Origin of the sequence: Lysobacter sp. K5869 (assembly GCF_018847975.1) — a bacterium.
Lineage (GTDB): Bacteria > Pseudomonadota > Gammaproteobacteria > Xanthomonadales > Xanthomonadaceae > Lysobacter.
Window position 1 is genome coordinate 171,912 of record NZ_CP072597.1, and the last position, 56,496, is coordinate 228,407.

Annotated in this window: 50 protein-coding genes and 1 pseudogene (1 of these 51 cut by a window edge); 18 read left to right on the forward strand and 33 right to left on the reverse strand. The window is 68.6% G+C overall.

What is annotated here, in order from left to right:
* From J5226_RS00695 to glmS, 11 genes are all read right to left on the reverse strand, one after another.
* Positions 1 to 625: the 5' portion of a sodium/sugar symporter gene (locus J5226_RS00695; RefSeq protein WP_215837943.1), read on the reverse strand. It extends 932 nt beyond the left edge of the window; only the first 625 of its 1,557 coding nucleotides appear in the window; its start codon is at positions 623 to 625; its stop codon lies beyond the left edge, outside the window.
* Between the two features lie 85 nt (positions 626 to 710).
* Positions 711 to 1,592, reverse strand: coding sequence for a 2-dehydro-3-deoxygalactonokinase (locus J5226_RS00700; RefSeq protein WP_215837944.1), 882 nt, complete (start codon positions 1,590 to 1,592; stop codon positions 711 to 713).
* Positions 1,589 to 2,521, reverse strand: a complete 933-nt coding sequence (locus J5226_RS00705) for an SMP-30/gluconolactonase/LRE family protein (RefSeq protein WP_215837945.1) — start codon at positions 2,519 to 2,521, stop codon at positions 1,589 to 1,591. The genes J5226_RS00700 and J5226_RS00705 overlap by 4 nt, the downstream gene beginning before the upstream one ends.
* A complete protein-coding gene (dgoD, locus tag J5226_RS00710) occupies positions 2,515 to 3,663 on the reverse strand; it encodes a galactonate dehydratase (RefSeq protein WP_215837946.1) in 1,149 nt (382 codons plus the stop codon). Before dgoD ends, J5226_RS00705 begins: the two co-directional genes overlap by 7 nt.
* Entirely contained in the window at positions 3,660 to 4,316 is a 657-nt protein-coding gene (locus tag J5226_RS00715; RefSeq protein ID WP_215837947.1) for a 2-dehydro-3-deoxy-6-phosphogalactonate aldolase, read from the reverse strand. The genes dgoD and J5226_RS00715 overlap by 4 nt, the downstream gene beginning before the upstream one ends.
* An 8-nt stretch (positions 4,317 to 4,324) precedes the next feature.
* The gene (locus tag J5226_RS00720; protein WP_215837948.1) at positions 4,325 to 5,101 is read right to left on the reverse strand and encodes an SDR family oxidoreductase; all 777 of its coding nucleotides are present in this window, start codon (positions 5,099 to 5,101) and stop codon (positions 4,325 to 4,327) included.
* Positions 5,098 to 8,307 (reverse strand): glycoside hydrolase family 2 TIM barrel-domain containing protein, encoded by a 3,210-nt coding sequence (locus J5226_RS00725; protein ID WP_255322948.1) that lies wholly within the window; start codon positions 8,305 to 8,307, stop codon positions 5,098 to 5,100. The genes J5226_RS00720 and J5226_RS00725 overlap by 4 nt, the downstream gene beginning before the upstream one ends.
* Positions 8,301 to 11,042: a TonB-dependent receptor gene (locus J5226_RS00730; protein WP_215837949.1), complete on the reverse strand. Its 2,742-nt coding sequence runs from the start codon at positions 11,040 to 11,042 to the stop codon at positions 8,301 to 8,303. Before J5226_RS00730 ends, J5226_RS00725 begins: the two co-directional genes overlap by 7 nt.
* A 676-nt stretch (positions 11,043 to 11,718) precedes the next feature.
* Complete coding sequence (locus J5226_RS00735; RefSeq protein WP_215837950.1) at positions 11,719 to 12,765, reverse strand: hypothetical protein; 1,047 nt, start codon at positions 12,763 to 12,765, stop codon at positions 11,719 to 11,721.
* Positions 12,762 to 13,700 carry a hypothetical protein gene (locus J5226_RS00740; protein ID WP_215837951.1) on the reverse strand — a complete coding sequence of 313 codons (939 nt, stop codon included), beginning with the start codon at positions 13,698 to 13,700 and terminating at the stop codon, positions 12,762 to 12,764. Before J5226_RS00740 ends, J5226_RS00735 begins: the two co-directional genes overlap by 4 nt.
* 87 nt (positions 13,701 to 13,787) lie before the next feature.
* Positions 13,788 to 15,620, reverse strand: a complete 1,833-nt coding sequence (glmS, locus tag J5226_RS00745) for a glutamine--fructose-6-phosphate transaminase (isomerizing) (RefSeq protein ID WP_215837952.1) — start codon at positions 15,618 to 15,620, stop codon at positions 13,788 to 13,790.
* Positions 15,621 to 15,806: 186 nt separating this feature from the next.
* Between glmS and J5226_RS00750 the strand changes: the two genes are divergently transcribed.
* The 9 genes from J5226_RS00750 (at position 15,807) to J5226_RS00790 (ending at position 27,104) form a co-directional block, all read left to right on the forward strand.
* Positions 15,807 to 17,090, forward strand: coding sequence for an efflux RND transporter periplasmic adaptor subunit (locus J5226_RS00750; protein WP_215837953.1), 1,284 nt, complete (start codon positions 15,807 to 15,809; stop codon positions 17,088 to 17,090).
* 5 nt (positions 17,091 to 17,095) lie between these two features.
* Positions 17,096 to 17,299 (forward strand): hypothetical protein, encoded by a 204-nt coding sequence (locus J5226_RS00755; protein WP_215837954.1) that lies wholly within the window; start codon positions 17,096 to 17,098, stop codon positions 17,297 to 17,299.
* Positions 17,300 to 17,497: 198 nt separating this feature from the next.
* Positions 17,498 to 18,226 (forward strand): ABC transporter ATP-binding protein, encoded by a 729-nt coding sequence (locus tag J5226_RS00760; protein ID WP_215837955.1) that lies wholly within the window; start codon positions 17,498 to 17,500, stop codon positions 18,224 to 18,226.
* 10 nt (positions 18,227 to 18,236) lie between these two features.
* A complete protein-coding gene (locus tag J5226_RS00765) occupies positions 18,237 to 19,565 on the forward strand; it encodes an ABC transporter permease (protein ID WP_215837956.1) in 1,329 nt (442 codons plus the stop codon).
* Positions 19,566 to 19,572: 7 nt separating this feature from the next.
* Positions 19,573 to 20,799, forward strand: coding sequence for an FtsX-like permease family protein (locus tag J5226_RS00770; protein ID WP_215837957.1), 1,227 nt, complete (start codon positions 19,573 to 19,575; stop codon positions 20,797 to 20,799).
* 281 nt (positions 20,800 to 21,080) lie between these two features.
* Positions 21,081 to 22,955: a DUF885 family protein gene (locus tag J5226_RS00775; RefSeq protein WP_215837958.1), complete on the forward strand. Its 1,875-nt coding sequence runs from the start codon at positions 21,081 to 21,083 to the stop codon at positions 22,953 to 22,955.
* A gap of 254 nt (positions 22,956 to 23,209) precedes the next feature.
* Positions 23,210 to 24,577, forward strand: coding sequence for a sigma-54 dependent transcriptional regulator (locus tag J5226_RS00780; protein WP_215837959.1), 1,368 nt, complete (start codon positions 23,210 to 23,212; stop codon positions 24,575 to 24,577).
* Between the two features lie 11 nt (positions 24,578 to 24,588).
* Positions 24,589 to 25,893: an ATP-binding protein gene (locus J5226_RS00785; RefSeq protein WP_215837960.1), complete on the forward strand. Its 1,305-nt coding sequence runs from the start codon at positions 24,589 to 24,591 to the stop codon at positions 25,891 to 25,893.
* 377 nt (positions 25,894 to 26,270) lie between these two features.
* A complete protein-coding gene (locus J5226_RS00790; RefSeq protein ID WP_215837961.1) occupies positions 26,271 to 27,104 on the forward strand; it encodes a glycosyl hydrolase family 18 protein in 834 nt (277 codons plus the stop codon).
* Between the two features lie 144 nt (positions 27,105 to 27,248).
* Here the strand turns inward: J5226_RS00790 and glmU are convergent, their stop codons facing one another.
* Positions 27,249 to 28,622 carry a bifunctional UDP-N-acetylglucosamine diphosphorylase/glucosamine-1-phosphate N-acetyltransferase GlmU gene (gene glmU, locus J5226_RS00795; protein ID WP_215840280.1) on the reverse strand — a complete coding sequence of 458 codons (1,374 nt, stop codon included), beginning with the start codon at positions 28,620 to 28,622 and terminating at the stop codon, positions 27,249 to 27,251.
* Between the two features lie 102 nt (positions 28,623 to 28,724).
* On the opposite strand from glmU, the gene J5226_RS00800 reads away from it, so the two are divergent.
* Positions 28,725 to 30,344, forward strand: a complete 1,620-nt coding sequence (locus J5226_RS00800) for a hypothetical protein (RefSeq protein WP_215837962.1) — start codon at positions 28,725 to 28,727, stop codon at positions 30,342 to 30,344.
* A 31-nt stretch (positions 30,345 to 30,375) separates the two neighbouring features.
* Here J5226_RS00800 and J5226_RS00805 read toward each other — a convergent pair whose 3' ends face one another.
* On the reverse strand, positions 30,376 to 31,302 hold the full coding sequence (locus J5226_RS00805; protein ID WP_255322949.1) for a glycosyltransferase: 927 nt from the start codon (positions 31,300 to 31,302) through the stop codon (positions 30,376 to 30,378).
* 135 nt (positions 31,303 to 31,437) lie between these two features.
* Here J5226_RS00805 and J5226_RS00810 point away from each other — a divergent pair, with 135 nt between their 5' ends.
* Positions 31,438 to 31,821, forward strand: coding sequence for a GtrA family protein (locus J5226_RS00810; RefSeq protein WP_215837964.1), 384 nt, complete (start codon positions 31,438 to 31,440; stop codon positions 31,819 to 31,821).
* A 237-nt stretch (positions 31,822 to 32,058) separates the two neighbouring features.
* Here the strand turns inward: J5226_RS00810 and J5226_RS00815 are convergent, their stop codons facing one another.
* The 9 genes from J5226_RS00815 to J5226_RS00855 all read right to left on the reverse strand — a co-directional run bounded on the left by J5226_RS00815 (position 32,059) and on the right by J5226_RS00855 (position 39,510).
* Positions 32,059 to 32,484, reverse strand: a complete 426-nt coding sequence (locus J5226_RS00815) for a F0F1 ATP synthase subunit epsilon (protein WP_215837965.1) — start codon at positions 32,482 to 32,484, stop codon at positions 32,059 to 32,061.
* 140 nt (positions 32,485 to 32,624) lie between these two features.
* Positions 32,625 to 34,061: a F0F1 ATP synthase subunit beta gene (gene atpD, locus J5226_RS00820; RefSeq protein WP_215837966.1), complete on the reverse strand. Its 1,437-nt coding sequence runs from the start codon at positions 34,059 to 34,061 to the stop codon at positions 32,625 to 32,627.
* Between the two features lie 69 nt (positions 34,062 to 34,130).
* Complete coding sequence (gene atpG, locus J5226_RS00825; protein ID WP_215837967.1) at positions 34,131 to 34,994, reverse strand: F0F1 ATP synthase subunit gamma; 864 nt, start codon at positions 34,992 to 34,994, stop codon at positions 34,131 to 34,133.
* 142 nt (positions 34,995 to 35,136) lie between these two features.
* On the reverse strand, positions 35,137 to 36,687 hold the full coding sequence (atpA, locus tag J5226_RS00830) for a F0F1 ATP synthase subunit alpha (protein WP_215837968.1): 1,551 nt from the start codon (positions 36,685 to 36,687) through the stop codon (positions 35,137 to 35,139).
* A 136-nt stretch (positions 36,688 to 36,823) separates the two neighbouring features.
* Complete coding sequence (locus J5226_RS00835; protein ID WP_215837969.1) at positions 36,824 to 37,351, reverse strand: F0F1 ATP synthase subunit delta; 528 nt, start codon at positions 37,349 to 37,351, stop codon at positions 36,824 to 36,826.
* Between the two features lie 17 nt (positions 37,352 to 37,368).
* Positions 37,369 to 37,839 (reverse strand): F0F1 ATP synthase subunit B, encoded by a 471-nt coding sequence (locus J5226_RS00840; RefSeq protein WP_215837970.1) that lies wholly within the window; start codon positions 37,837 to 37,839, stop codon positions 37,369 to 37,371.
* 78 nt (positions 37,840 to 37,917) lie between these two features.
* Positions 37,918 to 38,223, reverse strand: coding sequence for a F0F1 ATP synthase subunit C (gene atpE, locus J5226_RS00845; RefSeq protein WP_215837971.1), 306 nt, complete (start codon positions 38,221 to 38,223; stop codon positions 37,918 to 37,920).
* Positions 38,224 to 38,301: 78 nt separating this feature from the next.
* Entirely contained in the window at positions 38,302 to 39,132 is an 831-nt protein-coding gene (atpB, locus tag J5226_RS00850) for a F0F1 ATP synthase subunit A (protein WP_215837972.1), read from the reverse strand.
* 9 nt (positions 39,133 to 39,141) lie between these two features.
* A complete protein-coding gene (locus J5226_RS00855) occupies positions 39,142 to 39,510 on the reverse strand; it encodes a hypothetical protein (RefSeq protein ID WP_215837973.1) in 369 nt (122 codons plus the stop codon).
* 322 nt (positions 39,511 to 39,832) lie between these two features.
* On the opposite strand from J5226_RS00855, the gene J5226_RS00860 reads away from it, so the two are divergent.
* Positions 39,833 to 40,051, forward strand: coding sequence for a DUF2061 domain-containing protein (locus J5226_RS00860; RefSeq protein ID WP_215837974.1), 219 nt, complete (start codon positions 39,833 to 39,835; stop codon positions 40,049 to 40,051).
* A gap of 403 nt (positions 40,052 to 40,454) precedes the next feature.
* The gene (locus J5226_RS00865; protein WP_255323077.1) at positions 40,455 to 41,153 is read left to right on the forward strand and encodes a hypothetical protein; all 699 of its coding nucleotides are present in this window, start codon (positions 40,455 to 40,457) and stop codon (positions 41,151 to 41,153) included.
* Between the two features lie 95 nt (positions 41,154 to 41,248).
* Here J5226_RS00865 and lpdA read toward each other — a convergent pair whose 3' ends face one another.
* From lpdA to J5226_RS00885, 4 genes and pseudogenes are all read right to left on the reverse strand, one after another.
* Positions 41,249 to 43,078, reverse strand: a complete 1,830-nt coding sequence (gene lpdA / locus J5226_RS00870) for a dihydrolipoyl dehydrogenase (protein WP_215837975.1) — start codon at positions 43,076 to 43,078, stop codon at positions 41,249 to 41,251.
* Between the two features lie 151 nt (positions 43,079 to 43,229).
* Positions 43,230 to 43,913 (reverse strand): hypothetical protein, encoded by a 684-nt coding sequence (locus J5226_RS00875; protein WP_255322950.1) that lies wholly within the window; start codon positions 43,911 to 43,913, stop codon positions 43,230 to 43,232.
* A gap of 100 nt (positions 43,914 to 44,013) precedes the next feature.
* Positions 44,014 to 45,468: pseudogene (gene aceF, locus J5226_RS00880) on the reverse strand (dihydrolipoyllysine-residue acetyltransferase); the annotation flags it as partial.
* A gap of 119 nt (positions 45,469 to 45,587) precedes the next feature.
* Positions 45,588 to 46,367, reverse strand: coding sequence for a DUF2884 family protein (locus tag J5226_RS00885; RefSeq protein WP_215837977.1), 780 nt, complete (start codon positions 46,365 to 46,367; stop codon positions 45,588 to 45,590).
* Between the two features lie 4 nt (positions 46,368 to 46,371).
* On the opposite strand from J5226_RS00885, the gene J5226_RS00890 reads away from it, so the two are divergent.
* Together J5226_RS00890 and J5226_RS00895 are read left to right on the forward strand one after the other, a co-directional pair.
* Positions 46,372 to 46,881 carry a hypothetical protein gene (locus J5226_RS00890; RefSeq protein ID WP_215837978.1) on the forward strand — a complete coding sequence of 170 codons (510 nt, stop codon included), beginning with the start codon at positions 46,372 to 46,374 and terminating at the stop codon, positions 46,879 to 46,881.
* Positions 46,882 to 47,027: 146 nt separating this feature from the next.
* Positions 47,028 to 47,660 carry an OmpW family outer membrane protein gene (locus J5226_RS00895; protein ID WP_215837979.1) on the forward strand — a complete coding sequence of 211 codons (633 nt, stop codon included), beginning with the start codon at positions 47,028 to 47,030 and terminating at the stop codon, positions 47,658 to 47,660.
* 224 nt (positions 47,661 to 47,884) lie between these two features.
* On the opposite strand, the gene J5226_RS00900 is transcribed toward J5226_RS00895, so the two are convergent.
* From J5226_RS00900 to J5226_RS00915, 4 genes are all read right to left on the reverse strand, one after another.
* Positions 47,885 to 48,685: a VOC family protein gene (locus tag J5226_RS00900; protein WP_215837980.1), complete on the reverse strand. Its 801-nt coding sequence runs from the start codon at positions 48,683 to 48,685 to the stop codon at positions 47,885 to 47,887.
* A gap of 111 nt (positions 48,686 to 48,796) precedes the next feature.
* Positions 48,797 to 49,681: a DMT family transporter gene (locus J5226_RS00905; RefSeq protein WP_345778192.1), complete on the reverse strand. Its 885-nt coding sequence runs from the start codon at positions 49,679 to 49,681 to the stop codon at positions 48,797 to 48,799.
* 114 nt (positions 49,682 to 49,795) lie between these two features.
* Positions 49,796 to 50,359 carry a DUF1453 domain-containing protein gene (locus J5226_RS00910; protein ID WP_215837981.1) on the reverse strand — a complete coding sequence of 188 codons (564 nt, stop codon included), beginning with the start codon at positions 50,357 to 50,359 and terminating at the stop codon, positions 49,796 to 49,798.
* A gap of 349 nt (positions 50,360 to 50,708) precedes the next feature.
* Complete coding sequence (locus tag J5226_RS00915; protein WP_215837982.1) at positions 50,709 to 51,764, reverse strand: NAD(P)-dependent alcohol dehydrogenase; 1,056 nt, start codon at positions 51,762 to 51,764, stop codon at positions 50,709 to 50,711.
* A gap of 248 nt (positions 51,765 to 52,012) precedes the next feature.
* On the opposite strand from J5226_RS00915, the gene J5226_RS00920 reads away from it, so the two are divergent.
* On the forward strand, positions 52,013 to 52,495 hold the full coding sequence (locus tag J5226_RS00920) for a YajQ family cyclic di-GMP-binding protein (protein WP_215837983.1): 483 nt from the start codon (positions 52,013 to 52,015) through the stop codon (positions 52,493 to 52,495).
* A 10-nt stretch (positions 52,496 to 52,505) separates the two neighbouring features.
* A complete protein-coding gene (locus J5226_RS00925; RefSeq protein ID WP_215837984.1) occupies positions 52,506 to 53,063 on the forward strand; it encodes a DUF1415 domain-containing protein in 558 nt (185 codons plus the stop codon).
* A 63-nt stretch (positions 53,064 to 53,126) separates the two neighbouring features.
* On the opposite strand, the gene J5226_RS00930 is transcribed toward J5226_RS00925, so the two are convergent.
* Genes J5226_RS00930 through J5226_RS00940 form a run of 3 tightly spaced genes read right to left on the reverse strand, consistent with a single transcriptional unit; the run spans position 53,127 to position 55,568 of the window.
* Positions 53,127 to 53,810: an HAD family phosphatase gene (locus tag J5226_RS00930; RefSeq protein WP_255322951.1), complete on the reverse strand. Its 684-nt coding sequence runs from the start codon at positions 53,808 to 53,810 to the stop codon at positions 53,127 to 53,129.
* 7 nt (positions 53,811 to 53,817) lie between these two features.
* On the reverse strand, positions 53,818 to 54,519 hold the full coding sequence (locus J5226_RS00935; RefSeq protein ID WP_215837985.1) for a 16S rRNA pseudouridine(516) synthase: 702 nt from the start codon (positions 54,517 to 54,519) through the stop codon (positions 53,818 to 53,820).
* A complete protein-coding gene (locus J5226_RS00940) occupies positions 54,516 to 55,568 on the reverse strand; it encodes a class I SAM-dependent methyltransferase (protein WP_215837986.1) in 1,053 nt (350 codons plus the stop codon). Before J5226_RS00940 ends, J5226_RS00935 begins: the two co-directional genes overlap by 4 nt.
* Positions 55,569 to 55,673: 105 nt before the next feature.
* Here J5226_RS00940 and J5226_RS00945 point away from each other — a divergent pair, with 105 nt between their 5' ends.
* A complete protein-coding gene (locus tag J5226_RS00945) occupies positions 55,674 to 56,450 on the forward strand; it encodes a hypothetical protein (RefSeq protein ID WP_215837987.1) in 777 nt (258 codons plus the stop codon).
* The last annotated feature ends 46 nt before the right edge of the window (positions 56,451 to 56,496 follow it).

Below are 56,496 nucleotides of genomic sequence, written 5' to 3' on the forward strand. Positions count from 1 at the left end.
TGCCTTCGCCGATCCGGCTCAAGGTCAGCGCCGAGATCATCAAGCCGCCGATCACCAGCAGCGACACCTGCACGATGTCGGTCAGCGCCACCGCCTTGAGCCCGCCGTAAATCTGGTAGGCCAGCGCGAACGCACCGAGCAGCAGCAATGCGTAGGACTGATCCATGCCGGTCAGCTGGGAGACCGCGATCGAACCCAGCCACAGGATCGAGGTCAGGTTGACGAACACGTACAGGATCAGCCAGAACACCGCCATCACCAGACGGATGACCCGGCCGTACCGCTGCTCGAGAAACTGCGGCATGGTGTAGATGTCGTTGCGCAGGAACACCGGCAGGAAATACTTGCCGACGATCAACAGGGTCAGCGCCGCCATCCATTCGTAGGAGGCGATGGCGAGCCCCAGCGCGTAGCCCGAACCGGACATGCCGATGATCTGCTCGGCCGAGATGTTCGCCGCGATCAGCGAGGCGCCGATGGCCCACCACGGCAGCGCCTTGCCGGCCAGGAAGTAGTCCTGCGCGTTCTTGCTATGGCCCTTCTTCTCGCGCGACACCCATTGCGCCAGCAAGAAGATGCCGGCCAGATAGAACAGCACGATCGCGATATCCAGTGCAGACAGCATCTCTCGCCCTCTTCGATTCGGTTCCGGCGCCGCGAGCCGCCGGCGTTCGCTATCCGTCCGCGCGCGCCGCGAGCGCGGCGCGCGGTCAGTTCCGCAACAGGCCGCGGGCGCGCGCCAGGGCGTACAGCCCGCGCGCGCCGACGGTTTCGTCGTGTTCCCTCACCCGGCCGCCGCGCCGTTCCAGCGCGACCCGATAGGGCTGCATCAGCGCCGGCGCGGCGACCAGATGCACCAAGGCCCGTTCCGGCAACTGCCGCAGTTCGTGCCCGATCAGCAGGCCCGACAGGAACGAGCGCAGCGCCTGCGGCGCCAGCACCCCGAACAGACCGTGCGTGCGCACCGCGAACAGCTGCCGGGTCAGGTCGCCTTCGCCGACCGCGTAATCCAGTCCCTGCGCGAACGCATCGTCGTCGTGCGGGCCCGCTTCCATCAGCCGGCCGAGCAGGCTGTGTTCGCTGAGCACATGGAACAGTTCGCCGGTCATGCTGGTGGCGAAGCGCCGGATGCGGCCGTCTTCGATCCACACGTGCTTGCAATGGGTGCCGGCCAGACAGGCCAGATGCCGGCCCGGGCCGAGCCGGTCGAGCAATCCGCAGATCTGAGTTTCTTCGCCGCGCATCACATCGTGCACGCCGTCGTCGCCGCGCACGCTCAGGCCCGGCACGATCCACAGCTCGCGGCCCACGAGTTCCGGCGCGGACAATCCGACCATTCCCGCGGCGATCTCGTCCAAGCCTGCCGGACATTCGACATACGCCACTTCGCGCCAGCCCTGGCGGCTGCCGACCATGCCGGCCATCGCCACCAACGGCTCGTCCCAACCGTCGAGCATCGGCGCGAGGATCGCGGCGAAACGTCCGGCCGCGCCCAGCGCGCCCTCGCCGGAGCGGCGCGCGTCGATCACTTCGCCGCGCGCATCGAGGCGGAACGCGCGCAGGCTGCTGCTGCCCCAGTCGATGGCGATCATCGGTCGTCGAACCTCGCTTCCGGCAATCCGCGGAGGCCTTCGAGGCGCGCGCGGAACACGCCGCCGGCCGCGGGCTGCTCGCGCAACCGGTCCGGCGCGAGTTCGTCGCGCGCGGTGGTGATGTAGAGGCAGTCCAGTCCGGGCCCGGCGAAGCTCACGCAGCTCACATGATCGGTCGGCACCGCGACGACCCGCTCGACGCGGCCGTCGCGCGCATAGCCGACCACGCGGCCGGCGCCCCACTGCGCGCTCCACAGGCGGCCGTCGCGGTCGATGGCGGCGCCGTCCGGGCTGGCCGGCGCCGGCACGTCGGCGAACACGCGCGGCGCGCCGACCTCGGCGCGTTCGGCGTCGTACGCCGCGTGCATGATCCGCCCTTGCAGGGTGTCGCAGTAATAGATCCCGCGCCCGTCGGGATCGAAGCACAGGCTGTTGGGAATCGCCACGCCGCCCAGATCCAGACGCCGCAGGCCGTAGCGGCGCGAGTACTGGTAGAAACTGCCGATCGGCGCACGCGCCGGATCTTCGTTGAGCGTGCCGAATACGAAGTTGCCGCTGCGGTCGGCGCGGCCATCGTTGATGCGCAGGCTCGGGCGGTCGGGTTCGACCGCAGCGATCGGCACGGTCGGCAATGCATCCAGATGCTCGGCTTCGCGCGGATCGGCGTAGTGCAAGCTCTTGGCGAAGCCGAGCAGCAAGACACCCGATTCGCACAACGCGAACGAACCCAGCCGATCCGGTAAGCGCCAGTGGCGCGTGTCGCCGCGTCCGGGACGGTGCCGCCACAGCCGCGCCGAATGGATGTCGGTCCACCACAGCGCCTGCTCGCGCTCGCACCACAGTACGCCTTCGCCGAGCCGGCAGCGGCTGTCCACGGCCAGTTCCGTGATGCGCGCGGGCGCGTCCGCCAGGGCCGCCCCGATCACCATTCGGCGACGCTGCCGTCGCGATGGCGCCACAGCGGATTGCGCCAATCGGCAGCCTCGCGGCTGCGCTCGATCACTAGCGCCTCGTCGATCTCCACGCCCAGCCCCGGCCGCGTGAACGGCTTGAGCGAACCGCGTTCGAGTTCGAACGCGTCCTTGTTGAGCACGTAGTCGAGCAATTCGCCGTCGGCGTTGTAATGGATGCCGATGCTCTGTTCCTGCAGCACCGCGTTCCAGCTGACGAAGTCCACGTGCAGGCACGCGGCCAGCGCGATCGGCCCGAGCGGGCAATGCGGCGCGAGGGCGACGTCGTAGGCCTCGGCCATCGAGGCGATCTTCATGCATTCGGTGATGCCGCCGGCGTGCGACAGGTCCGGCTGCACGATCGCCAATCCGCCGGCGTGCAGCACATGCTTGAACTCGAAGCGCGAGTACATGCGCTCGCCCGCCGCCAGCGGAATCGCGGTTTGCGCGGCCAGGCGCGGGTAGTACTCGGCCTGTTCGGCCAGCACCGGCTCTTCGACGAACAACGGCCGGTACGGTTCCAGTTCGCGGATCAGCTGCTTGGCCATCGGCCAGGCGACGCGGCCGTGGAAGTCCAGGCCGAACTCGATGCTGTCGCCGAACGCGGAGCGGATCTCGGCGACCCTCGCCACCGCCGCATCGATGGCGCGGCTGCCGTCGAGCATGCCCAATTCTTCGCAGGCGTTGAGCTTGAACGTGTCGAAACCCAGCTCCAGCCGTTGCCGGATCTGCGCGACGATATCGGCCGGGCGGTCGCCGCCGACCCAGCAATACGTCTTCATGCGATCGCGCACCAAGCCGCCGAGCAGCTGATACACCGGCACGCCCAGCGCCTTGCCCTTGAGATCCCACAAGGCCTGATCGATGCCGGCGATGGCGCTCATGAACACCGCGCCGCCGCGGTAGAAGCCGCCGCGGTAGAGCGTCTGCCAATGATCGTTGATGCGCGCCGGGTCTTGTCCGATCAGCGCCTCGCCGAGTTCGGCGACCGCCGCTTCGACCGTGCGCGCGCGGCCTTCCACCACCGGTTCGCCCCAGCCGACCAGACCTTCGTCGGTCTCGATCTTGAGGAACATCCAGCGCGGCGCCACGCGGTAAGTGCTGAGTCGGGTGATTTTCAAGGCTGATGGCTCTGGTGGGCGGCGACGAAACGTTCGGCGCGGGCGCGGGTCGCCGCGGGCGTCTGCCCCGGGCGATACAGATCGCTGCCCAGGCCGGCGCCGGCGCAACCGGCTTGCAGGTAATCGGACAAGTTGTCGGGATGGATGCCGCCGACGGCGAGCACCGGCACCGACGGCGGCAGCACCGCCTTGAGCGCGCGCACGTAGCCAGGGCCGTAACTGGACGCGGGAAACAGCTTCAGCGCGTGCGCGCCGGCGTCGAGCGCGGCGAAGGCCTCGCTGGGCGTGGAGAAGCCGATCGCGCAGAACAGCCCGCGCGCGACCGCGCGGCGGATCACCGCGGGATGGGTGTTGGGCGTGACCATCAGGCCGGCGCCGGTATCGGCCAAGGCGTCGGCGTCGGCCTCGTTCAACACCGTGCCCGCGCCGATCATCGCGCGCTCGCCGGCGGTGGCGAGCGCGGCGCGCACGCTGCGCAGCCAATCGGGCGAGTTGGTCGGAATCTCGATCAGGCCGATGCCGGCCGCGATCAACGCGTCCACATGCGCCGGCGTTTCGTCCGGCACGATGCCGCGCAGGATCGCGATCAGCGGCCGTTGCGCGGACCATTGCGCATGGCGGTCGACGGCGCGCGAACTCGTGGGGGAGGTCATGGGCGCGGTCATTCGTGATAGAGCTGGGTGCGGCCGCCGTCGATGACGATGTCGGCGGCGTTGATGAAGCGCGCTTCGTCGCTGGCCAGGAACAGCGCGGTGTAGGCCACCTCGTCCGGCTCGCCGATGCGCTTGGGCGGCAGCAGTTCGGTCTGGCGGCGGCGCGCGGCGTCGGGATCGGGCTGCGCGTCCAGCCAGCGCTCGATCCGCTCGGTCAGGATCAGCCCCGGCGAAATCGAATTGAAGCGCAGGCCGCGCGCGGCGTATTCCAGGCCCAGCGCCTTGGTCAGCCCGATCAGCGCGTGCTTGGCCACCGGATAAGGGAACGCACCGGGAATGATCTTGTGCCCGTGCACCGAGGCGATGTTGATCACCGAGCCGGCGCCGCGTTCGAGCATCCACGGCAGCGCCGCCTGACTGAAATTCCAGGCGCCGCCGAGGTTGATCGCGAGGTTGCGCCACCAGTCGTCGGCAGCCAGGGTCAGCGGATCGCAGAACACGTCCACGCCGGCGTTGTTGACCACCACGTCGATGCCGCCGAGCCGGCGCGCCGCCTCGTCGACGAAGGCGGCGACCGCGCCGGCGTCGGCGACATCGCCGGTCGCGAACCATTCGCAGGCGCCGTCCGTCGCGGCCTCAGCGCGGTCGTAGCCGGCCACGCGCGCGCCGTGGGCGACGAACAGCCGCGCGATGGCCGCGCCGATGCCGTTGGCGGCGCCGGACACCAGCACCTTCTTGCCGGCCAGTCGCCGCGCCGAAGCGGACGATGCGGATTGCTCGCTCATGGTTGCGTTTCCTCGGACGCCGTCGCCGGCTGCAAACGGAATTCGTAACGCGTCGGCGCCAGCGCGATGCGGTAAGGCGCATGCGGCTGACCCCACTTGCTCCATTGATCGTCGCCGCCGACGCCGATCTGGCGTTCGTCGATCATCAGCGTTACCTGTTCGCGCGGACGGATGTCGTTGCTGTGCGCCTGGCCCACGGGCTTGCGGTCCAGGTCGGAGTACGGAAACGCCAGCGCGTTCACCGACAGCGGCTTCGCGGCGACCACCTTCAAGCCGGCGCCCTGCTGCGGGGTCAATGTCATCCAGCGCACGCCGACCTTGTTGCCGGTTTCCTGCGGACGGATGTAGTCGTGGTTCTGCTCGGCGATCTTGCCGGCGTACACGCCGATCTCGCCGCTGCCGTAGCGGTCGGCGTACGTTTCGTGCGGGCCGCGGCCGTACCAGCTCAGCTCGGTGATCCGGCTCGGCATGGCGAACATCATTCCCAGCCGCAGCGGATCGGGCAGGCCGGCGTAGACCGGAACGAAGTCGGCGACGACCGCGACCGACCCATCGCGCTGCAGCGTGTAGGCGACATCGAAGCGAACATCGGGCTGCTCGTCGCCGCCGAGGTCGAAGCCGACCTTGATCCGCGCCGCGCCGTCCTCGGCCCGCTCCACCGTCACCGCGCGCACCCGCCGCGATTGCGACAGCGCCTTCCATATCTGATGGCCGGCGAACAGGCCGGTGCCGATGTCGTTGTCGGTCGGCGCGCGCCAGAAGTTCGGCGTGCCGCCGCTGAGCAGGGTTTCGCCGCCGACGGCGTAGCGCTGGATCTGCCCGCTGGCGCGATCCACGCTGAGCTCGGCGCCGGCGGCGCGCAGCGTCGCGGTCCGCGCCGAATCGGCGATGCTCACCTCCGGTCCCTTGGCCGCGATGGCCGGCAGCGACGACGGCGCGGGCGACAGCGCGAACTGATCCCAAGCCATCACCTGCCCCGCCGGCACCAGCGGCACCGCACCGGCGCGCGCGCGGGCGCGCAAGGTCAGGAAGTACTCGGCGCCGGGCTTGCGCGCGAACTTGGGCAAGGCGAAATCGACGGTCTCGGCGCTGTCGGCCGGCGTCTTCAGCGCCGGGCCGGCGCCCTGCGCGACGACTTTGCCGTTCTCGCGCAGCAACCAGTCGAAGTCGTAGCCTTCGAGGCTGACGAAGTTGTTGCGGTTGCGCACCACGAAGCGCCCGGCCGCCGCATCCGCGGCTTCGAACTGCACCGGCGCGTACACCTTCACCAGTTCGTACCAATGCGGATTGGGCGTGCGGTCGGACTGCAGCAGTCCGTCGCCGAACTCGATCGCATCATTGCCGGAAGGATTCGGGCCGTAGTCGCCGCCGTAGGCCCAGAACGGGCTGCCGTCGGCGCCGGTCTTGATCATGCTCTGATCGACCCAGTCCCAGATGAAGCCGCCTTGCAAGCGGTCGTGGGCGTAGATCGCGTCCCAGTAGCGCTTGAGGTCGCCCAGGCTGTTGCCCATCGCATGCGCGTACTCGCACAGGATCAGCGGCTTGGCCGGATAGTCGGGGTTGGTCGCGTAATCGACGATGCGCTCGACCGAGTCGTACATCGGCGCGTAGAAATCCACGTACGGTTCCACCCGGTGCTGCGAATACAGCGTGCCCTGCCCGAGGTAGCTCAACAGCCGGGTCTTGTCGCGCGCATGCACCCAAGCGGCCGCGTCGGCGAAGTTAGGGCCGGTGCCGGCTTCGTTGCCGAGCGACCAGAACACCACCGAGGGGTGGTTCTTGTCGCGCTCGACCATGCGCTGGACCCGCTCCAGATGGGCCTGGCGCCACTGGGGGTCGTAGCCGATCTGGACCTTGTCGCGCGGCCGCATGCCCTCGTCGCCGAGCTGCATGTAGCGGTGCGATTCGATGTTCGCCTCGTCCATCACGTACAGGCCGTATTCGTCGGCCAAGGCATACCACAGCTCGGCGTTGGGATAGTGCGAAGTGCGCACCGCGTTGATGTTGCTGAGTTTCATCAGCTCGATGTCGCGCCGCATCGAGGCTTCCGAGATCACGTGGAAGGTGTGCGGATCGTGCTCGTGGCGGTTGACCCCGCGGATCTTGATCGCGCGGCCGTTGACCAGGACTTGGCTGTTCTTCACCTCGACGGTGCGGAAGCCGATTCTCGTCGCGGTGGCTTGCAACAACCGTCCCCGCGCATCGCGCAGTTCCAGCAGCAGCGTGTACAGGTTCGGCGTTTCCGCCGACCACGCGCGCACATCGGCGATCTCGCCGGACACGCTGAGTTCGCGCACCTGCGCCGACGCCGGCACCGCGGCTTCGCGGCTGAACACGCTGCGCTCGCCGTCGAGCACGCTGGCCTTGACCGTGGCCGCGCCGTCGCCGCCGACGACGCTCAGATCCAGGTTCAACACGCCGTTGCGGTAACCGGCATCGAGCCCGGCCTGGGCGAAGAAATCGCGGATCCAGGTCGGCGGCGGCGCCAGCAGGTAGACGCCGCGCTCGATGCCGCTGACTCGCCAGAAATCCTGGTCTTCCAGGTAACTGCCGTCGGACCAGCGATAGACCTGGATCGACACGTTGTTCTTGCCGGGACGCAGCGCGGCGGTGACGTCGAACTCGGCCGGCAGCTTGGAGTCTTCGCTGTAGCCGACCTGACGGCCGTTGACCCATACGTAATAGGCCGCGCCGGCCGCGCCGATGTGCAACAGCACGCGGCGGCCGTCCCAACCTTGCGGCAGATCGAACTCGCGCCGATACGAACCGACCGAGTTGATCTCGTGCGGGATGAACGGCCGATTGGCCGGAAAGGGGTACGCGATGTTGTTGTACAGCGGCTGGCCGTAGCCCTGCGCCTGCCACATCGACGGCACCGGGATCGTCTTCCACGCCGAGGCGTCGAAATCGTCGCGGAAGAAATCGCGCGGGCGCCGATCCACGCTGGGCGCGAACGCGAAGCGCCAATCGCCGTCGAGATCGAGGAAGTAGCGCGAGCCGGCCGGCTTGCCGGCCTTGGCCAGTTCGACCGACTCGAACGGGAAGCCCGTCGCGCGCATCGGTTCGCGATGGATCTGGTTGATGTCCGGCCGCTCCCACTCCGCGACCGGTTCCGCCGCGAGCGCGGAACCGGCCAGGCACAGCGCCGCGGCCGCGGCCAGCGCGCGGCCGGCCCGGCGCCATCGCGCGATCGTAACCGTCACCATGAACCGCGGATCCCGAACGACAGCGCGCGCCCGTTCGCCGCCACCCATTGCACGCGGTTGGCGTAGCGCGAATACGCCGCTTCGGTTTCGTTGTTGACGTTGGTGGCTTCGGCGAACAGCGAGACATGCTCGTTGAGCTTGTAGCTGCCGCTCAGATCGATCTGCCCGTACGGCTCGACCGTGGTCGGCTCGCCTTGCGAACCGCGCACCGCCGCGAGGTACTCGTCGCGCCAGTTGTAGGCGGCGCGGAAGCTTACCGGCCCCTTTTCGTAGAACACGATCAGGTTGCCCGAGTTGGCCAATCCCACCACCGCGAACTGGCCGGTGGCGATGGACGGATCGAAACTCTGCTTGCTGTCGACGTAGGTGTAGTTGGCCTGCACGCCGAGGCCGTCGAACGGCGCCGGCAGGCGATCGAAGGTGTATTGGAACGACAGCTCCGCGCCCTTGACCACCGCGGTGTTGGCGTTGACCGGCAAGGTTTCCAGGAACGGATAGCCCTGGATCGTGGTCGGGCGGGTGACGTTGGTGACGAAGTTTTCGACCTTCTTGTAGAAGCCCGCCAGCCCCAGATAGCTGGTGTCGTTGATGTACCACTCCGCGCCGAGGTCGTAGTTGCGCGCCTTGTACGGCTTGAGGTCGATGTTGCCGGTGTTGATCGAGCCCGGGCCCGGCGGACGCACGCCGATGTCCTCGCTGATGCGCAGGCTGGTGAGGGTCGGCCGGGTCAGCGTCTCGGAGGCCGAGGCGCGCAGGACCACGTTGTCGCGCACGTTGATGCGGAAGTTCATCGACGGCAGCCAGTCTTGGTAGCTGGTGCTGTTCTGGATCGGGATCGGCGCAGTGAAGTGCACCTGGGCGTTGGTCGGATCGCCCGGCGTGCCGGTGATCGACTCCACCTGCGAGGACACCGCACGCGAGGCCGCGTCGGTCTTGACGAAGCGCACGCCGAGGTTGAGCGTCCACGGCATGCCGCGGAAGCTGTTCTCGAAATTGGCCTGGGCGAAGGCCGAGTACGATTTCTCCTCGACCTGCCAGCGGCTCTGCGGCACCGGGATGGCGGTGTAGCCGCCGTACTTGCTCAGCGCATCGGCGATGCGCTGGGCGCGGTTGGGGTCGTTGGGATCGTAGAACTCGCCGCCGGGCGCGAACTGGTTGTAGGCCGCCGGGCTGGAGAGATAGTCGAAATAGGCTTGCGGATCGAAGCTCAGCCACTGGGTCGGGCCGCCGCGCGAGGCGCCGTCCACCAGCGAACCGGCGCCGAACACGCTGGCCAAGCTGCCCGGCACGCGCACCGCATAGCCGCAGTAGACGCAGTTGAGGTCGCTGTCGGACGTGCGCACGGACACGCTGCCCTTGGTCCGCTTCGACCCGGACACGCCGAACTGCAGCTGCGACAGCGTGCCTTCGAGGAAATTGCGGGTCAGGCTGAGCTTGCCTTCGTACAGTTCGTCGCTGCGGTCGTCGCCCTCACGGTCGACGAAGTGCGCGCGCAGGTCGGAGGTGTCGGTGGTCGGCAACAAGTGGCTGTAGCTGGGGAAGCCGCCCGGATTGAGGTTCCAGGTCGGATTGACGCCGACGTTGCGCGCGCCGAGCACCATGAAATAGCCCTTGCCGCCGCTGTTTTCCTCGGCCTTGGAGTAAGAGCCGTCGAAGTTCAGCGAGGTCTGGTCGCTCAAACTCCAGTCGACGTTGACGCCGACCTGCTGATTGACCGAGTTGCGCGGGCTCGACGAGACGATGTGGTCGTTGGCGAGGCCGCCGGTGTTGCCGCGCACGAACGAAGTGGCGGTGCCGTTGCCGTCGGCGGTGACCGACTGTACGTCCGCCGGGTCGGTGAACAGGCCGAAGGCGTTGACGCGCGAGTCGATTTCGTACTTGGAGTACATCGCGTCCATCGTCACCCGCACCGTCTCGGCCGGCAGCCAGTCGAGCGCGGCGTTGACGCCGGTGCGGGTGCGGCTTTCCTGGTTGACCTTGTACTGGATGGTGCGCGGCACCGCGATGTTGTTGAGGCCGCCGACGCCGTTGATGCCGTTGGTGCCGGTCAGCCAGCCTTCGTCGTCGATGGTTTCGCTGGTGTGGTCGCGCTGGTAGCGCACGAAGCCGAGCAAGGCGCCGAAGGTGCCGTCGGCGTTGGTGTCGCTGATCAGCCCCGAGATCTTGGGCTTGGTCTTGCCCGACATGCTGTCGTCCACCGCCGAAACGCTGCCGGCGATGTGGAAGCCCTTGTCGTCGAGCGGGCGGCGGGTCTTGATGTTGACGGTCGCGCCGATGCCGCCTTCGCTGAGGTTGGCCTGCGAGGTCTTGAACACCTCGGCGGTGCTGATCAGTTCCGACGGCAGCACGTCGAAGCTGAATTCGCGGCCGGCGTTCTCGGTCGCCATGGTGCGGCCGTTGAGCAACACCGTGTTGAACTCCGGGCCGAAGCCGCGCACGGTGATGTAGCGCGCTTCGCCGCCGGAGCGGTCGACCGATACGCCGGCGATGCGTTGCAGCGAATCGGCCACGTTCTGGTCGGGGAACTTGCCCACGTCCTCGGCCGACACCGCATCGACGGTGCCGACGGCGTCCTGCTTGAGCGCCTGCGATTTCTGGATGCTGGCGCGGGTGCCGCTGACGACCACGGCGCCGAGCGTGGTCGGGTCTTTCGATGCGTCTTCGGCCGCGGCGGCCGGTGCGCCGGCTTCCTGGGCCATTGCGGCGTGAATCCCGCCGCCGGATACGGCGAGCATGAACAAAAGCGCGTTGCGGACGGAAACGGCGAGTGCTGATCGATGCATTACCTGGTCCCCACAGACAGCGGTGTTGGATGCGTTGGTCGACGCGGATCGCGGCCCCCTGCCGCGGTCCCCGCAAGCGCACCCGGGCGCCGGGGGTTCCGGGCCGCCGTGCGCGATTTGTATGATAAATACTATCTATACGACCAAGGCTCGCAAGCTGCAGTGCAACATGCGAGGGGAGCGCGGTCACGGTTGCGGCATCGGGTGGCATCCGCGGCGACGTATCGGCGGCAGCGTGGCGGCATCGGCGGGGGCGAATCGGGGACGCGAACCAGCGCGACTGTTCGTTGGCGATTGCCTTCTGCGTCGATGCGGCGTGGGGACGAAACAGGGAAAAAAATGGGTTCCGGCTTTCGCCGGAATGACGGAGGTCAAGGTCGCGACGGCGAGTAGCCGCGTTTCCTTCTTGCCGTCATTCCGGCGAAAGCCGGAACCCATTTTGCTTTTGCCTTGCGCCGAAGCGCTGCGAGCCGATGCACGCGGCGCCGAACCTACGCGCCCATCCGCGCCGTCGAGCCCTGCTCGAATCCGCTCGCCGGGTATGCCGGCGGGCGTCGTTGCGAAGCGACCGTCCTATCGCGCGATCTCAGCGGACCGAAGCCGCGACGAAGCGCGCGAGCGCCGCCGCTCAGCGTCCCTGCGTTGGCAGCCGCGGCGGCGGGCCATGGCGCCACGCCGGACGCGCTTCGTAGTACTGCTTGAAGATGCCGCGCCCCTGCGCTTCGGCGGCTTCCCATTGCGCGGAGGTCAGCTCGGTCCCGTAACGGCGCGGGCCGTCGGACCAGAGCGCATCGAATTCGCCGGTGCGGCGCCCGCGGACCAGATCGCGCGCGTAGCGATAGGCCTGCTCCTGCAGCGGATCGCGCGCATACAAACCGTTTTGGCCGGCGTAGGCGTCGACGTACAGATCCAGCGCCTGTTCCTCGCCGGCGGTGCGGCCCTGCTCCAGCCATTCGCGCGCCAATGCGCGGCGCGCGGCGATCCGCTCGATGTCGGCGATCAGGGCGTCGCGGTCGCCTCCGCCCTGCTGCGTCCAGGCGCTGACATAAGCCAGCCGGGCGCCGTTCGCGTCGCCTCGCCCGGCTTGCTCGAGCCAGGTCATGCCCTCGTCCAGCGCGGCGCGGCCGACGCGCTCGCAGGCGTCGTGACGTTCCACATCCTCGGCGAACTGCCGACGCAGGTTGGCCTGGCGCTCGCGCGAATTCGGGTCGGCCTGCGGATCTGGTTCACCCGCCAGAACCATATCCAGTTTCTCCAGAAGCTTCGCCGGCGAGGCGTCCTGCAAGGTGCGCTGGCAACCGCTCAAGCGCTGGCCCAGCACCGAGGCGGCGGCGAGATCGCCCCCGCGCGCGGCCGCGAGCAATTCGGGGTAGACCCGGTCGATCGGCAGCATCCATCGGCGCTGCGACGGATCGCGCGCCATCGTTTCGGCCTGTTGGCGCTCGAATTCGGCCAGCATCGCCGGCGACGACGCGGGAAGCGCGGACAGGCGCCGGCGCAGTTCGGCCGCGGAGTCCTGCGCGCGCGGCGCGGGACTCGCCCCCACCGTCGCCGTCTGCGCCGACACCGGCGCCGACGCGCCACGATCCCCCGCGCCGGCGCGCGCGAACCACCACGCCAGCGCCGCCAAGCCCGCGCACGCCAGCGCCGTCGCCGCTATCGCCGCGCGCTTCATCGCGGCGCCCTGCGCTGCTGGAACGCCTGCAGGATCTGCGCGGCGCGCCGCTCGACGTCGGCCGTCTGTCGCGCGTCGCCCGGTGGCGCCAGCTGTTGTTCGATGAAGCTGAGCACGCCGGCCGGCATCCTGCGCCCGGCATCGGTGCCGCGGTACGCCTTGAAATAGGCCGCGGCCTCGGCCGCGTCGCGCCCCAGATAGGGCTTGTTGCCGTGCGCGGCGGCCAGCGCCAGCAACGATTCGGGCTCGCCCGCTTCGAACGCGCGCCGCAGATAAGCGCGGGCGAGTTCGCGCCGGCGCGCCACTTCGTCGGCGTGGTCGAGCAGGTCGCCGTCGGTGGGCAGGTCTTCGAACGCGAACTCGCCGTAGTCGACCATCGCGCGCGCATGTCCCCGTTCGGCCGCCAGTTCCAGCCACGCGCGCGCGTCGCCCGCGCGCACCGCGCCGGACAGGTCGCCGACGTCGCCGCAGACCGCATCGGCCCTGTCCTTCGAGTACAGCATCACGTCGAGCAGTTGCGGATCGTCCACGCTGCGCCCGCCGATGCGCAGGTAAGTTCCGCCGTTGGCTATCGCGCGGGCGAGCATCTCGGTGAACTCGCCGCCAGCGATCGGCTGATAGTTGCGGCACCGGCCCAGGACTTCGCCGAGCCGATAGGCGGCCTGCGCGTCGCCGGCGCGAGCGCGCGCTTCCAGTTCGGCGCGGATGTCCTGGAAACGGCCTCGCGGCAGCGGCGACGGGTGCGTCGCGGCCGCGTGCGCGGAGGTTCCCGCAGCCGTCGCGGACTCTGCGGCGGCCTGCGTATCGGCGCCGTCGCTGCGCCCGGCGGGGCGCTCGCGCCCATGCATCCATACACCCGCCGCGCCCGCCGCCAGCAGCAGCGGAACCGCGATCCACAGCGCGTTTGCGCGGCGATTGCGCCTGCCCGATTCCATTGCCCGCTCCCGGCGATCCCCTCGCCTCGTCCCTGTCCAACCCGCAGGATGCGGCAAAACCGGCTCACCCGGTTGCGCCGCGGCGGCTTACTCCACCGTAACCGCCTTGGCCAAATTGCGCGGCTTATCCACATCCGTCCCGCGCGCCAACGCCGCGTGGTACGCCAGCAACTGCACCGGAATCGCATGCACCACCGGCGACAGCACGCCGACGTGGCGCGGGGTGCGGATCACGTGCACCTGATCGGATTCGCCGAAGTGGCTGTCCAGGTCGGCGAACACGAACATCTCGCCGCCGCGCGCGCGCACTTCCTGGATGTTCGACTTCACCTTCTCCAGCAGCTTGTCGTTCGGCGCGATCACCACCACCGGCATCGCCGCGTCCACCAGCGCCAGCGGGCCGTGCTTGAGCTCGCCCGCCGGGTACGCCTCGGCGTGGATGTAGGAGATTTCCTTGAGCTTGAGCGCGCCTTCCAGCGCGATCGGGTAATGCACGCCGCGGCCCAGGAACAGCGCGTGGTGCTTGGGCGCGAAACGCTCGGCCCAGCCGGCGACCTGCGGCTCCAGGTTCAGCGCGTGTTGCACGCTGCCCGGCAGGTGGCGCAGCGCGTCGAGGTACTCGGCTTCCTGTTCGTCGCTGAGCGCGCCGCGCAGTTTGGCCAGGGTCGCGGTCAGGGTGAACAGCGCCACCAACTGGGTGGTGAAGGCCTTGGTCGAGGCCACGCCGATCTCGGCGCCGGCGCGGGTGTAGTACACCAGTTGGCTCGCGCGCGGGATCGCGCTCTCGGGCACGTTGCAGATCGACAAGGTCTTCTGGTGGCCCAGCGACTTGGCGTACTTCAGCGCTTCCATCGTGTCCAGGGTTTCGCCGGACTGCGAAATCGTCACGATCAGCTGCTTCGGATTCGCCACCGCTGCGCGGTAGCGGTATTCGCTGGCGATCTCGACCTGGCACGGCAGGCCGGCGATGGCTTCGATCCAGTAACGCGCGGTCAAACCCGCGTAATAGCTGGTGCCGCAGGCCAGGATCTGCACGCCTTCGACCTCGGCGAACACCTCTTCGGCCTTGGCCCCGAACAGCGACGCGCTGAAGCCGTTGTTGTCCATCACCGCCTCGATGGTGTCGGCGATGGCGCGCGGCTGCTCGTGGATTTCCTTCTGCATGAAGTGGCGGTACGGGCCCAGCTCCAGCGAGGCCAGCGACACGTCCGACAGATGCACCTCGCGCTCGATCTCGACGCCCTGCGCGTCGAACACCCGCACCGCGGCGCGGGTGATTTCGGCGGTGTCGCCCTCTTCCAGGAAGATCACCCGGCGCGTCGCCTGCACGATCGCCGACACGTCGCTGGCGACGAAGTTCTCGCCCTCGCCCAGGCCGACCAGCAGCGGGCAACCCATGCGCGCGGCGATCAAGCGGCCGGGCTCCTTCAGGCTGACCACGGCGATCGCGTAAGCGCCGACCAGTTCGCGCACCGCCGATTGCACCGCCACCAGCAGGTCGTGGCCTTGCTTGAGGTACGAATGGATCAAGTGCGCGATCACTTCGGTGTCGGTCTGCGACTCGAAGCTGTAACCGGCCGCGCGCAAGCGCTCGCGCTGCTCGTCGTGGTTCTCGATGATGCCGTTATGCACCACCGCCAGTTCGCCGAAGCTGATGTGCGGGTGGGCGTTGGCCTCGGTCACGCCGCCGTGCGTCGCCCAGCGCGTGTGGCCGATGCCGATCTGCGCGCTGAAGGCTTCCGCCTGCGCCGCCGCCTCCATCTCCGCCACGCGCCCGGTGCGGCGCACCCGGCGCAGCGTCGAGCCGTCGAACACGGCGATGCCCGCCGAGTCGTAACCGCGGTATTCCAGACGCTTCAAGCCGTCGATCAGGACCGGCACCACATCGCGATCGGCGATCGCTCCTACGATTCCGCACATGCTGGAAGGCGTCCAAGAAAGTGTGACCGCATTCTAACGGCGCGGCGGTCGCCGCGGTGTCCGCGCGGACGCGCTGTCCGGACGAACGGACGCCCGGACGCGGATGCCCGCCCTTTAAAATCAAATAGTTAAAGTTGGCACGCATCGTGCTTGGTATTGGGCAGAGACCCCTTGCCGAGCGCCCCGATGAGCATCCGCGACACCTCCGCCCAAGACCACGCCGTCGCCCCCGCCGCCCAACAGGGCCGGCGCCGCCGGCAGTGGGCGCTGGCCGCGGCGGTCGGCGCGGTCGTGCTCGGCGCCGGCGCCTGGGTCGCGTCGGGCTGGGCCGCGGGCGGCGCTTCGTTCTCGGCCGAGCGCGTGCGCATCGCCGAAGTGAAGCGCGGCGACCTGACCCGCGACATCGCCGCCGACGGCCGCGTGATCGCCGCCAACAGCCCGGTGCTGTACGCCATCGCCGGCGGCTCGGTCGATCTGAAGGTCGTCGCCGGCGACGCGGTGCGCAAGGGTCAGGTGCTGGCCGAGATCGACAGCCCCGAACTGCGCAGCAAGCTGGCGCAGGAACAATCCACCCTCGCCGGCCTGGAAGCCGAGGCCAGCCGCGCCGAACTCGACGGCGAACTGGCGCGCTCCAACGCGCGCAAGGAACTCGATCAGGCGCGCATCGACCGCACCGCCGCCGAGCGCGACCTGGAGCGCTACAACCGCGCCTTCGCCGGCGGCGCGGTGGCCAAGGTCGACGTGGCCAAGGCCGAGGACGAACTGAAGAAGACCGAGATCGGCCTGAGCCACGCCCGCGACGGCGTCGGCCGCCAGGACCGCAGCGCCGCGCTCGACGCGCGCAACAAGCGCCTGCTGGCGCAGCGTCAGCGCGCGATCGTCGCCGAAGCGCAGCGTCAGGTCGATGCGTTGACCTTGCGCGCGCCGTTCGACGGGCAGGTCGGTCAAGTCCAGGTCGCTCAGCGCGCCAACGTCGCCATCAACGATCCGGTGCTGAGCGTGGTCGACCTGGGCGTGTTCGAGGTCGAGATCAAGGTGCCGGAAAGCTTCGCCCGCGATCTGGCCATCGGCATGCCGGCGCAGATCGCCGGCAACGACGGCCGCAGCTACGCGGCGAAGATCTCGGCGGTGTCGCCGGAAGTGGTGTCCGGCGAAGTCGCCAGCCGCCTGCGCTTCGACGGCAAGCAACCGCCGGCGCTGCGCCAGAACCAGCGCTTGAGCGCGCGCATCGTGCTCGACACCCGCCGCAACGCGCTCATGGTCGAGCGCGGGCCGTTCCTGGAACAAGACGGCGGCCGCAACGCCTACGTCGTGTCCGGCGGCATCGCCACCCGCCGCGCCATCCGCACCGGCGCGAGCAGCTTGAGCCAAGTGGAAATCCTCGAAGGTCTGCAGCCGGGAGAACGCGTCGTCGTCTCCGGCGCCGATCAGTTCGCCAACGCCGAAACCGTCCGCATCTCCGGAGAATGATCCCCATGAACGCCGCCAACGCCTACGACTTCGCCCCCCGCTGGAACGCCCAGGAACTCGCCGACGCGGTCCCGCTGCGCCTGCATCAGCTGATCGACTTCGCTCGCGACGATCGGCGCAGCGCCAACGCCGACACCGCCGCGCCCAAGCGCTCCGCGCGCCTGCGTTTCGTCAGCGCGATCGCGCTGCCGATGTTCTCGGTGCGTTGAGCCGGCCCGGCATGCCGCGCTCGCCGCGCGCCGATCGGCACGCCGTCCGCGCGCAGGCGGGGATCCAGAGGCTTCGCGTTCGTGCAGCGATGAAGCCCTGGCTCCCCGCCTGCGCGGGGACGACGTACCGGTAACCGCGCCGCCGCTCCAACCGATCCCGACTCCCGAATTCCCAATCTCCGCTCCAAGGACACCGCCATGCTGCTGATGCGCCAGGTCACCAAGGTCTACCGCACCGAACTCGTCGAGACGCACGCGCTGCGCTCGCTGGACCTGCACGTGCGCGACGGCGAATTCGTCGCCGTGACCGGGCCCTCGGGTTCGGGCAAGACCACCTTCCTCAACATCGCCGGCCTGCTGGAAACCTTCACCGGCGGCGAATACAAGCTCGACGGCGAGGACGTGCGCGGCTTGTCCGACGACGCGCGCTCGCGCCTGCGCAACCAGAAGATCGGCTTCATCTTCCAAAGCTTCAACCTGATCCCCGACCTCAACCTGTTCGACAACTGCGACGTGCCGCTGCGCTACCGGCGCATGGGCGCGGCCGAACGCCGCCAGCGCATCGAGCAGGCGCTGACTCAGGTCGGCCTGGGTTCGCGCATGCGCCACTACCCGACCGAGCTGTCCGGCGGCCAGCAGCAGCGCGCAGCGATCGCGCGCGCGCTGGCCGGTTCGCCGCGCCTGCTGCTGGCCGACGAACCCACCGGCAACCTGGATTCGCAAATGGCGCGCGGGGTGATGGAACTGCTGGAGGAGATCAACGGCCAGGGCACCACCATCGTCATGGTCACCCACGATCCGGAACTGGCCGCGCGCGCGCAGCGCAACGTCCACATCGTCGACGGCATGGCCACCGATCTGAAGGCCGAGCCGAGTCTGGTCCGCGCCTCGGCCATCGCCGCCGCGGCCGACGCCGCCACCGCCTGAGGCCGCGCCCATGTCCGGCAACAGCCAGTTCGCTTACTACCTGCAGCTCGCCTTGCGCAGCTTCAAGCGCAACAAGGTGCTGACCGCGCTGATGGTGCTCGCCATCGCGCTCGGCATCGGCGCGGCGATGACCACGCTCACCGTGTTCTACGTGCTGTCCGGCGATCCGCTGCCGGGCCACAGCCAGAACCTGTATCAGCCGCGTCTGGACCCGCAGTCGATGACCGGCTACATCCCCGGCGCCGAACCGCCGGACGCGCTGTCGCGCCTGGACGCGCAGGCGCTGCTGCGCGACGCGCGCGGCGACCGTCAGGCGCTGATGACCGGCGGCAACGTCGCGATCGAACCGCGCCGCGACAACCTGCCCGCGTTCCGCCAAAACTCGCGCTTCGCCTCGGCCGATTTCTTCCCGATGTTCCAGGTGCCGTTCGTGTACGGCGCGCCGTGGACCGCCAAGGACGACGCCAGCCGCGCGCGCGTGGCGGTGATCGGCAAGAAGCTCAACGAGCGCTTGTTCGGCGGCGCGAACAGCGTCGGCAAGACGATCTGGGCCGACAACTACGAGCTGCGCGTGATTGGCGTGATCGACGACTGGCATCCGCAGCCCAACTTCTACGACCTCACCATGGAGCGCGGCTTCGGCGAGTCCGAGCAGTTGTTCGTGCCGTTCAACAGCTCGCGCGACATGCGCATGGCCCCGCAAGGCAGCATCAGCTGCTGGGGCGACAGCAGCGAACTGCCGGAGAAAAACCGCGATAGCAACGCCAAGTGCATCTGGATGCAGTACTGGGTGCAGTTGAACACGCCGGAGAAGACCGCCGCGTACCGCCGCTACCTGGACAACTACGTCGCCCAGCAGCGCGCCGCCGGCATCTACGTGCGCCCCACCGCGGCCAAGCTCGACAACGTGATGGAGTGGCTGGCCTACAAGCGCGTGGTCCCGGCCGACGTGCGCCTGCAGATGTGGCTGGCGTTCGGCTTCCTCGCGGTGTGCCTGCTCAACACCGTGGGCTTGCTGCTGGCCAAGTTCCTGCGCCGCTCCGGCGAGATCGGCGTACGCCGCGCACTCGGCGCGCCCAAGCGCGCGATCTTCGCCCAGTGCCTGGTCGAAGCCGGCAGCATCGGCCTGGCCGGCGGCCTGCTCGGCTTGCTGCTGGCGCAGTTCGGCTTGTGGGCGGTGCGCCAGCAGTCGGTCGGCTACGCCGGGCTGGCCAAGCTGGACCCGACCATGCTCGCCACCACCTTCGTTCTGGCCGTCGCCGCCAGCGTGCTCGCCGGGCTGTTGCCGGCCTGGCGCGCTTGCCAGGTGACGCCCGCCATCCAGCTCAAGAGCCAATGAGGCCCGCATGGACATCCGTCCGATCCTGACCACCCTGCGTCGCCACAAGACCGCCGCCGCGCTGATCGTGTTCGAGGTCGCGCTGACTTGCGCGATCATCTGCAACGCCTTGTTCCTGATCCAGAACCGCGTCGCCCGCCTGCAACGGCCCAGCGGCATGGCGGAGAACGAACTGGTGGCGCTGCGCATCACCGACATCAGCACCAACAAGGACACCGACGCGCTGACCCGCGGCGACCTGGCCGTGCTGCGCGCGCTGCCGGGCGTGCGCTCGGCGACGGTCTCCAACCAGGTGCGCTACGGCGATTCGGCGTGGAACTCCGGCGTCGGCCCGAAGCCGAACCAGCAGTTGGAAACCGCCAGCGTCGGCGTGTTCTACGCCGAAACCCAGACGCTGGACACGATGGGGATGAAGCTGATCGCGGGGCGCAATTTCCGCGAGGACGAAATCGTGCCGCTGTCGGAGCGGATCAAGCCCGGCGCCGCGCCGGTGCCGGTCGCGCTCATCACCAAGGCGCTGGCCGACAAGATCTTCCCCGGCCAGGATCCGCTCGGCCGTCCGTTCTACGTCGGCGACAACGAGGGCATCCGGGTGATCGGCGTGGTCGAGCACCTGATGCGGCCCAACGAGTTCAACGGCCCGGCCTCGGCGGATTTCTCGGTGGTCTATCCCTCCCGCGTGGACTACAACAACGGGCTGTATCTGCTGCGGGTGACCGACCCGTCGCGCCGCGAGGAAGTGCTCAAGGCCGCCGGCGAGGCGCTGATCAAGAACGGCCCGCAGCGCATCCTGTCCAAGGACAACAAGACCGTCGAGGCCATGGCCGCGGAGTTCAAGCGCACCGACCACGCGATGGTGTGGCTGCTCGGCGCGGTGTGCGTGGCGCTGCTGATCGTCACCGCGCTGGGCATCGTCGGCCTCGCCAGCTTCTGGGTGCAGCAGCGGACCAAGCAGATCGGCGTGCGCCGCGCGCTCGGCGCCACCCGCGGGCAGATCCTGCGCTACTTCCAGACCGAAAACTTCCTGCTGACCTCGATCGGCATCGTGCTGGGGATGGTGCTGGCGTTCGCGATCAACCTGCTGCTGATGAAGTACTACGAGCTGCCGCGCTTGCCGGCGCTGTACCTGCCGCTGGGCGCGCTGAGCCTGTGGCTGCTCGGCCAGCTCGCGGTGTACGGCCCGGCGAAGCGCGCGGCGATGGTGCCGCCGGCGTTGGCGACGCGCGCGGCGTGAGCCACGGGATTCCGTTCGCGCAATCCGATCGGCGCGGTTCGATCGTCGCATCGCAACCGCCGCCGCGTTCGCCGTATCGGTGGTATCGACACGCCGGCGAACGCGGCTTACGCAAGTCATAGCGCAAGACTCGTTTTCGTCAGCGGCGTCGGGAACGCGATTCCGGCAAGCTTCCGACCCGCCGCATCCCCGCGTTCCCACCGCTCCGTCCGGCGTCCGCGCCGGACGGTCCCGGACGTCGCGCCCGGCGCGCGTCCCGCCCCATCGCCACGGAGTCGTCCATGAAATCCAGCCGTTCCCTGCCGAACCTGTCCGCTCGCGGCCTGCGCCCGGCGCTGCGCATCGCCCTGTTGTCGGCCGCGCTGGCCGTCGTGCCGGCGCTGCCGGCTTTCGCTACGGCAGCCACCGCGCCGGCCGCCGCGCCGGCACAAGACGCCGACGTCGCCAAGCGCGTCGCCGCCTTCAACGCCCTGGTCGATCAGCAGTGGGAAGAGATGATGCGGCTGCTGCCCGAGCAGGCCAGCTTCTTCGGCGACTATCGCTACAACGACGCGTGGTCGGATTACTCGCTCGCCGGCGCCAAGCGCACCCGCGACACCGCCCAGCGCATGCTCGCCAAGTTCGAGGCGATCGACACCCGCGGCTTTCCCGAAGCCGACCGCCTCAACCAGCGGCTGATGGTGCAATGGCTCAAGACCTATGTGCGCGGCTACGAACTCAAGACCCACGAGATGCCGCTGGACCAGTTCATCGGCGTGCACCTCAACCTGACCGCGCTGGTCAGCGCGTTCCCGTTCAACGATACGAAGCAGTACGAGGATTACCTCAAGCGCCTGCACGGCTTGCCCAAGCTGCTCGAGCAAGTGACCGGCGTCGCCCGCCAGGGCGCCAAGGACGGGCTGATGCCGCCGCGCTACCTGCTGGAGAAGGTCGCCGCGCAATGCGACAACCTCGCCGCCGCGGCCGGCGAGGACAACGTCTTCGCCGCCTCGCTGAAGAAATTCCCCGACGCGGTGCCGGCCGCCGACCGCGAGCGCCTGCGCCGCGAGATCGTCGCCGCGGTCGACGGCGAAGTGCGCCCGGCCTTCCGCCAGCTGGCCGAGTTCGTGCGCAAGGACTACGCGCCGCACGGCCGCGAGCAATACGGCGTGTGGTCGCTGCCCAACGGCGACGCGCTGTACCGCTACGCGATCGAGCAATACACCACGACCACGACGCCGCCGGAGGAGATCCACCGCCTCGGCCTGAGCGAGGTCGAGCGCATCGAGAAGGCGCAGAGCGAGATCGCCCAGCGCCTGGGCTACGCCAGCCTCAAGGCCATGCGCGATGCGGTCGCCGCCGATCCCAAGCGCCATGCGACCTCGCGCGAGCAACTGCTGGAGGAATACCGCAAGTATCTGGCGCAGATGGAGACCAAGCTGCCGCAGCTGTTCGGCACCTTACCCAAGGCCAAGGTACAGGTGCAGGCGGTCGAGGCGTGGCGCGAGAAGGAAGCCTCGATGGCGCAGTACATGGCCGGCACGCCCGACGGCAAGCGTCCGGGCCTGATCACGGTCAACACCGGCGAGCCGGAAAAGCGCCTGCTGACCACGGTCGAAGCGGTGGCCTATCACGAAGGCGTGCCCGGCCATCATCTGCAGATGACCATCGCCCGCGAACTGCCGGCGCTGCCCAAGTTCCGCACCCTGCTCGGCCAACTCGCCTTCATCGAAGGCTGGGGGCTGTACTCGGAAGAACTGGGCAAGGAAGTCGGCTTCTATCAGGATCCCTACAGCGATTTCGGCCGGCTCTCGCAGGAACTGATCCGCGCCAACCGCCTCGTGCTCGACACCGGCGTGCACTACAAGCGCTGGAGCCGCGAGCAGATGGTGCAGTGGATGCGCGACCACTCCGATATGGAGGAACCCAACATCCAGGCCGAGGCCGACCGCTACATCGCCTGGCCGGGTCAGGCGCTGGCGTACAAGACCGGCCAGCTCAAGATCCGCGAGCTGCGCGCGCGGGCGCAGGCCAAGCTCGGCGCGCGCTTCGACGTGCGCGCCTTCCACGACCGCGTGCTCGGCGGCGGCGCGCTGCCGCTGAGCGAGCTGGAAACGCGGGTCGACGAGTGGATCGCCTCGGTCGCGGCCGGCGGCTCCGCGGCGACGGCGAAGTGAGCCCGCGCGGCGCGCGCCCGCATCGCGGAGCGCGCGCCGCCCTCGCCACGATCGCATCGCGGTCCAGCCCCGATCCCGTCGCTGCGGCGAACGCCGCGCCCCGTTTCGGTTTCGCCGCGCCGCACGCGACCCGCTCCGCCCCCCTACCCTTCGGCCTACGCGGCCGCCGGCCCTCGCTGGCATACTCGGCACCAGGAAACCGCGATCCGCTCCGCGCTTTCCGCTTCCGTCTCCGCGTCCGCCCACGGCCTTCCATGCGCACCGTTCTGGTCATCGACGACAACCCCGCGGTCGCCACCGCGCTCGATCTGCTGTTCGGCCTGCGCGACATCCGCGTGCTGACCGCGCAATCGCCCGAGCAAGGCCTGGAGACGCTCGCGCGCGAGGACGTGGGGCTGGTGCTGCAGGACATGAACTTCACCGCCGACACCACCTCCGGCCAGGAAGGCGTGGCGCTGTTCCGGGCGATCCGCGCGCGCCACCCGGACCTGCCGATCATCCTGCTGACCGCCTGGACCCACCTGGACACCGCGGTGGATCTGGCCAAGGCCGGCGCCGCCGACTATCTGGCCAAGCCCTGGGACGATCAGAAACTGCTGGCGAGCGTGGAAAACCTGCTGGAACTGGGTTCGAGCACGCGCGAGGTCAGCCGCCTGCACGAGCAGCGCCGGCGCGCGCGCCGCGAGCTCGACGCGCGCTACGACCTGCGCGGGCTGGTGTTCGCCTCCGAACCGATGGCGCGCGTGGTCGAGTTGGCCTGCCACGTCGCCCGCGCCGACGTGCCGGTGATGATCCTTGGCCCCAACGGCGCCGGCAAGGAAAAGATCGCCGAGATCGTGCAGGCCAATTCCGCGGTGGCGTCCGGCCCGTTCGTGACCCTCAACTGCGGCGCGCTGCCGACCGAGCTGATCGAAGCCGAACTGTTCGGCGCCGATGCGGGCGCCTACACCGGCGCCAACAAGATGCGCGAAGGCAAGTTCGAGGCCGCCGACGGCGGCACTTTGTTCCTCGACGAAATCGGCAACCTGCCGCCGGCCGGGCAGATGAAGCTGCTGCGCGTGCTGGAAACCGGGCGCTTCGAGCGGCTCGGCTCCAACCGCGAACGGCAGGTCAAGGTGCGGGTGATCAGCGCCACCAACGCCGATCTGCCGGCGATGATCCGCGACGGCCGCTTCCGCGAAGACTTGTACTACCGCCTCAACACCATCCAGATCGAAATCGCGCCGCTGGGCGAACGCCGCGACGACGTGCTGCCGCTGGCGCGCCATTTCCTCGCCGACAACCCGCTCGGCGCGGGCAAGCGCCTGAGCGAGGACGCCGAGCGCGCGCTGACCGCGCACGCGTGGCCGGGCAACGTGCGCGAACTGCGCAACACCTTGCAACGCGCGGCCTTGCTCGCGCGCGGCGAGGCCATCGCCGCGGCGGATCTGGGTTTGCCCGTGGTACCGGTCGCGTCCGCCGCCGCGTACAACGGCGGCGGCGGCGACGAACCCGACCGCGCCGCGATCGAAGCGGCGATCGAGCGCGCCGGCGGCGTGCTGGCGCAGGCCGCCGGCGAACTGGGACTGTCGCGACAAGCGCTGTACCGGCGCCTGGACCGGCTCGGCATCAAGCGCGACTGAGGAGAGCGAGCATGCGCCGCCTGCCCCTGAGTCTGACCTTCGGCGCGGTCGCGCTGGCGTATCTGGCCGTCGGCGCGGCGGCGACGCTGTGGCTGGCGGACTATCTCTCGCCGCGCTGGCTGGCGCCGGCGCTGGTGGTCGCGGTGTTGGCGCCACTGCTGGTCTATCACGTGAGCCGTTTGTTCGCGCCGATGAATTCGCTGTTCCGCGCCCTCGCGGGTTCGGTGGCGAGTTATCGCGACGGCGATTACTCCTTCAGCTTCAACTGGAACGGCCAGGGCGATCTGGGCGAACTGGTCGCCAGCCACAACCGGCTCGGCGACACGCTGCGCGAGCAGCGGCTGAATCTGGTCCAGCGCGAACTGCTGCTCGACACCATGGTGCAGAACACGCCGGTGGCGATGCTGCTGATGGATCCCTCGCGGCGCGTGGTGCTCGGCAATCTGGCCGCGCGCAAGATGCTCGGCGAAGGCCGGCGCCTGGAAGGCCAGGACTTCGACGAACTCATGCGGCTGGCGCCGGCGCCGATGCAGGAGGCCTTCGAGCGCGGCGGCGACGGCATGTTCAGCGTCGGCGACGTCGAGGACGAGGAGATCTACCACCTCTCGCGGCGCATGTTCCGCCTCAACGGCCGCGCGCACGAACTGGTGCTGCTGCGCCAACTCACCTCCGAACTGCGCCGGCAGGAAGTGCAGACCTGGAAGAAGGTGATCCGGGTCATCAGCCACGAGCTCAACAACTCGCTGGCGCCGATCGCCTCGCTCGCCCACTCCGGCGCCGAACTGCTGCGCCGCGGCCAGCACGAGCGCCTGCCGATCGCGCTCAACACCATCGAGGAACGCGCGCGCCATCTGGAAGGCTTCATCCGCGACTACGCGCGCTTCGCCAAGCTGCCGGCGCCGCGCTTGCAGCCGGTGGAGTGGTCGCGCTTCATCCAACAGTTGCGCAGCCAGGTCGAGTTCACCTGCGACGGCATTCCCGTCGACGCCATCGGCCGGGTCGACGCGGCGCAGTTGGAGCAAAGCCTCATCAACCTGCTCAAGAACGCGCACGAATCCGGCTCGCCGCCCGAAGAAGTGCGCCTGCAGCTGCGGCGCGCGCCCGATGCGTGGCGCATCGACGTGCTCGACCGCGGCAGCGGCATGAACGAAGCGGTGTTGGCCAACGCGCTGCTGCCGTTCTATTCGACCAAGCGCAACGGCACCGGACTGGGCCTGGCGCTGGCGCGCGAGATCGCCGAAGCGCACGGCGGCCGCATCGCCCTGCTCAACCGCGACGGCGGCGGGCTGTGCGTATCGATGGTGTTGCCGGACTGATCCGGCGGCGTCGCTCTTCGGCGCCGCCGTCGGCCGCGCGCATCGGCCTTCGATGAATTCGCGGAGAAGCCGGCGCGCGCGCCGCTTCGTTTCCTAAACGCCTCGTTTCCCCGCACTGCGTCCCACTCGCGCGATTCGCGAACGCGCGCATGTTCTTCGCGCGCCGCTTGACCCACGCTTGCGCGGCGAACTTCATCGCATCGCACTCGCACGAATCGTACGCGCGGCCCGTAGGGTGATGCGCCTCTTCGCCCGTTTCTAGCGAGGACGCGCGCGGCAGACGACGTTCGCGCCCGCCAAATCGCAAGCGTTTTCCAAACAATGGAAGAGGAGATCCGTCAATGCTTCGTCAACCTACGCTTTTGGCTGTCGGTCTAATGGCATTACTCGCGAGTTACGGCGCCAGCGCGCGCAATGTCGTGTTCCTGAACAATCCTTCGCCGCAGGACGTGAAGGACATCGGCCATTACGTGGTCAAGAGCACCGGCAAGCCGTTCTTCTCCGATCTGGTCCTGTTCGCCGCCAACATCAACGGCAGCACGCCGAACACGCCGGTGCTGTACTACAACACGGAGATGAGCGCGATCCTCAAGGACAACATCGACGCCGTCCGCCAGTTGCAGAACAGCGGCATCAAGGTCCAGATCTCGTACCTGGGCAATCACCAGAACGCGGGTTGGTCGTGCAACATGACCTCGAAGACCGCGACCAAGCTCGCCAACGCGATGGTCGCCGATGTCGTCAAGTACGGCCTCGACGGCATCAGCGTCGACGACGAGTACTCCACCTGTTCGGGCAGCGCCAGCTCGTTCTACGCGGTGCTCAAGGCGATCCGCGCCAACACCTATTTCACCGGCAAGACCCTGAGCAAGGCGCTGTGGTCGGACTCGAGCTACTTCAAGGCGCCGTACAACGCCGCCAATCAGCTCACCGAAGGCTATGAGATGACCTACGGCGGCAGCGTCAGCTATCTGACGCCCTATGTCGGCTACGGCATGGCCAAGAGCAATCTATTCCTCGGCATCTCGCCGGAGTTCAGTTCGGCCTCGCAGGCCGGCACCATCGCCAAGAACGTCGCCGACGGCGGCTATCAGGGCGTGATGATCTGGGCGCCGAACGCGTTCCTCGACACCACCGCCGCGGCGCAGTACTACACCGCGATCGTCAAGTCGCAGGCCGGTTCGACCGAAACGGTGGAATACGTGCCGTGATCGCGGCGGCCGGCGCGGCGGCAGCATCGCCGCGCCGGAGCCGATACGACGATCCCTCGGCGAACGCCGCGGGATCGTTTTGCGGATCGTCGGCGAAGCGCGCTCCCGCGATTCCGCGGCAAGCGCGCTGCGCCGCGCCGCCGCTCACTTCTGCGGCGTTTTCTTCACCGGCCGCTTCCAGCCTTCCACAGTCGACTGCCGCGCGCGCCCGATGGTCAGCTCGCCCGCCGGCGCCGACCGGGTGATCGTCGAACCGGCCGCGATGGTCGCGTCCTTGCCGATCGTCACCGGCGCCACCAGCGACGAGTTCGAGCCGATGAAGGCGCCGTCCTCGATGACGGTGACCGACTTGTTCGCGCCGTCGTAGTTGCAGGTGATGGTGCCCGCGCCGACGTTGACGCCGGCGCCGATCACGGTGTCGCCCAGATAGGTCAGATGGTTGGCCTTGCTGCCGACGCCGACGCGCGCGTTCTTGGTCTCGACGAAATTGCCCACGTGCGCGCCGTCGGCGAGCACCGTGCCCGGACGCAGGCGCGAGTACGGGCCGATCTGCGCGCTGCCTTCGACCACGACGCCGTCGAGATCGCAGTGCGCGCGCACTTCGGTGCCCGCGCCCAGGCGCACGTCCTTGAGCCGGCAGAACGGGCCGATGCGCACGCCGTCGCCGAGTTCGACCACGCCTTCCAGGATCACGTCGACGTCGATCTCGACATCGTGCCCGACCGTCACCGTGCCGCGCTGGTCGTAACGCGAGGGATCGGCCAGGCGCGCGCCCTGCACGCACAAGGCGCGCGCGGCGCGGCGCTGGAACGCGCGTTCGAGCTGGGCGAGCTGCCAGGGATCGTTGGCGCCCTCCACTTCGATCGGATCGTCCACATGCACCATCTCGGCCGGGCTGTATTCGGCCGCGGCCGAGGCGAACACGTCGGTGAGGTAGTACTCGCTCTGGGCGTTGTCGTTGCCCAACCGCTCCAGCCAGCGCCGCAGCGGCTCGCCGTCGGCGACCAGGATGCCGGTATTGACGGTGCGGATTTCGCGCTGGTCCTCGTCGGCGTCCTTGTGCTCGACGATGCGGCCGACCCGGCCTTCGGGATCGCGGACGATGCGGCCGTAGCCGGTGGGATCGTCCAGATCGGCGACCAGCACCGCCAAACGGCCGGGCGCGTCGAGCAGGCGCTGCAAGGTCGACGCCTGGATCAACGGCACGTCGCCGTAAAGAATGAGCACGCGCGCGTCCTGCGGCACGCCGGGCATCGCCTGCTGCACGGCGTGGCCGGTGCCCAGGCGCTGGGTCTGCTCGGCCCAGCTCAGGTCGTCCTGACCGGCGAAGGTCGCGCGGACCTGTTCGCCGCCGTGCCCGTAAACCACATGAATGCCGGCCGGGCGCAGGGCGCGGGCGGTGTCGATCGCATGGGCCAGCATCGGCCGCCCGGCGATCTTCTGCAGGACCTTGGCGGTCGCAGACTTCATCCGCTTGCCCTCGCCGGCGGCGAGAATCACGATGTGCAACTGGTTCATCGACTCATGAGCCATGTACTAAACCTTCCTGACCTGTTCGGTGCTTGACGTGGGCCCCCCGTCGGGTCCGAATCTTAGCAATTGCCCACGCAAGGACTCTGCATGCCCGCTGAGCGCGCCCCCTGGCGGACCGCCGCACTGGTCTCGTTTTTCTTCGTCGCGGTGGCGGTGATCGTCCTGCGCCAGGACGCCAACTGGGATCTGCGCAACTACCACCTGTATACGCCGCTGGCTTGGCTGGACGGCCGGATGGCCCAGGACATCGCCCCGGCGCAGCTGCAGACCTGGCACAACCCCATCGTCGATATCCCGTTCGCGCTGATGGTGCGCGCGGGCCTGGGCGGGCTGCCGATCACCCTGTGGCTGGCCATTCCCAGCCTGCTGGCGCTGTATTTCGCCCTGCGCCTGCTCGACGCCCTGCTGCCGGCCCAGCGCAGCCGCGCGCGCACCTGGATCGCCGGGCTGGCGATCATGACCGGCGCGGCCATGTACCCGGGCACCGCGGCGATCTTCAACGACCACATCGTCGGCATGTTCGTGCTCGGCGCGCTGCTGTGGTGGGCGCAGTCGCAGGGCCGGCGCGGGCCATTCGCGACCTGGCTGCCGGTCGGCTTGATGGCCGGCGCGGCGGCCGGGTTCAAGCTGACCGGGGTCACGTATTGCCTGGGCTTCGTCGCCGCGGCGCTGGTCGCCGGGCCGGTGCGGCAGTGGCCGGCGCGGATCCTGGCGCTGGGCATCGGCGGCGTCGCCGCGGTCGCGGTGTGCTGGGGGCCGTGGGGTTGGTACGTGTGGAAGCTGCACGCCAATCCGCTGTTTCCGTACTTCAATCAGTGGTTCCTTTCGCCCGATACCATCGCCGCGTCGTGGCGCGACTCGCGCTACGTCCCGCACGGCTTGATCGATGTGTTGGACCCGCCGCTGCGCCTGCTGCGCCGCAACCGCGACTATTCCGAACCGCTGCTGGCCGATCCGCGCTTGCTGCTGGGCCTGTGCGCGCTGGGCGCGTGGCTGTGGCTGTTGCGCCCAGGCGCGCAGGCCGGCGCGGGCGCGAGCGGCTCCGCTGCCGGCGGCCTCAGCGCCGCCGATTCCGACCTCGCCGCCGCCCAGGCCAACGCCGTCGCGCTGCGCTGGCCGCTGCTCGCGTTCGTCGCGGTCAGCTATTTCGGCTGGGCCGGCATGTACGGCATCTACCGCTATCTGCTGCCGCTGGAAGTGCTGTGTTCGCTGCTCATCGTCGGCGCGGTTTCGGCGCTGTTCGCGCGCAAGCGGCCGGTCGTGGCGATGCTCGTGGCGACGGTGCTGGTGATCGTGCCGACCAAGCACCCCAACTGGGGCCGCGATCCGTTCCGCACACCGATGATCGCGGTGAAATTCCCGCCGCTGCCGGCCGGCAGCGTGGTCCTGACCAGCACCGAACACCCGGTCGCCTACGCCGTCGCCTTCCTCCCGCACGACGTGCCGGCGATGGCGGTGCGCAACAACTTCATGGACCCGCAGCAGTGCACCCGCCTGCAAGAACGCGTCGAGCGCACCGTCGCCGGCAACCCCGGCCCGCTGTGGCTGCTGCGCCCAGCCCAACCCGACGCCGTCGCCGACAGCCGCATCGCGCTGTACGGGCTCAGCGTCTCCGGCGCCTGCAAGCCGCTCGACAACAATATGGGCGACTTGGAACTGTGCGCGCTGGCGCGGGCGCCGTTCGCGCCGATTTGCGTCAAGAAGTAAGCGTCGTTCGCAGCTCGCGCGACGCGCCGCTTCAGCGGCCGTCGCCGCGATGCACGACCTGATCGGTGATCAGCCGCAAGATCTCGTTCGAGCGCCGGTTCACCGTATCCAGAATCAAGCCGGTCGCGAGCAAGATGAAGGCCGTCAGCGCCAACGCCGCGGCCAGCACCGCGGTGGACGGGTGGGTGACCGCGCCGGTGCCGCCGAATTCGTGGATCACCACCGCGCCGAAGCCCAGGCTGGCCAAGCCCGCCAGCGCCGCGGCGGTGCCGAAGAACAGCAGCGGGCGCAGGTCCTTGTAGAGGAAGCCGATGGTGCGCAGCACCCGGAAACCGTCGCGGAAGGTGTTGAGCTTGGACTCGCTGCCTTCCGGGCGCACGCCGTAGGGCACGGTGCGTTCGGTCAGCACGAAGGCGTTGGCCATCGCGAACACGGTCATCTCGGTTTCGATCTCGAAACCGCGCGACAGCACCGGCATGGATTTGACGAAGCGGCGCGAGAACGCGCGATAGCCCGACAGCACGTCGCGCACCGGCTGGCCGAACAAGCGGCCGATGCTCCAGCGCACGAGCTTGTTGCCGAAGCCGTGGAAGCGGCGGAACGAGCCGCTGTCGTGCTGTTCCAGGCGCGTGCCGACGACCATGTCGGCGTGGCCGTGGAGCACGTCCTCGAGCAAGGCGCGCGCGTGTTCGGCCGGATAGGTGTCGTCGCCGTCGACCATCAGGTACACGTCGGCCTCGACCTCGCGGAACATCGCCCGCACCACGTTGCCCTTGCCCTTGGCCGGCACCCGGCGCACCAAGGCGCCGGCTTCGCGCGCCAGCTCGGCGGTGGCGTCGGTGCTGGCGTTGTCGAACACCCAGATCTCGGCTTCGGGCAAGGCGCGGCGGAAGTCGGCGACGACCTTGGCCACGGTGCGGGCCTCGTTGTAACAGGGAATGAGTACCGCGCTGCGCAAGGCCGCGCTCCGAAACGTTCTGGAATGGCGCGATGGTACAGCCTCCGCTCGGCCTCGTCTGGCTAGAATGCGGGCCATGAACCCCCTCGCCCCGTCCCCCGCCACGCCCCGTTCGCGCCGCAACCGGGGCGCCGCATGAGCCTGACCCGGCAAGGCCGCAATTACCTGGTGTTCGGCGGCATCCAGTACTGCGTGGACTGGGGCGTCATGGTCCTCCTGAGCCACCTGGGCATGCCGGTGGAGGCCGCCAATCTGGCCGGCCGCATCAGCGGCGCGTTGCTGGGCTTCTGGCTCAACGGCCGCTTCACCTTCAACAGCGAGAACACCGCGCTCGGCCGCCGCCAGTTCGCGCGCTTCCTCGCGCTGTGGGTCGGCACCACCTTGATCAGCACGCTGGCGATCAGCCTAGTCGACCGCTACGCCGGACTGGAATGGACCTGGCTGGCCAAGCCGGTGATCGAACTGGTGCTGGCCGTGGTCGGGTTCACGGTGTCGCGGTACTGGGTGTATCGGCGCTGAGGCGATGACGGCGGCGAGACTTCGCCGCTCGATGCCTCCGGCACCACGCAATCGCCGCGGTCGCGGCATGAAGCGGCGATCGTTCGCAGGTTAGGGGCGCGGGCGACCGACGCCTGATCCGGCTGATGATCCGGCCGAACTGCGGCTTCGTCTCGAACCGATCCAGCCACCCCCGATTCCAAAAACAAAAACGCCGGCGCGAGGCCGGCGTTTTCGCATCGCGGCGCGGACGCCGGATCAGTGCTTCATGTTCTTGCGCAGACGCTCCAGCGCCTGCAACTGCGCCATCGCTTCGGCCAGCTTGGCCTGGGCTTCGGCGATGTCCATCTGCGGGCCGCGGTTGGCCAGCGCGCGCTCGGCTTCTTCCTTGGCCGCGCGCACGGCGGCTTCGTCGATATCCTGGGCGCGGATCGCGGTGTCGGCCAGCACGGTCACGACCTGCGGCTGCACCTCGAGGATGCCGCCGGAGACCGCGAAGTCGAGCTGTTCGCCGTTGGGCAGGGTCACCACGACCTTGCCCGGCTTGAGGCGGGTGATCAACGGCGCATGGCGCGGCGCGATGCCGAGTTCGCCGATCTCGCCGGTGGCGACCAGCATCGTCGCTTCGCCGTGGAAGATTTCATCCTCGGCGCTGACGATGTCGCAACGGAAGGTGGATGCCATGTCTCTCTCGCTTCGCTCGTTCGAGGGGAAAGGGGGGAATTAGGGGGCTCAAGGGAATGGCGGGTCAGCGGGGAAAGCGGTCAGCCGGTGCGGCTGCCATTCCCTTCATTCCCTTTATTCCCTTCTTTCCCCTGATTTCCTCAGCCCACACCCATCTTCTTGGCCTTCTCGACGGCTTCTTCGATGCCGCCGACCATGTAGAACGCCTGCTCCGGCAGGTGGTCGTACTCGCCGTCGCAGATGCCCTTGAAGCCGCGGATGGTGTCCTTCAGCGACACGTACTTGCCCGGGGCGCCGGTGAACACTTCGGCGACGTGGAACGGCTGCGAGAAGAAGCGCTCGATCTTGCGCGCGCGGGCCACGGCGGTCTTGTCTTCTTCCGACAGCTCGTCCATGCCCAGGATCGCGATGATGTCCTTCAGTTCCTTGTACTTCTGCAAGGTCGACTGGACGCGGCGCGCGGTGTCGTAGTGCTCGGCGCCGACCACGTTCGGGTCGAGCTGGCGCGAGGTGGAATCGAGCGGATCGACCGCCGGGTAGATGCCCAGCGCGGCGATGTTTCGGCTCAACACGACGGTGGCGTCGAGGTGGGCGAAGGTGGTCGCCGGCGACGGGTCGGTCAGGTCGTCCGCGGGCACGTACACGGCCTGGATCGAGGTGATCGAACCGGTCTTGGTCGAGGTGATGCGCTCCTGCAGCACGCCCATTTCCTCAGCGAGCGTGGGCTGGTAGCCCACCGCCGACGGCATGCGGCCCAGCAGCGCCGACACTTCGGTGCCGGCCAGGGTGTAGCGGTAGATGTTGTCGACGAAGAACAGCACGTCGCGGCCCTTGCCGCTGGCGTCCTTCTCGTCGCGGAAGTATTCGGCCATGGTCAGGCCGGTCAGCGCGACGCGCAGACGGTTGCCCGGCGGCTCGTTCATCTGGCCGTACACCATCGCCACCTTCGACTTCGACAGGTCGTCCTGCACGATGACGTTGGCGTCGGACATTTCGTGGTAGAAGTCGTTGCCCTCGCGGGTACGCTCGCCCACGCCGGCGAACACCGACAGGCCCGCGTGCTCGGTCGCGATGTTGTTGATCAGCTCGAGCATGTTCACGGTCTTGCCCACGCCGGCGCCGCCGAACAGGCCGACCTTACCGCCCTTGGCGAAGGGGCACATCAGGTCGATGACCTTGATGCCGGTTTCCAGCAGCTCGTTGCCCGAGGACTGTTCGTCGTAGGCCGGGGCGGCGCGGTGGATTTCCCAATGCACGTCGCTCTCGACCGGGCCGCGCTCGTCGATCGGCTCGCCGAGCACGTTCATGATGCGGCCCAGGGTCGCGGTGCCGACCGGCACGGCCACGGCGCGGCCGGTGTTGGTCGCGATCAGGTTGCGCTTCAGGCCGTCGGTGGAGCCCAGCGCGATCGCGCGGACGATGCCGTCGCCGAGCTGCTGCTGCACTTCGAGCGTGATGGCGGTGTTCTCGACCTTCAGCGCGTCGTACACCTTCGGCACGGACTCGCGCGGAAACTCGATGTCGACGACCGCGCCGATGATCTGAACGATCTTGCCCTGGTTGCCCTGGCTGCTCATCTTGGATTCCTCAGTAACTTTCAAATGCTGCTCGTGGTCGCAGGCTTCAGGCCGCGCCCACCGGATGGATTAGACCGCGGCGGCGCCGCCGACGATTTCGGAGATTTCCTGGGTGATCGCCGCCTGACGCGCCTTGTTGTAGACCAGGTTCAAGGTGCCGATCAGCTTGGTGGCGTTGTCGCTCGCCGCCTTCATCGCGACCATGCGCGCGGCATGCTCGGAGGCCACGTTCTCCAGCACCGCCTGGTACACCAGCGACTCGATGTAGCGGGTCAGCACGTGATCGAGCACGGTCTGCGCATCGGGTTCGTAGATGTAGTCCCAATCGTGCTTGGCGACCTGGGTTTCCGGCGCCGGCAGCGGCAGCAGCTGATCGAACGCCGCGCGCTGGGTCATGGTGTTGACGAAGTCGTTGTAGCAGACGAACACGCGATCGACGGTGCCGGCGCTGTAGGCGTCGAGCACGACCTTGATCACGCCGATCAGCTGCTCCAGGTGCGGCTGGTCGCCCAAGTGGGTGACCGAGGCGAGCATGTTGACCTTGATCCGGCGGAAGAACACCGAGGCCTTCTGGCCGATGGTGACCACGTCGACCTCGACGCCCTGCTCCTGCCACTTGCGGAATTCGCCGAGCAGCTTGCGGAACAGGTTGTTGTTGAGGCCGCCGGCCAGGCCGCGGTCGGACGACACGATCACGTAGCCGACGCGCTTAACGTCCTTGCGCTCGACCATGTACGGATGCCGGTAATCGGAATTGGCCTGGGCCAAGTGACCGATCACCTGCTTGATCACGCGCGCGTACGGGCGCGAGGTCTTCATCCGATCCTGCGCCTTGCGGATCTTGGAAGCCGAGACCATTTCCAGCGCGCGAGTCACCTTGCGGGTGTTCTGCACGCTCTTGATCTTGGTTTTGATTTCGCGTCCGCCTGCCATCTTTCGCTCGCTTTGTTCGCTTTAGGGAATAAGGGGAAGAAGGGGATTCAGGGGAATGCGGGGGATGTCGTCTTGGGGAACGGCTGGGTTGCGCGCCTGCCATTCCCTGTTCCCTTCGTTCCCGGTTCCCGCTCTGCCCGCCTTACCAGGTCCCGGTCTGCTTGAACTCTTCGATGCCCTTCTTGAAGGCGCCCTCGATCTCGTCGTCCCAACCGCCGGTCGAATTGATCTTCTCGACCAAGGCGCCCTGGGTGTTGACGAAGTGACCGTGCAGCGCATCTTCGAAGGCGCCGATCTTGGCGACCGGCACGTCGTCCATGTAGCCCTTGTCCACGGCGTAGATCGACAGCGCCTGCAGCGCGATCGACATCGGCGCGTACTGCTTCTGCTTCATCAGCTCGGTGACGCGCTGGCCGCGCTCGAGCTGCTTGCGGGTGGCTTCGTCGAGGTCCGAGGCGAACTGGGCGAACGCCGCGAGTTCGCGGTACTGCGCCAGGGCGATACGGATGCCGCCGGAGAGCTTCTTGATGATCTTGGTCTGGGCCGAGCCGCCGACGCGCGACACCGAGATGCCGGCGTTGACCGCCGGACGGATGCCGGCGTTGAACAGGTCGGTTTCCAGGAAGATCTGGCCGTCGGTGATCGAAATCACGTTGGTCGGCACGAACGCGGAAACGTCGCCGGCCTGGGTTTCGATGATCGGCAGCGCGGTCAGCGAACCGGTCTTGCCCTTCACTTCGCCGTTGGTGAACTTCTCGACGTAGTCGGCGTTCACGCGAGCGGCGCGCTCGAGCAGGCGGCTGTGCAGGTAGAACACGTCGCCGGGGTAGGCTTCGCGGCCCGGCGGACGGCGCAGCAGCAGCGAGATCTGGCGGTAGGCCACGGCCTGCTTGGACAGATCGTCGTACACGATCAGCGCGTCTTCGCCGCGGTCGAGGAAGTACTCGCCCATGGTGCAGCCCGAGTAGGCGCTGATGTACTGCATCGCGGCCGATTCGGATGCGGTCGCGGCGACCACGATGGTGTGGGCCAGCGCGCCGTTCTCTTCCAGCTTGCGCACCACGTTGGCGATCGAAGAGGCCTTCTGGCCGATCGCGACGTAGATGCACTTAATGCCGGTGCCCTTCTGATTGATGATGGCGTCGATGGCCATCGCGGTCTTGCCGGTCTGGCGGTCGCCGATGATCAGCTCGCGCTGGCCGCGGCCGATCGGGATCATCGAGTCGACCGACTTGTAGCCGGTCTGCACCGGCTGGTCGACCGACTTGCGCCACAGCACGCCCGGAGCGACGCGCTCGACCGGAGCGGTCATGGTCGCGCCGATCGGGCCCTTGCCGTCGATCGGCTCGCCCAGCGCGTTGACCACGCGGCCCAACAGCTCGCGGCCGATCGGCACTTCGAGGATGCGGGCGGTGGTCTTGGCCACGTCGCCTTCGCGCAGGTGTTCGTAATCGCCCAGGACCACGGCGCCGACCGAGTCGCGCTCCAGGTTCAGCGCCAGGGCGAAGGTGTTGTTCGGCAGTTCGATCATTTCGCCCTGCATCACGTCGGCCAGGCCGTGGATGCGCACGATGCCGTCGGACACCGAGGTGACGGTGCCTTCGTTGCGCGCTTCGGCGGCCAGCTTGACCTTCTCGATGCGGGTCTTGATCAGTTCGCTGATTTCGGACGGGTTGAGCTGGGTGCTTGCCATTGTCGTTTCCTTGGTCCTGCATCGCGACGAAGCGACGCGCGGGTGCTTTCTTTTAACGGGATCGAAGCGGAGCGGTTCGCGATTGCGCTGAAGCCTGAGCTAGCCAATCGCGCGCCGCGGACATCGGATCCCGGCTTTAACCGGCCAGCGCCGTCTGCAGGCGCGACAGCTTGCCCTTGAGCGAGCCGTCGATCACCACTTCGCCGGCGTCGATCACGGCGCCGCCGATCAGCGAGGCGTCGACCGCGGTCTCGATCTCGACCTGACGGCCGAAGCGCTTGACCAGCGCGGCCTTGATCGAATCGAGCTCGGCCGCCGGCAAATCGCTGGCGGAGGTGACCTTGGCCTTGACCACGCGGTCGGCGTCGGCGCGCAGTTCCTCGAACAGGCCGGCGATTTCCGGCAACAGAGCGAGACGGCGGTTGTCGGCCAGCAGGGTCAGGAACCGCTGCACGGACTCGTCCGCGCCGTCGATCGCGACCAGGGCGACCGCTTCGGCGCCGGTCAGGCGCGGATGGCCGAGCACCGACTGCACTTGCGGATCGGCGGCGACGCGCGCCGAGAAGGCGAGCGCTTGCGACCAATCGGCGGTGCGGCCGGCTTCGCGCGCCAGCGCGAACGCGGCGCGGGCATACGGACGGGCGAGGGTGAGGTTCTGGCTCATCGCGTGGGGCGTTCCGGTCAGATTTCCGCGGCCAGCTCGTCGAGCAGCGCCTTGTGGGCGTTGGCGTCGATTTCGCGCTTGAGCAGCTTCTCGGCACCGGTCACGGCCAGCGCGGACACCTGCTTGCGCAGATCCTCGCGGGCGCGGTCGGCGGCGGCGGCGATCTCGGCGTCGGCCAGCGCCTTCAAGCGCGTGCCTTCGACCATCGCATCGGTCTTGGCCTGATCGACGATCTGATTGGCGCGCTGATGCGCCTGATCGACGACTTCGTTGGCCTTGACCCGGGCTTCGCGCACGATTTCGTCCGCCTGCGCGCGCGCCTGCTGGACGAGAACCTCGGCGCCTTCGGCATTCGCCAGGCCCTGGGCAATCTTTTGTTGACGTTCTTCGATCGCCTTGTTCAGGGGCGGCCAAATGAACTTCATCGTGAACCAGATGAGGATCGCGAACGTGATCATCTGGCCGAAGAAGGTCATGTTGATATTCATGACAGCTCCGATAGGACGCTGCGGGCGCGAACACCCGGGAGAACCGCCCGCTCGCGCGGACGGTTCCGTTCAAGCAACTTAGTGAGCGGCGGCAGCGGCGGCCGGCGCGGCGGCGGCCGAAGCCTGCACGGCGCCCAGCAGCGGGTTGCCGAACGCGAACAGCAAGCCGACGGCCAGCGCGATGATGAACGCCGCGTCGATCAGGCCGGCCAGCAGGAACATGCGGCCCTGCAGCATCGGCACCAGTTCCGGCTGACGAGCGGCCGACTCAAGGAACTTCGAGCCCATCAGCGCGATGCCGAGGCAAGCGCCGATCGCGCCGAGGCCGACCATGATGCCGATCGCGATAGCGGTCAGGCCCTGCACATTGGCGATGAATTCCATGGGTTTTCTCCTACTGAAACGTTGGTTTGGCTAAAGGAAAGGGTGAAACGCGCAAAGAACTGAAAGGTGGAACCCGGGTCAATGACTCTCGTACGCGCCGGCGATGTAGACGACGGTGAGAATCATGAAGATGAAGGCCTGCAGCAACACGATCAGGATGTGGAACAGCGCCCAGGCGGCGTTGAAGATCACGCCCGGCACGAACATCAGCAGACCGCCGCCCAGCAAGCCGGCGATGAGCATGAACACCAGCTCGCCGCCGTACATGTTGCCGAACAGTCGCATCGCGAGGCTGACCGGCTTGACCAAGTACTCGATGACGTTGAGGCCCAGGTTCGCCGGAGCCAGCGCGATCTTGGCGCCGGTGCCGTGAGCGTGGAACGGCGAGGTCAGCAGTTCTTTGCCGAAGCCCAGGCCGCCCTTGGCCTTGATCGAGTGATAGAGGATCAGGAAGAACACGGTGGTCGACAGCGCCAGCGTCGTGTTCAGATCCGCGGTCGGGACCCAGCGGAAATAGGTGCCGTGCGCGACTTCGGCGCCGGCGGTGGTCTTGACCACCCAGCCCGGCAGGTCGAGCGGCAGCAGGTCCATGCCGTTCATCAGCACGACCCAGACGAAGATGGTCAGCGCCAGCGGCGTCAGCGAGCTGCGATCGCCGTGGAAGCTGTCCTTCACCTGGCCGTCGATGAACTCGAGGATCAGCTCGACGAACGCCTGGCCCTTCGACGGCACGCCCGAAGTGGCCTTGCGCGCGAAGAAGCCGAACCAGGTGATGAAGATCAAGCCCAGGATCAGAGAAACGACCCAGGTGTCGATGTGGAACGCGCCACTGCCCAGCGAGATGGTGTTCTGCTGGAGGTGGTGCTGGATGTATTCGTTCAGGCCGCCCGAACCGGTCTGTTCACTCACGAAAGACACCTATCGTTTCAAAAGATTGGCCAGTACGAACGCCAGCGTCGCCGCCGACAGACCCACCAGCATTGGAAGGGGAGGCAAACGCCACACGGCCATTCCCAGGCCGAGCATCGTCAAAACCGCCACCCATTTGAATATGACTCCGAGCAGCAACCGCCCGATCGCCGATCCGGCCGGTTGCACGCCGCCCCCCAACGCCATCTTGGCGGCCGCAAGACTGCCGGCCACCGCCGCGCCTCCGCCCACCGCTGCCGCCAGCGCGGACGTCGCACCGAGGGAGAGGAAGGCCAGCGCGGCCAGCGCCGTCGCGCCGGCTTGCCAAGCAATCGCGCGCGACGCCAGCCGGCGGCCTGCGGACAATGGATCGTGCACGCGGGTCTCGTCGGTCTGGGGTTGGCGCAAAGCGCCCGGTAGAGCCGCAAAAGTATAGAACGAGACCGACTTTGCGGCAACCGGCGGCAGTCACAACCTTGCCATAGGCGGCGTGTTGGGCGGCGATGGCTGCGGCGGTCCGGGCGTTCACGGCCGCGACTATGCGGCCAAGCGCTAGTGCGTTGAATTACCTGGGAGGTAAGTCGCTGTGCGCTTGAGGCCGCAATGATAGATCGGAACTATGAAAACGGTCGCATCATTCGATTTGATTTTGGCCGGGAAAGGCGTATGTTGAGAATCATTCTCATTTGAACCCTCCCCCATGGACAAGACCCTCAGCTTCGCCGGCGTCCACTTCACCGTCGCCTTCCTGGTCGGCTATTTGATGACCGGCAGCGTGTGGGTGGGCGGCGCGCTCGCCCTGGTCGAACCGGCCTGCAACACCGTCGCGTTCCATCTGCACGAGAAGGTGTGGAAGCGCATCGAACAGCGCCGCTCCGCGGCCGCCGCCGCGCGCGACAGCGGCACGTTGGCCACTTGATCGAAATCTTTGACGAACTGCGGAACCTTTCCGCGGCGCACCGGTCAGTATCTGCGAACGCCCGCCGCCACTCTCTCCTCGTCAATGGCAAAGCAGCGGCGGGCACCCCGAAGCCCCGGCACCCACCGCCGGGGCTTCGCCTTTTTTGTGACCCGGCTCACTCATCCGCCGATCCGGTTTTGCTGAATCGGTCGAGGCCTCCACGTTTCACGGTCGCTGAACCGCAGCGACGGCATGCATGGAAGCGTCAGTACGCCTGCGTGCTGACTTCCCCCGCATACGGAGTGATCCCGTGACCAACGCACTTCTGCCATCGGCGCTGCTCGCCGCCGGCGTCGCGCTCTGCGCGTACGCCCTGCCCGCGCACGCCGAGGACGACCGCTTCACCATCCGCCTAGGCGCGATGTCGGTCGACACCAGCGGCGAATTCACCGCCGGCACCACCTTCCGCGGCAATCCCTACGAGTTCAGCCAGGACTTCGATTTCGGCAGCAAGGAAACCGTGCCGCGCCTGGAAGGCCTGTTCAAGTTCGGCGACCGCCACCGCGTGCTGTTCAACTACTGGGGCTACGACAAGAGCAAGACCGCGCGCCTGACCCAGGACGTGTCCTTCGACGACACCACGATTCCCGCCGGCAGCTTCGCCCGCGCCAAGACCAAGTTCGAACTCGCCAGCGCGATGTACGACTACGCGGTGGTGGAAACCGACACGATCAGCTGGGGCCTGCAGATCGGCGTGGAGTACGCCAAGATCGAAGGCAAGCTGCGCGCGCAAGCGGGCGCGGCGAACTACAACGGCAGCCGCAGCGAGGACGGTTACGCGCCGGTGGTCGGCACGCGCCTGACGCTGTCGCCGAACGAGCATTGGCGCTTCGTCGTGCAGGGCCAATATCTCGACGCCGACTGGGGCGATTTCGGCGACTACAAGGGCGACATCAGCCGCGCCAACGCGCTGGCCGAATACCGCTTCACCCGCAACGTCGGCATGTTCGTCGGCTACGACTGGTTCAAGATCGACGCCAAGCGCAGCCGCGGCAACGTCGATGTCGGCCTGGATCAGCGCTTCAAGGGGCCGATGGCGGGCGTGACGTTCTCGTTCTGACCGCATAACGAAAGAGCCTTCGAACCCGGTGCGTTCGCTTCGGATCCTTGCGACCCGAAGCGAATGCGCCGAACCCGAAGGCTCCGTCGCGGCGATTACTTCTTCTTCGGGATGTACAGATCGGTGATGGTGCCATCGAACACCTCCGCCGCCATGCCGACCGATTCGCTCAGGGTCGGATGCGGGTGGATGGTGTGGCCGATGTCGGCGACCTCGCAGCCCATCTCGATCGCCAACGCCACTTCGGCGATCAGATCGCCGGCATGCACGCCGACGATGCCGCCGCCGACGATGCGGTGGGTGGCTTCGTCGAAGATCAGCTTGGTGAAGCCCTCGGTGCGGCCGATGCCGATCGCGCGGCCGCTGGCCGCCCACGGGAACTTGCCGACGCCGACCTTGAGACCCTTGGCCTTGGCTTCGGTCTCGGTGACGCCGACCCAGGCGATTTCCGGATCGGTGTAGGCCACCGACGGAATCACCCGCGCGACCCACTCCTTCTTCTCGCCCGACGCCACTTCGGCGGCGAGCTTGCCTTCGTGGGTGGCCTTGTGCGCGAGCATCGGGTTACCGACCAGATCGCCGATGGCGAAGATGTGCGGCACATTGGTGCGCATCTGCCGGTCGACCGGGATGAAGCCGCGCTCGGTCACCTGCACGCCGGCTTGGTCGGCGCCGATCTTGGCGCCGTTGGGCGAGCGGCCCACGGCGACCAGCACGCGGTCGTACACGCCCGATTCCAGCGCCGGCGTCTTGCCGGCCTCGGCGCTTTCGAACGAGACCTTGATGCCGTCCTTGAGCGCTTCGGTGCCCGCGGCCTTAGTCTTGAGATGCACGGCCACGCCCTGCTTCTTCAAGCGGTCGGCGAGCGGCTTGACCAGATCCGGGTCGGCGCCCGGCATCAGTTGGTCCATGAATTCGACCACGGTGACTTCGCTGCCGAGCGCGCGGTACACGGTGGCCATTTCCAGGCCGATGATGCCGCCGCCGACGACGAGCAAGCGCTTCGGCACCTCGGCCAGTTCCAGCGCGTCGGTGGAGTCCATCACCCGCTTGTCGTCCCACGGGAAGTTGCCGAGCTTCACCGCCTGCGAACCGGCGGCGATGATGCATTGCTCGAAGCGGATCAGCTGGGTGCCGTTCTCGCCCTGCACTTCCAGCTCGTTCGGCGACACGAACGCGCCGACGCCGGTGACGGTGCGGACCTTGCGCTGCTTGGCCATGCCGGCCAGGCCCTTGGTCAGCTGGCCGACGACTTTTTCCTTGTACTTGCGCAGCGCGTCGAGGTCGATGCTCGGCTTGCCGAAGCTCACGCCGTAATCGCTGGCGTGCTCGGCCTCGTCGATGACCGCGGCGGCGTGCAGCAGCGCCTTGGACGGGATGCAGCCGACGTTGAGGCAGACGCCGCCGAGGCTGGCGTAGCGTTCGACCAGCACGGTGTCGAGGCCGAGGTCGGCGGCGCGGAACGCGGCGGTGTAGCCGCCGGGGCCGGAGCCGAGCACGAGCATGCGGCATTCGACGTCGGCCTTGCGGCCGCTCGCGGCGGCGGCGGTCGGCGCGGGCGCGCTCGCGGCGGGCGCGGCGGCCGGCTTCGGCGCTTCGGCCGCGGCGGGCTGGGCCGGCGCGGCAGCGGGCGCGCTGGCGGCGGGCTTGGCCGCTTCGGCGGCCGGCTTGGCCTCGCCCGCGCCTTCGGCTTCCAGGATCGCGATCACCGCGCCCTCGGACACCTTGTCGCCGAGCTTGACGTTGATCGACTTGACCACGCCGTCGGCCGAGGACGGCACTTCCATCGTCGCTTTGTCCGATTCGAGCGTGACCAGCCCCTGGTCCTTCTTGACCGTGTCGCCGACCGCGACCAGCAACTCGATGACCGGTACGTCGTCGTAGCCGCCGATGTCGGGAACCTTCACTTCGATGCTGTTGGCCATGACGCGGCAATCCTCTTGAAAAGCTTCGCTGGCGCGCGCGTGGGGCGCGCGCGGTGGGGGCGCACGGACGGGCCATGCGTGGCGTCCGCCGCGGCGGACGCCGGAAAAGCGCCGGTGCGCGCGGGCGTCGCCGCCGCGCGCGCCGGCTCGATCAGGGCGCGGGCGCGGCTTGCAGTTGCTGTTCGAGTTCGTCCAGCGACTCGCCCAGCGCGCGCCAACGGCGCTCGCGCTTGTTGGCGCTGGCGCTGGCCGCTTCGGTCAGCAGCGTCGCCTGCTCCATCAGGGTTTCGCCGACGCCGCAGTCGGGGCGCGCGCCGCTCACGCGCAGGCCGTCGACCACGAACAGCACTTGTTCGGCGTCGCGGTACTCGGCCGGCTTGTCCGACGGCACCGCTTGTTCCAGCGCGCGCTTCCACGCCGCGATCAGGCGCTGGGCCAGCGCGGCGGGGATCGGCGCTTCCTCGCTCTCGACTTCTTGATCCACGCGCAGTTCCAGCGCGCCGCCGCCGCGCGAGCGGCTCCACACCTGCACGCGCTCGTTCGGCACGCCGTGGCGCAGGGTCCAGTCGGCGTCGCCGCCGGCGCCCGGGATCAGCAGCAGGCCGCTCTCGGTGCCGCGGGTCGGCAGCAGGGTCAGGCTCAGGCGCGGTTCGGCCTTGGCCGCGAGCAGTTGTTCCACGGCCGAGCCGTGGTTCTCCGTCGCCGGCGGCCAGCCGCGGCCGAGCGGGGCCGTGCAGCCGTCGGCGGCCTGCGCCAGCGGCGCGGCCAGGGCGAGGGCCAACGCGAGGCGGGCCAGGCGGCGGGAGGCGGAAACGTTGCGCGGGTGACGGCTCATCGAAAAAGAAGGTTCCTGGTGGCGGACGGCGAAAGCGAACCGGGCGGCGGCCGCACGAAGCGGCGCGCCGGACGGCCGCGCGCGGCGGCCGCCCCGGCCGTTACAGCAGCGAGCGGCGCATATCGGCGAGCAACTGCGCCAGATACGCGGTGAAGCGCGCCGCGGCGGCGCCGTCGATGACGCGGTGGTCGTAGGACAGCGACAGCGGCAGGATCAGGCGCGGCGCGAACTGCTTGCCGTCCCACACCGGCTGGGTCGCCGACTTGGACACGCCCAGGATCGCCACTTCCGGCGCGTTGACGATCGGAGTGAACGCGGTGCCGCCGATGCCGCCGAGCGAGCTGATCGAGAAGCAGCCGCCGCTCATGTCGGCCGGGCCGAGCTTGCCTTCGCGCGCCTTGGCCGCGAGTTCGCCGGTTTCGCGGGCGATCTGCAGCACGCCCTTCTTGTCCACGTCGCGCACCACCGGCACCACCAGCCCGTTCGGGGTGTCGGCGGCGAAGCCGATGTGGAAGTACTTCTTGAGGGTCAGGTTTTCGCCGCTCGCATCGAGCGAGGCGTTGAAGGTCGGGAACTTCTGCAGCGCATTGACCGAGGCCTTCATCAGGAAGGCGAGCATGGTCAGCTTGATGCCGGCCTTCTCGTTTTCCTTGTTGAGCGCCACACGCAGCGCTTCCAGGTCGGTGATGTCGGCATCGTCGTGCTGAGTGACGTGCGGGATCATCGCCCAGTTGCGCGCGAGGTTGGCGCCGGAGAGCTTCTGGATGCGGGTCAGCGGCTTGGTTTCGATCTCGCCGAACTTGCTGAAATCGACCTTCGGCCACGGCAGCAGGTTGAGGCCGCCGCCGAGCGCGGGCGCGGCGCCCGCCGCGGCCGGCGCGCCGCCGCCCTGCATGACGCCCTTGACGAAGGACTGCACGTCTTCCTTGCTGATCCGGCCCCCGCGCGAACTGCCGGTCACGCGCATCAGGTCGACGCCGAGCTCGCGCGCGAACAGGCGCACCGCCGGGCTGGCGTAGGGCACCTTGTCGGGCATCAGCTCTTCGGCGGTGAAGGCCACCGGCGGGGTGCGCGGCGGCAGCGCCTCGGGGTCGGTGCCGGCGGTGGCGCCGGGCAGCGCGGCCGGGGCTTCGGACTTGGGCGCTTCGGCCTTCGCGGCCGGGGCGGGTTCGCTCTTGGCGGGGGCCGGGGCTTCGGCCTTGGCGGGGGCGGCCGGTTTGGCGGGCTCTTGGGCCGGCGCGGGCGCCTGCTTTGCTTCCCCTTCGGTTGGTTCGATCAACGCGACCACGCTGCCTTCCGCCAGCTCGTCGCCGATCTTGACCTTGAGTTCGCGCACGATGCCGGCGAACGGCGCCGGCACTTCCATCGTGGCTTTATCCGACTCCAGCGTGACCAGGCCCTGGTCCTGAGCGACCGTGTCGCCGACCGCGACCAACAGTTCGATGACGGGCACGCCGTCGTAGTCGCCGATGTCGGGGACGCGTGCTTCCTTCAGATCAGCCATGTTCGTGGGGCTCCGCAAATGCGCGAAAACCCTATTGTGTCTTGTGCGGGCGGTGGCGCCAACCGCGTTACGCCCGCTGCAGTACTAAAGGCCTAAGCGGCACAGCCGCTGCGCCGCCGGCGTTTGCGTACGCCCCAGTACTGAGGGCGGCCGCCACGCCTGGCGCGGGCTCAGCGCTTGTCGCCCGGTTTGTCGTCCTTGGGCTTGAGCTCGACCTTGAGCAGATCCAGCGAGCGCCCGTCGAAACGGTAGGACAGTGCGTTCTCCAGCCCGTCGAGTTCGAGCATGCGCTGGCACAGGCGCTCGCCGCGGCGTTCCAGGACGTTGGCGCGCGGCTGCACCGCGGCTTCGATCTGGGTGTCGATATTCTCCAGCCGCTCGAAGCGCTGGGTGTCGCCGCTGAGCGCGGCGCTGACCGCGCCGCCGACCAGATCGCCGATCACCAGCGGGACCGCCTCGCCGATCGCCTTGCCGATGCCGTCGCCGAGCAGCTTGCCGCTGAAGCGGGTCGGGCCGATGGCGTCGCGCAGGCTGGCGTCGAGTTGCTTGCGCGCCTGCTCGACCTTGGCCTGGGTGCGGTCGGGATGATTGCCGAGCTTGGCCGCGACTTCGCCGAGCGCGACCAGGGCGATGTCGGCGGCCTCGCGCGCGATGGCCTGGGCCTCGGGCATGGCCGCGCGCGCGCCGCGTTCGAACTCGGCCAGCCGGCGCGAGTCCTGCGCGCTGAGCTCGACCCAGCGGTCGTCGACGAACATCCGCCCCTGGCGCATGACGATGGCCTTGGGCTCGCCGTCCTGGCGGGTCAGGATCAGGCTGCGCTGGTTGAGGGTGAGCTGGTACGGGCTGTCGATCTCGCAGCGGCCGTCGATCTTGACCTCGGCGAAGGCGGCGCCGCAGGCCAGCGTCGTTGCGGCCGCAGCGGCGAGTCGGAAAAGCGGGCGGGACGGCATCGTCGTGTCCTCGACGGTGGAATGGGCGCAGCTTGCCGTTCGCGTCGCGGCGGCGGCACGTGCCTTTCGATGGCATGACCTTCGTCATGGCGATTGGACGTGCCGATTCTGGCGCTTGCCGCGCGCTTACGCCTTGCAAGGTTCGTGTCGGTCGCGTGCGCGCGGCGATGCGGATGCACGCGGCGACGCTGGTGCCTTCGCGCGCGGACGCGCCTTTTCGCAGGTGCGCGGAACGCCGAAAACGGCTCGTTTTCGTTCCGTTCAAGAAATCGGCGCGGACTCGCGCCAACGCGCGCGCGCAGTCGCGCGCTTCGCGCCGGTGCGCGCGCAAGCCGGCGCGCGCATCGTTCATGTTGCGGCCATTCGTCTCTGGAGCCGCATTTTCCAGGGTTTTCCTCGCCGACAGCGGCTTCAGCGAAGTATCGACGCGATAGCCGCGATGCATTCGAACGCACTCGATGCGCAAGGTTTTTCGCCAGTCCCCATCCGTTCATTTCATTCATTTTTGCCTTGAAAACAGGCCTCTAACACGCTTCTCGCGTGAAAAGTTCCTTCACGCGCGTTCGCGCGGCAAGTTCGGTTCATGCATGCGTTGCTAACTTGCGCCCCGCCTCCCCCAAGGCATTACGCAACACACACAACAACACAGGAGTCCACTCCATGATCCGCTTCCGTCATTTGACCCTTGCCATGCTCGGCGCCCTGGCCTTCGCCCCGGCCGCGTTCGCTCAGGATGCGTCCACCGACAGCGCGAGCGGCAAGCGCTTCGCCATCGTCGGCGGCTACGCCCTGACCCAGCCGACCAAGAATCCGCAGATCGCCGGCACCCGCACCAACCTGGACGGCGACGGCGCTCCGACCCTCAGCGCCAGCTACTTCATCAACGACAACTTCGCCGTCGAGTTGTGGGGTTCGGCCGACAAGTTCGGCCACCGCATCAACTCCAGCGCCGGCAAACTCGGCAGCGTCGATTCGCAGCCGGTCGCGCTGAGCGGCCAGTACCACTTCCGCGGCGCCGACAGCATCGTGCGTCCGTTCGTGGGCCTGGGCTACTACCAGGCCAACTACACCGGCGAGAAGCTCGAGAACGGCCAGCGCCTGGGCGTGGACAACGCCAAGGGCGGCATCGCCACCGCCGGCGTCGACCTCAACATCAACCCGACCTGGTTCGCCCGCGCCGACGTGCGCTACATGCAGGGCAGCAAGTCGGACGTGAAGCTCAACGGCCTGAAGGTCGGCGAGGCCGAACTGAACCCGGTCACCGTCGGCGTCGGCATCGGCGCGCGCTTCTAAGCGAGCACCACCTAAGCGGGCACGCTCCGAGCGAGCCGCGCTACCGCGCAGTGGCAGTACGCAGCAAGCAGTGGCAGTACCGCAAGACAGCAAGCGATGCACCGCAACACCGTTGTGATCGAAGGCAGTCGCAGTACGCAGTACCGATGTAGCAGTACGCAGTCGCAGTACCGAACGGGCTCCCTCGCGGGAGCCCGTTCTTTTTTGCCCGCGGGAAACGCACCTCAGGCCGGCGCGTCGCCGACGAACTGGATGACGTAGAACGCCGCGCCGCGCGGATCGGCCAGCCGGGCGATGCGCACGCCGCTGTTGGCTTGGAACGGCGCCGATTCCAGACGCCCACCGAGGTCCAACGCGCGCTGCACGCAAGCGTCCACGTCCTGCACCTGCAGATAGATCGACCAATGCGGCGGCCGGTCGCGCCACTCCGGCCGCATCTGCAGCAGGCCGCCGAGCATGCGCTGTTCGTCGGCGAACACGCGGTAGCCGTCCGGCGCGCTGGGATGGCCGCGCATGCGCCAGCCGAACAGTTGCTGGTAATAGCGTTCGGCGCGGTCGATGTCGCCGGTGGCCAGTTCCGCCCAGCACACCGCGTTGTCCACGCCCAGCGCGTCGGCGCCGGGGTGGGCGCGCTGCTGCGCGAGCGAGAACACCACGCCTTCCGGGTCGGCGCACACCGCCATGCGCACGTGTTCCATCAGTTCGAACGGCGCGGCGATCATGCGTCCGCCCAGCGCGACCGCGCGCGCGACCGCCTTGTCGCAATCGGCGGTGCGGAAGTACACGCCCCAGTGCGGCGCGCCGATCCCGTCGACGCCGACGACCGCGCCGGGCACCAAGGTGTAGGTGCCGGCCACGTCGCGGCCGTCGAGCTGGAAGATGGTGTAGAGGCTGCCGTCGGGCATCGGCGTGCGCTCCAGCGTCCAGCCGAACAGCGCGCCATAGAACGCCTCGATCGCCGGCTGGTCGTCGGTGGCCAGCTCGAACCAGCACGGAGCCCCCGGAGCGTGGACGAGCGCGGTCATGGCTGACTTCCCCCCGGCTACTGCACAGTCGTTACTGCCAACTTCGTCACGACAGTACGCCCGGGAGCCGCGTCCGTCATTGCGCGCTGCGGCGAGAAAACGGCGTACCCGCTAAGGATGTTCAGCTTCGACGTGGACCCGTTCGCGGCGCAGCAGGTACAGGCCGCTGGCGACGATGATCGCCGCGCCCGCCCAGGTCACCCGGTCGGGCAGCACGCCCCACAGGGTCAGGTCGAGGATCACGCCCCAAATCAGCGCGGTGTATTCCAGCGGCGCGATCAGCGAGGCCTCGCCGAGGCGGAAGGCCTCGGTGACCGCGTACTGGCCGAGCGAGCCGGCCACGCCCAGGCCAAGGATCAGCCACAGGTGTTCGCCGCGCACCGCCACCCAGCCCGGCCACGCCAGCGCGCCGGCGCCGAGGGTCATCAGCACCATCAGCCAGACCATCATCGCCTGGGTGCTGTCGGTGCGCGCCAGCACCCGCACGGTGATCGCGGTAACCGCGTAGCCCAGCGCCGCGGCCAGCACCGCCAGCGCGGCCAGGCTGAGCATGCCCTCGCCGGTCGGCCGCAGCAGCACCAGCACGCCGAGCAGGCCGATGCCGATCGCGACCCAGCGCCGCGGCCCGACCTGTTCGCCGAGCAACGGGCCCGACAGCGCGGTGATCAGCAGCGGCGCGATGAAGAACACCGAGTACGTCGTCGACAGCGGCAGCCGATTCACGCCGTAGACGAAGCTCGCCATCATCCCGATGCCGAGCGCGCCACGCAGCACGTGTAGCGGCCAGCGCACGCGCAGCAGGCTGCGCGCGCCGCCGCTGGCGATGGCCCAGGTCAGCACGAACGGCAGCGAGGACGCGCCGCGCAAGGTCGCGACCTGGAACGGCGGGTAGTGTTCGGACAGCAGCTTCAGCAGCGCGTCCATCAGCGAGAACATCAGCACCGCGGCGAGCATGGTAAAGATCGCGCGGCGCGCGTGCGGGTGCGCGGCGGTCACGGCGCCGCCCCGGCGCGGGCGGCGGTGGAGCGCAAGAACGACGGAATCATGGCGGCGACGACGGGAAGGTCCCGCATCATGACGCGGCCGCCGCGGGCCGTCACCCGGCTGCTGTCAGCGCCTGTCACCCGTGTTCGCGGCGGCTTCGCGCAGGCGCAGATGGCGGCGCAGACGCCGGCGCACGCCGAGGGTGTAGAGCACGTAATACCCCAGCAGCACGCCGCCGACCGCGAACAAACCGCCCTGGCGCGGCAGCCAACTGTCGGGCGCTTGCGCGCTCCAGGCGTGCAGGCCTTGCCACAGGCCGTAGCCCAGGCGCGCGGCGATCAATGCGGTCAGGCCCAGCGCGAGCCAACGGTTCGGCGTGTAGTACAAGCCCTTGGGCAGATCCTCGAAGCGGGTCAGCGCGAGGCCGAACGCGCCGAGCAGCAAGCCCGCGCACAGCCCGGCGCCGGCGTACAGCGGCGCGTCGGCGACCCAGTGGCCGCTGACCCAGGCACCGAGGAAGAACAGCGACAGCGAGAGCAGCGACAGCGCCGCGCCCAGGCCCACCGCCCAGCCCAGCGCGCGGCGGCGCGCCTTGCCGTAGCGGTAGCGCTGGATCAGGCCGACCGGGATCAGCAAGGCCCACAGCAGGGCCAGGGCCACGAGCGCGAGCGGGATCAGAAGGAGGGGCATGCGGGCAGTTTACGGCTGCCGGCGCCGATGCCTCGGCGCTGAAGCGCATTCGGGCTCGGTATCGGCGGTTCGGCCGCGGCCTCATCGAACGCCGTCGGGCTTGGAAGAAGCGGAGGTCGCCGCGCTTCTTCCGGGATGTCGTCCGCCCGAACGTGGGGGCGGACTTCGGGCCATGCCCCGATGAAGCCCTGGATTCCCGCGTTCGCGGGAATGACGGAAGGTGGGGTTCTCGTCTCCCCGAACCGTCACCCCCGCGAACGCGGGGATCCAAAGACTTCAGCGCGATGCTTCGGCGGTGCCCCGCGCCCGCGCATCCGCGCGGGCACGAGGCCCGGTTCCGCCGAACCGATCAAGCCGCCTTGTCGAGGCTCGCGATATCGATCACGAAGCGATAGCGCACATCGCCCTTGATCATCCGCTCGTAGGCCTCGTTGATGGCCTCGATGCCGATCAGCTCGATGTCCGACGCCACCCCGTGCTCGGCGCAGAAATCCAGCATTTCCTGGGTTTCGCGGATGCCGCCGATCAGCGAGCCGCCGAGCTTGCGCCGCTGCATGATCAGCGAACCCGCCGCGACCGCCGCGGGCTTCTCCGGCACGCCGAGCAGCACCATCGTGCCGTCGACCTTGAGCAGGCTCAGGTAGGCGTTGTAGTCGTGTTCGCCGGAGACGGTGTCGATGACGAAATCGAAGCTGCGCGCCAGACGCTTGAAGGTTTCCTTCTCGCGGGTCGCGGCGAAGGCGTGCGCGCCCAGCGCCAGTGCGGCCTCGCGCTTGGACTCCGAGGTGCTCAGTACGGTCACCCGCGCGCCCATCGCCACCGCCAGCTTGACCGCCATGTGGCCGAGGCCGCCGAGGCCGACCACCGCCAGTTCGTCGCCGGCCTTGACGCCGTAGTGGCGCAGCGGCGAATAGGTGGTGATGCCGGCGCACAGCAGCGGCGCGGCGCGGTCGAGCGGGATCGACTCGGGAATGCGCAGCACGTAGGCCTGATCGACGACGATGCGGGTCGAGTAGCCGCCGTAGGTCGGCGCGCCGTTGCCGCGTTCGGTCGAGTTGTAGGTGCCGGTCATGCCTTGGTCGCAGTACTGCTCTTCGCCGGCTTTGCACTGCGCGCATTCGCGGCAGGAATCGACGAAGCAGCCCACGCCGACGGCGTCGCCGGCCTTGAAGGCGGTCACGTTGGCGCCGACCCGGGCGACCCGGCCGACGATCTCGTGGCCCGGCACCATCGGGAAGATCGACCCGCCCCACTCGTCGCGGGCCTGGTGGATGTCGGAATGGCAGACGCCGCAATAGAGGATGTCGATCAGCACATCGTCCGGGCCGGGCTCGCGGCGTTCGATCGAGAACGGGGCCAGGGACGAATGCGCGTTCTGCGCGGCATAAGCAGCGGTCTTAAGCATAAGGGGATGAGTTCCGGTTAGCGTGGACGGGACGCAGCGGCGGCCGGATCGGCCCCCGTCCGGGCCGTACTCGAGGCCTGGGCGCGCAGTCGGGGGCGGCGAACGCTGGACCGCCATTCTAGGCCCGCCGCGTTGCCGCCGCGTCAATCGCGGCGCCCCGCGGACGTCGCGCCGCTGCAACGCTGCGTATCGCCGCCGCGCTTGCGCTACCCTGTGCGGCGTTTCCTCCCCAAAAGTGCGAGTGCGCCATGCCTTCTTTCGACGTGGTTTCCGAAGTCGACACCCACGAACTCACCAACGCGGTCGATCAGGCCAACCGCGAGCTGTCCACCCGCTTCGATTTCAAGGGCGTGGACGCCAAGTTCGTGCTCGACGACAAGCAGATCAGCCAGACGGCGCCGAGCGAGTTCCAGCTCGAACAGATGACCCAGATCCTGCGCCAGCGCCTGGCGGCGCGCCAGATCGACTCGCGCTGCCTGGAGTTCGGCGACATCGAGACCAACCTCGCCGGCGCGCGCCAGAAGATCACCGTGCAGCAGGGGATCGAGCAGAAACTGGCGAAGAAGATCGCCGCGGCGATCAAGGACGCCAAGCTCAAGGTCGAGACCCAAATCAACGGCGACAAGCTGCGCGTGACCGGCAAGAAGCGCGACGACCTGCAGGCGGCCATCGCCCTGCTGCGCGCCGGCGATTTCGAGCGTCCGCTGCAGTACGACAACTTCCGCGACTGAGCCGCGCGCCATGAGCGAGTACGGTCCCGATCCCGTCGCCGAAACCGTGCGCTGGCTGGAGCGCGCGGTGATCGGGCTGAACCTGTGCCCGTTCGCCAAGGCGGTGCTGGCCAAGCGCCAGATCCGCTTCGTGCTCAGCTACGCGCGCACGCCGGAGCAGTTGCTGGAAGAACTGTCGTCGGAACTGGTGCTGCTGGAGCAGACCCCGGCCGAGCAGATCGACACCACCTTGCTGATCCATCCGCAGGTGCTGACCGACTTCCTCGACTTCAACGATTTCCTCGAACTCGCCGACGAAACCGTGGCGCTGCTGGATCTGGAAGGCGAGATCCAGATCGCCAGCTTCCACCCGGATTATCAGTTCGCCGGCACCGCGTTCGACGACATCGGCAACTGCACCAACCGCTCGCCCTACCCCACCTTGCACCTGCTGCGCGAGAGCAGCGTGGAGCGCGCGGTGGCGGCGTTTCCCGATCCCGACGCGATCGTCGAGCGCAACCTGGCGACGCTGGAAAAGCTCGGCGCGGACGGTTGGCGCAAGCTATCGGCCTGGAATTTCAGCGGCTGAGCGCAGCCCACCCGCCTTCGCCGCGCCGCCGCTATCTCCTAACTCCTACCCGCTAGCTTCCAGCTACTCGGACAAGACGCGTTCCAACAAACCGCGCGCCTGCTCCAACGAAGCCACGATGCGATGGCCGAACGCGCGCAGCTCCTCGCCCGGCGCGACCAGATCGGGAATCTGGATCGGCGTCGCCCCGGCCGCCAGCGCGGCGCGCACGCCGGGCTCGGAATCCTCCAGCACCACGCAGCGGCGCACGTCGACGCCGAGTTCGCGCGCGGCCAACTGATAGATGTCCGGCGCGGGCTTGGGGTGTTCGACATCGCTGCCGGTCACCACGATCCGGAAACGGCCGAGCAAGCCCGTCGCGGCCAGCTTGGCCAGCGCGCGCGGACGCTGGGTCGAGGTCGCGACCGCCTTGGGCACGCCGTGCGCTTCGAGCAGATCGAGCAGTTCCAGCAAGCCGTTCTTGCGCGGCAAACCGGCGGCGACGCGTTCGTCGTAGAGCCGGTAGCTGGTGTCGCGCAACCGCGCCGCGGCGTCGGCGCCGAAATGCCCGCTCAGGTGGGCGAGGCTGGCGCGGTCGTGCATGCCGACCATCGCCAGCCACACCGCGTCTTCGGCGGCGAGGTTTTCGGCCACGGCGGCTTCGCGCCAGGTTTCCAGCATCGCCTGCTCGCTGTCGAGCATCAGGCCGTCCATGTCGAACAGCACGGCGTCGGGAACGAACTCCAGCGCGATGGACGTCTCAGCCACGGAATCTTCAGCCACGAAACAGAGTCTCGAGATCGGTGGAATCGAGCGTGCGCCATTGCCCGCTCGGCAAATCCTGCAGCGACAAGCCGCCGATGCGCGCGCGGTGCAGCGCTTCGACGTGATTGCCGACCGCGGCGAACATGCGCCGCACCTGATGGTAGCGGCCCTCGGTGAGCGTCAGCCGCGCCCGCCGCGGTTCCAGCGCGTCCAGCGCGGCCGGCGCCAGCGGGGTTTTTTCCGCTTCCAGCATCAGCTCGCCGCTGGCGAACACCGCCGCTTCGTCGCCGCGCAGGTCCGACGCCAGAGTAGCTTCATAGACCTTGCCGAGCTTGGCCTTCGGCGAAACGATCCGGTGCAGCAGCGCGCCGTCGTCGGTCATCAGCAACAGGCCGCTGGTGTCGCGGTCGAGCCGGCCGACCGGCGAAAGCAGCGGCGAGCGCAGGCGGAAGCGCGGCGGCAACAGGTCGTAGACGATGCGGCCGGGGTCCTTGGTCGAACAGGTGTAGCCGACCGGCTTGTGCAGCATCACCGCCAAGCCGGCGGGCGGGTCCAGCGGCTCGCCGTCGATGCGGATCGCGGCGTGCTCGACCTGATCGTCGGCGTACAGCACTTCGCCGTCGGCATCGGTGATGCGGCCTTGGCGGAACATCGCGGTCACGTCCTTGCGGCTGCCGTAACCGAGGTTGGCGATCAGCTTGACCAGTTTCATGCCCGCCTCCGCGCGCCGCGCGCTTCCACGACCTTGAAACCGCCGTCCTGCGCGACCGTGCGCACTTCGCCGAAGTGCTCGTCCAGCGCTTGTTCGTACGGCAGATGGCGGTTGGCGACCAGCCACAGCCGCCCGCCCGGGTTGAGCGATTGCGCGGCCACTTCGATGAAGCGGCGGCCGATGTCCGGGCGCTCCTCGCGGCCCTGCGCGTGGAACGGCGGATTGCTGACGATGACGTCGTAGCGGCGCGGCAAGCCGGCGGTGACGTCGTGCCAGAACGCTTCCAGCGGCACCCGCGCCTCGCGCAGGTTGTGCCGGGCCAGCGCGACCGCGCGCGCCTGGGCCTCGAACAGATCCAGCGAGGCGATGCGCGGGCAGCGCGCCAGCAATTCGGCCGAGAGATAACCGTAGCCGGCGCCGAGGTCGGCGGCGCGGCCGGCCAAATCCGCCGGCAGATGCGCGGCGAGCAAGGCCGAAGCCGGATCGATGCGGTCCCAGGCGAACACGCCGGGGCGGCTGAGGAAGCGGCCGCCGAGAATCTCGCGCGGCGCGTCCAGCGCGGCCCAGGCGCGGGCCAGCGCGGCGTCGGCCGGGCCGTGCAACGGCGCGGTCCAGAACGCGCGGCATTTGCGCTTGGACAGGCTGCCGACCTTGCCGGCGAGCGTGCCCAGATCGTCCTCGCCCGAGCGCGCGCCCTCGTCGTTGCGCATGCACGCCAGCACCCGCCCGCCCGGCGCGCAACGCGCCACGGCCTGGGCGAACAGCGCGCGCGCTTCCTCGCGCTGGCGCGGCGGCAGCACCAACACCAGCGGGAAACGGCGGTCCGGGGCCAGCGATTCCAGGTCGGCCACGTCGAGGCCGCCGCGCTCCAGCGCGTCGGCGGCGGGCTTGAAGTCCTGCTCGCACAACAGCCCCGGGCGCGGCGCCTGACGCAGGCCGAGGCCGTCGCGCGCGCGCAGGAACAGCGCGTCGCCGGGCCAGCTCAGCACGCCGTCGGCGAGGGGCTGAAACAGGGTTTCCAGCGCGTCGTCGGAACGGTCAGCGCGCATGGTCGAAAGACACGGGATGGATTGCGGACGATAGGTTCATCGCGCCGATTTTACGCGGCCGCGGGTTAGGGTGTGGCATCGCATCCGACGCAAGGAGCGTCCCCCGTGCGCCTGCCCGTGCTGATCGCGGCCGCGCTGATGCCGGCGGTGGCCTGGTTCTCGCAACAGGGCTACTTCGGCCCCGACAACGGCGCGATTTCCGACCGATACCCCACTTTGCTGGTCGCCGCCGGCTATGCCTTCGCGATCTGGGGCCTGATTTTCCTGCTCGACCTCGCTTTCGCCGTCTGGCAGCTCGGCGCGCGCCGGCGCGAGGACGACACCCTGCGGCGGGTCCGCCCCGCCGCTGCGGCCGGTTTCACCCTCACCGCGCTGTGGATGCCGCTGTTCTCGCAGCAGTGGTTCTGGCTGGCGCTGGCGACGATCTGGCTGGCCCTGGCCTGTCTGGCCTGGGCGGCGACCGTGCTGGCGCGCGACGCTACGCCGCTGCCGGGCCAGCGCGCCTGGGCGAAATTCGCGCTGTCGCTGCACGCCGGCTGGCTGGCGCTGGCGGCGTTCCTGAACACCGCGCAGGTGATCGTGGCCTATCGCCTGCTGCCGGCGGAGCCGATGTTGCACTGGAGCCTGGGCCTGTTCGCGGCCGCGGCGCTGTTGCTGGCGGCGTTGAACGCGCGCATGCGCGCCAGCGCCGGCTTCGTGCTGGCGGCGCTGTGGGGTTTGGCCGGCGTGTATATGAAGCAATCGGCGTCGGCCTTGCCCGGCGCGACGGTCGCGGCGTGGACGGCCGCCGGCATCGGCGCGCTGTTGCTCGCGCAGACGCTGTGGCTGCGGCTGCATCCGCGGCATCGGGTGTTTTCGGGGCATTTGTCGCCGGGCGAATGACGGCGTTTCGATTCGGTCGTCCACGATCGCGGCGGACAGCGACTGA

Coding starts and splice junctions, on each gene's coding strand:
- J5226_RS00700 (WP_215837944.1), bottom strand. CDS start 1,592: ATGATCGCCATCGACTGGGGCAGCAGCAGCCTGCGCGCGTTCCGCCTC.
- J5226_RS00705 (WP_215837945.1), bottom strand. CDS start 2,521: ATGGTGATCGGGGCGGCCCTGGCGGACGCGCCCGCGCGCATCACGGAA.
- J5226_RS00715 (WP_215837947.1), bottom strand. CDS start 4,316: ATGACCTCCCCCACGAGTTCGCGCGCCGTCGACCGCCATGCGCAATGG.
- J5226_RS00720 (WP_215837948.1), bottom strand. CDS start 5,101: ATGAGCGAGCAATCCGCATCGTCCGCTTCGGCGCGGCGACTGGCCGGC.
- J5226_RS00725 (WP_255322948.1), bottom strand. CDS start 8,307: ATGGTGACGGTTACGATCGCGCGATGGCGCCGGGCCGGCCGCGCGCTG.
- J5226_RS00730 (WP_215837949.1), bottom strand. CDS start 11,042: ATGCTCGCCGTATCCGGCGGCGGGATTCACGCCGCAATGGCCCAGGAA.
- J5226_RS00735 (WP_215837950.1), bottom strand. CDS start 12,765: ATGAAGCGCGCGGCGATAGCGGCGACGGCGCTGGCGTGCGCGGGCTTG.
- J5226_RS00740 (WP_215837951.1), bottom strand. CDS start 13,700: ATGGAATCGGGCAGGCGCAATCGCCGCGCAAACGCGCTGTGGATCGCG.
- glmS (WP_215837952.1), bottom strand. CDS start 15,620: ATGTGCGGAATCGTAGGAGCGATCGCCGATCGCGATGTGGTGCCGGTC.
- J5226_RS00750 (WP_215837953.1), top strand. CDS start 15,807: ATGAGCATCCGCGACACCTCCGCCCAAGACCACGCCGTCGCCCCCGCC.
- J5226_RS00755 (WP_215837954.1), top strand. CDS start 17,096: ATGAACGCCGCCAACGCCTACGACTTCGCCCCCCGCTGGAACGCCCAG.
- J5226_RS00760 (WP_215837955.1), top strand. CDS start 17,498: ATGCTGCTGATGCGCCAGGTCACCAAGGTCTACCGCACCGAACTCGTC.
- J5226_RS00765 (WP_215837956.1), top strand. CDS start 18,237: ATGTCCGGCAACAGCCAGTTCGCTTACTACCTGCAGCTCGCCTTGCGC.
- J5226_RS00770 (WP_215837957.1), top strand. CDS start 19,573: ATGGACATCCGTCCGATCCTGACCACCCTGCGTCGCCACAAGACCGCC.
- J5226_RS00775 (WP_215837958.1), top strand. CDS start 21,081: ATGAAATCCAGCCGTTCCCTGCCGAACCTGTCCGCTCGCGGCCTGCGC.
- J5226_RS00780 (WP_215837959.1), top strand. CDS start 23,210: ATGCGCACCGTTCTGGTCATCGACGACAACCCCGCGGTCGCCACCGCG.
- J5226_RS00785 (WP_215837960.1), top strand. CDS start 24,589: ATGCGCCGCCTGCCCCTGAGTCTGACCTTCGGCGCGGTCGCGCTGGCG.
- J5226_RS00790 (WP_215837961.1), top strand. CDS start 26,271: ATGGCATTACTCGCGAGTTACGGCGCCAGCGCGCGCAATGTCGTGTTC.
- glmU (WP_215840280.1), bottom strand. CDS start 28,622: ATGAACCAGTTGCACATCGTGATTCTCGCCGCCGGCGAGGGCAAGCGG.
- J5226_RS00800 (WP_215837962.1), top strand. CDS start 28,725: ATGCCCGCTGAGCGCGCCCCCTGGCGGACCGCCGCACTGGTCTCGTTT.
- J5226_RS00810 (WP_215837964.1), top strand. CDS start 31,438: ATGAGCCTGACCCGGCAAGGCCGCAATTACCTGGTGTTCGGCGGCATC.
- J5226_RS00815 (WP_215837965.1), bottom strand. CDS start 32,484: ATGGCATCCACCTTCCGTTGCGACATCGTCAGCGCCGAGGATGAAATC.
- atpD (WP_215837966.1), bottom strand. CDS start 34,061: ATGAGCAGCCAGGGCAACCAGGGCAAGATCGTTCAGATCATCGGCGCG.
- atpG (WP_215837967.1), bottom strand. CDS start 34,994: ATGGCAGGCGGACGCGAAATCAAAACCAAGATCAAGAGCGTGCAGAAC.
- atpA (WP_215837968.1), bottom strand. CDS start 36,687: ATGGCAAGCACCCAGCTCAACCCGTCCGAAATCAGCGAACTGATCAAG.
- J5226_RS00835 (WP_215837969.1), bottom strand. CDS start 37,351: ATGAGCCAGAACCTCACCCTCGCCCGTCCGTATGCCCGCGCCGCGTTC.
- J5226_RS00840 (WP_215837970.1), bottom strand. CDS start 37,839: ATGAATATCAACATGACCTTCTTCGGCCAGATGATCACGTTCGCGATC.
- atpE (WP_215837971.1), bottom strand. CDS start 38,223: ATGGAATTCATCGCCAATGTGCAGGGCCTGACCGCTATCGCGATCGGC.
- J5226_RS00860 (WP_215837974.1), top strand. CDS start 39,833: ATGGACAAGACCCTCAGCTTCGCCGGCGTCCACTTCACCGTCGCCTTC.
- J5226_RS00865 (WP_255323077.1), top strand. CDS start 40,455: ATGTCGGTCGACACCAGCGGCGAATTCACCGCCGGCACCACCTTCCGC.
- lpdA (WP_215837975.1), bottom strand. CDS start 43,078: ATGGCCAACAGCATCGAAGTGAAGGTTCCCGACATCGGCGGCTACGAC.
- J5226_RS00875 (WP_255322950.1), bottom strand. CDS start 43,913: ATGAGCCGTCACCCGCGCAACGTTTCCGCCTCCCGCCGCCTGGCCCGC.
- J5226_RS00885 (WP_215837977.1), bottom strand. CDS start 46,367: ATGCCGTCCCGCCCGCTTTTCCGACTCGCCGCTGCGGCCGCAACGACG.
- J5226_RS00895 (WP_215837979.1), top strand. CDS start 47,028: ATGATCCGCTTCCGTCATTTGACCCTTGCCATGCTCGGCGCCCTGGCC.
- J5226_RS00900 (WP_215837980.1), bottom strand. CDS start 48,685: ATGACCGCGCTCGTCCACGCTCCGGGGGCTCCGTGCTGGTTCGAGCTG.
- J5226_RS00910 (WP_215837981.1), bottom strand. CDS start 50,359: ATGCCCCTCCTTCTGATCCCGCTCGCGCTCGTGGCCCTGGCCCTGCTG.
- J5226_RS00915 (WP_215837982.1), bottom strand. CDS start 51,764: ATGCTTAAGACCGCTGCTTATGCCGCGCAGAACGCGCATTCGTCCCTG.
- J5226_RS00920 (WP_215837983.1), top strand. CDS start 52,013: ATGCCTTCTTTCGACGTGGTTTCCGAAGTCGACACCCACGAACTCACC.
- J5226_RS00925 (WP_215837984.1), top strand. CDS start 52,506: ATGAGCGAGTACGGTCCCGATCCCGTCGCCGAAACCGTGCGCTGGCTG.
- J5226_RS00935 (WP_215837985.1), bottom strand. CDS start 54,519: ATGAAACTGGTCAAGCTGATCGCCAACCTCGGTTACGGCAGCCGCAAG.
- J5226_RS00940 (WP_215837986.1), bottom strand. CDS start 55,568: ATGCGCGCTGACCGTTCCGACGACGCGCTGGAAACCCTGTTTCAGCCC.